53 protein-coding genes, 2 pseudogenes and 1 riboswitch are annotated in these 55,677 nt (G+C 68.1%); of the genes and pseudogenes, 26 read left to right on the forward strand and 29 right to left on the reverse strand.

Annotated features, from left to right (window positions below):
• Positions 1 to 133: 133 nt before the first annotated feature.
• On the reverse strand, positions 134 to 1,330 hold the full coding sequence (locus AB0H42_RS30360) for a M20 family metallopeptidase (protein WP_357062348.1): 1,197 nt from the start codon (positions 1,328 to 1,330) through the stop codon (positions 134 to 136).
• A gap of 245 nt (positions 1,331 to 1,575) precedes the next feature.
• Positions 1,576 to 2,280 (reverse strand): enoyl-CoA hydratase/isomerase family protein, encoded by a 705-nt coding sequence (locus AB0H42_RS30365; RefSeq protein WP_357062349.1) that lies wholly within the window; start codon positions 2,278 to 2,280, stop codon positions 1,576 to 1,578.
• A gap of 103 nt (positions 2,281 to 2,383) precedes the next feature.
• Between AB0H42_RS30365 and AB0H42_RS30370 the strand changes: the two genes are divergently transcribed.
• Both AB0H42_RS30370 and AB0H42_RS30375 read left to right on the forward strand, forming a co-directional pair.
• Positions 2,384 to 3,163 (forward strand): purine-nucleoside phosphorylase, encoded by a 780-nt coding sequence (locus AB0H42_RS30370; RefSeq protein WP_357062350.1) that lies wholly within the window; start codon positions 2,384 to 2,386, stop codon positions 3,161 to 3,163.
• The gene (locus AB0H42_RS30375) at positions 3,164 to 4,663 is read left to right on the forward strand and encodes a phospho-sugar mutase (protein ID WP_357062351.1); all 1,500 of its coding nucleotides are present in this window, start codon (positions 3,164 to 3,166) and stop codon (positions 4,661 to 4,663) included. It begins immediately after the preceding gene.
• Positions 4,664 to 4,670: 7 nt separating this feature from the next.
• On the opposite strand, the gene upp is transcribed toward AB0H42_RS30375, so the two are convergent.
• The gene (upp, locus tag AB0H42_RS30380; RefSeq protein ID WP_357062353.1) at positions 4,671 to 5,294 is read right to left on the reverse strand and encodes a uracil phosphoribosyltransferase; all 624 of its coding nucleotides are present in this window, start codon (positions 5,292 to 5,294) and stop codon (positions 4,671 to 4,673) included.
• 152 nt (positions 5,295 to 5,446) lie between these two features.
• Between upp and AB0H42_RS30385 the strand changes: the two genes are divergently transcribed.
• The 8 genes from AB0H42_RS30385 (at position 5,447) to radC (ending at position 11,543) form a co-directional block, all read left to right on the forward strand.
• Entirely contained in the window at positions 5,447 to 5,761 is a 315-nt protein-coding gene (locus AB0H42_RS30385; protein WP_357062355.1) for a type VII secretion target, read from the forward strand.
• A gap of 4 nt (positions 5,762 to 5,765) precedes the next feature.
• Positions 5,766 to 6,857, forward strand: a complete 1,092-nt coding sequence (locus tag AB0H42_RS30390; RefSeq protein ID WP_357062357.1) for a C40 family peptidase — start codon at positions 5,766 to 5,768, stop codon at positions 6,855 to 6,857.
• Between the two features lie 138 nt (positions 6,858 to 6,995).
• Positions 6,996 to 8,141 (forward strand): RNA-guided endonuclease TnpB family protein, encoded by a 1,146-nt coding sequence (locus tag AB0H42_RS30395; protein ID WP_357062358.1) that lies wholly within the window; start codon positions 6,996 to 6,998, stop codon positions 8,139 to 8,141.
• A gap of 98 nt (positions 8,142 to 8,239) precedes the next feature.
• Positions 8,240 to 8,590 carry a hypothetical protein gene (locus AB0H42_RS30400; protein WP_357062360.1) on the forward strand — a complete coding sequence of 117 codons (351 nt, stop codon included), beginning with the start codon at positions 8,240 to 8,242 and terminating at the stop codon, positions 8,588 to 8,590.
• A gap of 58 nt (positions 8,591 to 8,648) precedes the next feature.
• A complete protein-coding gene (locus AB0H42_RS30405; protein ID WP_357062361.1) occupies positions 8,649 to 8,996 on the forward strand; it encodes a YbaB/EbfC family DNA-binding protein in 348 nt (115 codons plus the stop codon).
• A gap of 139 nt (positions 8,997 to 9,135) precedes the next feature.
• Positions 9,136 to 10,395 carry a primosomal protein gene (locus AB0H42_RS30410; protein ID WP_357062362.1) on the forward strand — a complete coding sequence of 420 codons (1,260 nt, stop codon included), beginning with the start codon at positions 9,136 to 9,138 and terminating at the stop codon, positions 10,393 to 10,395.
• 175 nt (positions 10,396 to 10,570) lie between these two features.
• The gene (locus tag AB0H42_RS30415) at positions 10,571 to 10,768 is read left to right on the forward strand and encodes a type II toxin-antitoxin system VapB family antitoxin (RefSeq protein ID WP_063035759.1); all 198 of its coding nucleotides are present in this window, start codon (positions 10,571 to 10,573) and stop codon (positions 10,766 to 10,768) included.
• Between the two features lie 91 nt (positions 10,769 to 10,859).
• On the forward strand, positions 10,860 to 11,543 hold the full coding sequence (radC, locus tag AB0H42_RS30420) for a DNA repair protein RadC (RefSeq protein WP_357062363.1): 684 nt from the start codon (positions 10,860 to 10,862) through the stop codon (positions 11,541 to 11,543).
• Between the two features lie 389 nt (positions 11,544 to 11,932).
• On the opposite strand, the gene AB0H42_RS30425 is transcribed toward radC, so the two are convergent.
• The 8 genes from AB0H42_RS30425 to AB0H42_RS30460 form a co-directional block, all read right to left on the reverse strand.
• Positions 11,933 to 12,841, reverse strand: a complete 909-nt coding sequence (locus AB0H42_RS30425) for a metal ABC transporter permease (RefSeq protein ID WP_357062365.1) — start codon at positions 12,839 to 12,841, stop codon at positions 11,933 to 11,935.
• A 5-nt stretch (positions 12,842 to 12,846) separates the two neighbouring features.
• A complete protein-coding gene (locus tag AB0H42_RS30430) occupies positions 12,847 to 13,581 on the reverse strand; it encodes a metal ABC transporter ATP-binding protein (protein ID WP_357062366.1) in 735 nt (244 codons plus the stop codon).
• Positions 13,578 to 14,495: a metal ABC transporter substrate-binding protein gene (locus AB0H42_RS30435; RefSeq protein WP_357062367.1), complete on the reverse strand. Its 918-nt coding sequence runs from the start codon at positions 14,493 to 14,495 to the stop codon at positions 13,578 to 13,580. The genes AB0H42_RS30430 and AB0H42_RS30435 overlap by 4 nt, the downstream gene beginning before the upstream one ends.
• Before the next feature lie 141 nt (positions 14,496 to 14,636).
• Positions 14,637 to 15,410, reverse strand: coding sequence for a succinate dehydrogenase iron-sulfur subunit (locus AB0H42_RS30440; protein ID WP_357062368.1), 774 nt, complete (start codon positions 15,408 to 15,410; stop codon positions 14,637 to 14,639).
• Entirely contained in the window at positions 15,410 to 17,209 is a 1,800-nt protein-coding gene (sdhA, locus tag AB0H42_RS30445; protein ID WP_357062370.1) for a succinate dehydrogenase flavoprotein subunit, read from the reverse strand. Before sdhA ends, AB0H42_RS30440 begins: the two co-directional genes overlap by 1 nt.
• 16 nt (positions 17,210 to 17,225) lie before the next feature.
• Positions 17,226 to 17,657, reverse strand: coding sequence for a succinate dehydrogenase hydrophobic membrane anchor subunit (locus AB0H42_RS30450; RefSeq protein WP_030522532.1), 432 nt, complete (start codon positions 17,655 to 17,657; stop codon positions 17,226 to 17,228).
• 3 nt (positions 17,658 to 17,660) lie between these two features.
• Positions 17,661 to 18,059 carry a succinate dehydrogenase, cytochrome b556 subunit gene (gene sdhC, locus AB0H42_RS30455; RefSeq protein ID WP_357062371.1) on the reverse strand — a complete coding sequence of 133 codons (399 nt, stop codon included), beginning with the start codon at positions 18,057 to 18,059 and terminating at the stop codon, positions 17,661 to 17,663.
• Between the two features lie 644 nt (positions 18,060 to 18,703).
• A complete protein-coding gene (locus AB0H42_RS30460) occupies positions 18,704 to 18,964 on the reverse strand; it encodes a hypothetical protein (protein ID WP_357062373.1) in 261 nt (86 codons plus the stop codon).
• Between the two features lie 179 nt (positions 18,965 to 19,143).
• Between AB0H42_RS30460 and AB0H42_RS30465 the strand changes: the two genes are divergently transcribed.
• The 5 genes from AB0H42_RS30465 to AB0H42_RS30485 all read left to right on the forward strand — a co-directional run bounded on the left by AB0H42_RS30465 (position 19,144) and on the right by AB0H42_RS30485 (position 24,784).
• Positions 19,144 to 19,539 (forward strand): cytidine deaminase, encoded by a 396-nt coding sequence (locus AB0H42_RS30465; protein ID WP_357062375.1) that lies wholly within the window; start codon positions 19,144 to 19,146, stop codon positions 19,537 to 19,539.
• A 65-nt stretch (positions 19,540 to 19,604) separates the two neighbouring features.
• Positions 19,605 to 20,606, forward strand: coding sequence for an LLM class flavin-dependent oxidoreductase (locus tag AB0H42_RS30470; protein ID WP_357062377.1), 1,002 nt, complete (start codon positions 19,605 to 19,607; stop codon positions 20,604 to 20,606).
• A 133-nt stretch (positions 20,607 to 20,739) separates the two neighbouring features.
• The gene (locus AB0H42_RS30475) at positions 20,740 to 22,161 is read left to right on the forward strand and encodes a thymidine phosphorylase (RefSeq protein WP_357062379.1); all 1,422 of its coding nucleotides are present in this window, start codon (positions 20,740 to 20,742) and stop codon (positions 22,159 to 22,161) included.
• A gap of 73 nt (positions 22,162 to 22,234) precedes the next feature.
• Entirely contained in the window at positions 22,235 to 23,332 is a 1,098-nt protein-coding gene (locus AB0H42_RS30480) for an adenosine deaminase (RefSeq protein ID WP_357062380.1), read from the forward strand.
• A gap of 150 nt (positions 23,333 to 23,482) precedes the next feature.
• Positions 23,483 to 24,784 carry a D-alanyl-D-alanine carboxypeptidase family protein gene (locus tag AB0H42_RS30485; protein WP_357062382.1) on the forward strand — a complete coding sequence of 434 codons (1,302 nt, stop codon included), beginning with the start codon at positions 23,483 to 23,485 and terminating at the stop codon, positions 24,782 to 24,784.
• Positions 24,785 to 24,844: 60 nt separating this feature from the next.
• Here the strand turns inward: AB0H42_RS30485 and AB0H42_RS30490 are convergent, their stop codons facing one another.
• The 5 genes from AB0H42_RS30490 to AB0H42_RS30510 all read right to left on the reverse strand — a co-directional run bounded on the left by AB0H42_RS30490 (position 24,845) and on the right by AB0H42_RS30510 (position 30,977).
• Positions 24,845 to 26,113 carry an ATP-grasp domain-containing protein gene (locus AB0H42_RS30490; protein WP_357062384.1) on the reverse strand — a complete coding sequence of 423 codons (1,269 nt, stop codon included), beginning with the start codon at positions 26,111 to 26,113 and terminating at the stop codon, positions 24,845 to 24,847.
• A complete protein-coding gene (locus AB0H42_RS30495) occupies positions 26,103 to 27,344 on the reverse strand; it encodes an MFS transporter (protein ID WP_357062385.1) in 1,242 nt (413 codons plus the stop codon). The genes AB0H42_RS30490 and AB0H42_RS30495 overlap by 11 nt, the downstream gene beginning before the upstream one ends.
• Positions 27,345 to 27,761: 417 nt before the next feature.
• On the reverse strand, positions 27,762 to 28,790 hold the full coding sequence (yhjD, locus tag AB0H42_RS30500; RefSeq protein WP_357062387.1) for an inner membrane protein YhjD: 1,029 nt from the start codon (positions 28,788 to 28,790) through the stop codon (positions 27,762 to 27,764).
• A gap of 43 nt (positions 28,791 to 28,833) precedes the next feature.
• Positions 28,834 to 29,868 (reverse strand): tryptophan--tRNA ligase, encoded by a 1,035-nt coding sequence (gene trpS, locus AB0H42_RS30505; protein WP_357062389.1) that lies wholly within the window; start codon positions 29,866 to 29,868, stop codon positions 28,834 to 28,836.
• 155 nt (positions 29,869 to 30,023) lie between these two features.
• Entirely contained in the window at positions 30,024 to 30,977 is a 954-nt protein-coding gene (locus AB0H42_RS30510; protein ID WP_357062390.1) for an oxygenase MpaB family protein, read from the reverse strand.
• Positions 30,978 to 31,178: 201 nt separating this feature from the next.
• On the opposite strand from AB0H42_RS30510, the gene AB0H42_RS30515 reads away from it, so the two are divergent.
• Positions 31,179 to 31,814 carry a TetR/AcrR family transcriptional regulator gene (locus tag AB0H42_RS30515; protein WP_357062391.1) on the forward strand — a complete coding sequence of 212 codons (636 nt, stop codon included), beginning with the start codon at positions 31,179 to 31,181 and terminating at the stop codon, positions 31,812 to 31,814.
• A gap of 20 nt (positions 31,815 to 31,834) precedes the next feature.
• Here AB0H42_RS30515 and AB0H42_RS30520 read toward each other — a convergent pair whose 3' ends face one another.
• Genes AB0H42_RS30520 through AB0H42_RS30530 form a run of 3 tightly spaced genes read right to left on the reverse strand, consistent with a single transcriptional unit; the run spans position 31,835 to position 33,598 of the window.
• Positions 31,835 to 32,311: a barstar family protein gene (locus tag AB0H42_RS30520; protein ID WP_357062393.1), complete on the reverse strand. Its 477-nt coding sequence runs from the start codon at positions 32,309 to 32,311 to the stop codon at positions 31,835 to 31,837.
• Positions 32,311 to 32,805, reverse strand: a complete 495-nt coding sequence (locus tag AB0H42_RS30525; RefSeq protein ID WP_357062395.1) for a ribonuclease domain-containing protein — start codon at positions 32,803 to 32,805, stop codon at positions 32,311 to 32,313. Before AB0H42_RS30525 ends, AB0H42_RS30520 begins: the two co-directional genes overlap by 1 nt.
• Before the next feature lie 10 nt (positions 32,806 to 32,815).
• Entirely contained in the window at positions 32,816 to 33,598 is a 783-nt protein-coding gene (locus AB0H42_RS30530) for an exodeoxyribonuclease III (RefSeq protein WP_357062397.1), read from the reverse strand.
• 57 nt (positions 33,599 to 33,655) lie between these two features.
• Between AB0H42_RS30530 and AB0H42_RS30535 the strand changes: the two genes are divergently transcribed.
• Complete coding sequence (locus tag AB0H42_RS30535) at positions 33,656 to 34,504, forward strand: alpha/beta hydrolase (RefSeq protein WP_357062399.1); 849 nt, start codon at positions 33,656 to 33,658, stop codon at positions 34,502 to 34,504.
• Between the two features lie 40 nt (positions 34,505 to 34,544).
• On the opposite strand, the gene AB0H42_RS30540 is transcribed toward AB0H42_RS30535, so the two are convergent.
• Positions 34,545 to 35,792: an acyl-CoA dehydrogenase family protein gene (locus AB0H42_RS30540; RefSeq protein ID WP_357062400.1), complete on the reverse strand. Its 1,248-nt coding sequence runs from the start codon at positions 35,790 to 35,792 to the stop codon at positions 34,545 to 34,547.
• Between the two features lie 598 nt (positions 35,793 to 36,390).
• Between AB0H42_RS30540 and AB0H42_RS30545 the strand changes: the two genes are divergently transcribed.
• The gene (locus AB0H42_RS30545) at positions 36,391 to 37,380 is read left to right on the forward strand and encodes a hypothetical protein (RefSeq protein WP_357062401.1); all 990 of its coding nucleotides are present in this window, start codon (positions 36,391 to 36,393) and stop codon (positions 37,378 to 37,380) included.
• 35 nt (positions 37,381 to 37,415) lie between these two features.
• A complete protein-coding gene (locus tag AB0H42_RS30550) occupies positions 37,416 to 37,688 on the forward strand; it encodes a hypothetical protein (protein WP_357062403.1) in 273 nt (90 codons plus the stop codon).
• 339 nt (positions 37,689 to 38,027) lie between these two features.
• Here the strand turns inward: AB0H42_RS30550 and AB0H42_RS30555 are convergent, their stop codons facing one another.
• The gene (locus tag AB0H42_RS30555) at positions 38,028 to 39,245 is read right to left on the reverse strand and encodes an NADP-dependent isocitrate dehydrogenase (protein ID WP_357062404.1); all 1,218 of its coding nucleotides are present in this window, start codon (positions 39,243 to 39,245) and stop codon (positions 38,028 to 38,030) included.
• A 275-nt stretch (positions 39,246 to 39,520) separates the two neighbouring features.
• A riboswitch (SAM riboswitch) is annotated at positions 39,521 to 39,631 on the forward strand.
• Between the two features lie 287 nt (positions 39,632 to 39,918).
• Between AB0H42_RS30555 and AB0H42_RS30560 the strand changes: the two genes are divergently transcribed.
• Entirely contained in the window at positions 39,919 to 41,028 is a 1,110-nt protein-coding gene (locus tag AB0H42_RS30560; protein ID WP_357062406.1) for a homoserine O-acetyltransferase, read from the forward strand.
• Between the two features lie 17 nt (positions 41,029 to 41,045).
• Here the strand turns inward: AB0H42_RS30560 and AB0H42_RS30565 are convergent, their stop codons facing one another.
• Both AB0H42_RS30565 and cycA read right to left on the reverse strand, forming a co-directional pair.
• Positions 41,046 to 41,291: a DUF3017 domain-containing protein gene (locus tag AB0H42_RS30565; protein ID WP_083872253.1), complete on the reverse strand. Its 246-nt coding sequence runs from the start codon at positions 41,289 to 41,291 to the stop codon at positions 41,046 to 41,048.
• Between the two features lie 192 nt (positions 41,292 to 41,483).
• Positions 41,484 to 42,965 (reverse strand): D-serine/D-alanine/glycine transporter, encoded by a 1,482-nt coding sequence (gene cycA / locus AB0H42_RS30570; protein WP_357062407.1) that lies wholly within the window; start codon positions 42,963 to 42,965, stop codon positions 41,484 to 41,486.
• A gap of 261 nt (positions 42,966 to 43,226) precedes the next feature.
• Between cycA and AB0H42_RS30575 the strand changes: the two genes are divergently transcribed.
• Positions 43,227 to 43,691, forward strand: a complete 465-nt coding sequence (locus AB0H42_RS30575) for a tRNA (cytidine(34)-2'-O)-methyltransferase (RefSeq protein WP_357062408.1) — start codon at positions 43,227 to 43,229, stop codon at positions 43,689 to 43,691.
• Between the two features lie 16 nt (positions 43,692 to 43,707).
• On the opposite strand, the gene AB0H42_RS30580 is transcribed toward AB0H42_RS30575, so the two are convergent.
• Together AB0H42_RS30580 and AB0H42_RS30585 are read right to left on the reverse strand one after the other, a co-directional pair.
• The gene (locus AB0H42_RS30580) at positions 43,708 to 43,917 is read right to left on the reverse strand and encodes a DUF167 domain-containing protein (protein WP_357062409.1); all 210 of its coding nucleotides are present in this window, start codon (positions 43,915 to 43,917) and stop codon (positions 43,708 to 43,710) included.
• A gap of 24 nt (positions 43,918 to 43,941) precedes the next feature.
• Positions 43,942 to 45,177, reverse strand: a complete 1,236-nt coding sequence (locus tag AB0H42_RS30585; protein ID WP_357062411.1) for a DUF4349 domain-containing protein — start codon at positions 45,175 to 45,177, stop codon at positions 43,942 to 43,944.
• Between the two features lie 356 nt (positions 45,178 to 45,533).
• Here AB0H42_RS30585 and AB0H42_RS30590 point away from each other — a divergent pair, with 356 nt between their 5' ends.
• Positions 45,534 to 45,956: an HSP20 family small heat-shock protein gene (locus AB0H42_RS30590; RefSeq protein WP_357062424.1), complete on the forward strand. Its 423-nt coding sequence runs from the start codon at positions 45,534 to 45,536 to the stop codon at positions 45,954 to 45,956.
• Positions 45,957 to 46,427: 471 nt separating this feature from the next.
• On the forward strand, positions 46,428 to 46,640 hold the full coding sequence (locus AB0H42_RS30595) for a hypothetical protein (RefSeq protein WP_357062413.1): 213 nt from the start codon (positions 46,428 to 46,430) through the stop codon (positions 46,638 to 46,640).
• Positions 46,641 to 46,733: 93 nt separating this feature from the next.
• Here the strand turns inward: AB0H42_RS30595 and AB0H42_RS30600 are convergent, their stop codons facing one another.
• Positions 46,734 to 50,048 (reverse strand): error-prone DNA polymerase, encoded by a 3,315-nt coding sequence (locus tag AB0H42_RS30600; protein WP_357062415.1) that lies wholly within the window; start codon positions 50,046 to 50,048, stop codon positions 46,734 to 46,736.
• Positions 50,049 to 50,054: 6 nt separating this feature from the next.
• Positions 50,055 to 50,507 carry a hypothetical protein gene (locus AB0H42_RS30605; protein WP_357062417.1) on the reverse strand — a complete coding sequence of 151 codons (453 nt, stop codon included), beginning with the start codon at positions 50,505 to 50,507 and terminating at the stop codon, positions 50,055 to 50,057.
• Positions 50,508 to 50,677: 170 nt separating this feature from the next.
• Here AB0H42_RS30605 and AB0H42_RS30610 point away from each other — a divergent pair.
• Positions 50,678 to 51,670 (forward strand): annotated as a pseudogene (locus AB0H42_RS30610) (SDR family NAD(P)-dependent oxidoreductase); the annotation flags it as partial.
• Between the two features lie 39 nt (positions 51,671 to 51,709).
• Positions 51,710 to 52,276, forward strand: coding sequence for a TetR family transcriptional regulator C-terminal domain-containing protein (locus tag AB0H42_RS30615; protein ID WP_357062418.1), 567 nt, complete (start codon positions 51,710 to 51,712; stop codon positions 52,274 to 52,276).
• A 21-nt stretch (positions 52,277 to 52,297) separates the two neighbouring features.
• On the opposite strand, the gene AB0H42_RS30620 is transcribed toward AB0H42_RS30615, so the two are convergent.
• Complete coding sequence (locus tag AB0H42_RS30620; RefSeq protein WP_357062420.1) at positions 52,298 to 53,554, reverse strand: serine hydrolase domain-containing protein; 1,257 nt, start codon at positions 53,552 to 53,554, stop codon at positions 52,298 to 52,300.
• A gap of 229 nt (positions 53,555 to 53,783) precedes the next feature.
• On the opposite strand from AB0H42_RS30620, the gene AB0H42_RS30625 reads away from it, so the two are divergent.
• Complete coding sequence (locus AB0H42_RS30625; RefSeq protein WP_357062422.1) at positions 53,784 to 55,331, forward strand: MFS transporter; 1,548 nt, start codon at positions 53,784 to 53,786, stop codon at positions 55,329 to 55,331.
• Positions 55,332 to 55,569: 238 nt separating this feature from the next.
• On the opposite strand, the pseudogene AB0H42_RS30630 reads toward AB0H42_RS30625, so the two are convergent.
• A pseudogene (locus AB0H42_RS30630) lies at positions 55,570 to 55,677 on the reverse strand (MerR family DNA-binding transcriptional regulator); the annotation flags it as partial.

Raw genomic sequence — 55,677 nt, forward strand, 5'->3', positions numbered from 1 at the left:
GCCGAAGGCTCGAGTCTCGAGGCCGAAACGGCGAGACCAAGGGGGCCTCAACCCCGCGCGCGCCAGCGCGCCAAAAACACAGCACCTTCGCGAGCGAGCTCACGTACTCCACCTTCGCGGTCCGTGCCCCGGGTCAGGCCAGTTCCTGCCCCGCTTGTAGAACGATGTTGGTAAACGTCCGTACCCCCACCGGCAACGCCCGTTCGTCGAGATCGAACGTCGGCTGGTGCAGGTCGAGCTGGGGGCCTTCGCCGGGCCAGACGCCGAGGCGGGCCATGGCGCCGGGAACTTCTTCCAGGTACCAGGAGAAATCCTCGCCGCCGCCGGATTGCGGGGTGTCGGCGAGAGCGTCCGGGCCGATGGCACGGACCGCGTCGCTGAGCATGCGGACCGAGTGTTCGTCGTTGACCACCGGCGGCACACCGCGCCGGTAGTCGAGCTGGTAGCGCACACCGGTCGGTGCGAGCAGGCCGTCGACGATCTCACGCACCATCGGTTCGAGCAGGGACCAGGTGGCGTGGTCGCCGGTGCGGACGGTGCCGGTGAGCATGCCGGTCTGCGGGATCGCGTTCGGGGCCTTGCCGGCGCTGACCGCGCCCCACACCATGACCGTGCTGGTGCGCGGGTCGATCCGGCGGGTGAGCAGGCCGGGCAGACCGGTGATGACGGTGCCGATCGCGTAGACGAGGTCGCTGGTGAGGTGCGGGCGGGAGGTGTGCCCGCCGGGCGAGTCCAGCACCAGTTCGACGGTGTCGGCGGCGGAGGTGATGGCGCCGACCCGGATGCCGACCTTGCCGGCTTCCAGCCGCGGATCGCAGTGCAGGGCGAAGACCCGGTCCACGCCGGTCATCGCGCCGGCCGCGACCATATCGATGGCGCCGCCGGGCATGACCTCCTCGGCGTGCTGGAAGATCAGCCGTACCCCCACCGGGAGATCGAGGTCGGCGAGGGCCAGCGCGGTACCGAGCAGGATGCTGGTGTGCGCGTCGTGGCCGCAGGCGTGCGAGACGCCGGGCACCGTCGAGGCGAAGGGCCGGCCGGTGAACTCCTGCAGCGCCAGGGCGTCCATATCGGCGCGCAATGCGATCCGCGGCGCGTCCTCGGGGCCGATATCGCAGATCAGACCGGTTCCGGTCGGCAGCACCCGGAACGAGAGTCCGGCCTTCGTCAGCCAGGTGCCGACGAATTCGGTGGTCGCGAACTCGGTACGGGATAATTCCGGGTTGGCGTGGATGTGCCGGCGCCATTGAACGAGATCGACCGTGTGCTCGGCCAGCCACGCCGTCACCGCGTCCTGTCCGCCTCGCACCGTACGGCCGGTTGTGCTCACCGAATGTCCTCCTGTCGTAGAACGAGCAGCTGTGAACCACTTCGCCACGTGCGCGGATCGCCCGTACACGTATCGCCCACGGCCGTGGCCGCGGTACATACCGGCGGTTCCGCTATCCCCCGGGGAACGGCCGTATCCACCAGTTTCGCACCGCTACTGGATCCTTGCGCGGCGGCATCCGTGCCGCACCCGCGTGTCGGTCGGGCGTGGGCGTTCCGGTCGACGCCCGGCCGGCTCGCTCGCGGCTAGTTCGAGGCGAATGCCAGGTTATCCGGAGTGGTCGGCACCGTGAGGCCTGCCAGCGCCGTGGCGTGCAGGGCGCGTTTGATCGCGGGCAGGCTCGGGCTCCGATTGCCGGCCAGTCCGGCAGCCCGCTCCACCGCGGCGGCGCGCAGTGTCTCGGCGTCGGCGACGTCGTCCACGATACCCGCCGCCCGGGCTTCCGCAGCGCCGAACCGGTGGCCGGTGGTCATCGCGGCGACCGCCACCTGGTTGGTCAACCGGCTGGTGAGCAGGGCGTTCATCCCGACGGTGAACGGCATCCCCAGATGCACCTCGGGTAGGCACCAGAATCCGCGATCGGCACGCATTACCCGGAAATCGTGGGAGGTGGCGAGCATGGCGCCGGCGCCGAAGGCGTGACCGTTGACGGCCGCGACGGTGGGCAGCGGAAACGCGAGCAACCGGCTGAACACGCTGTGCACGCGGTCGAGGTAGCCGTGCATCCGGTCGAGATTCGCGAACAGCCAGTCGGTGTCGAGTCCGGTGCTGAAGAACTTCCCGGTGGCGGTCGTCACCAGCGCGGCGGGCCCCTCGACGGCCACCACGGTGTCCAGCAGCGCGTGTGTCTCGTCTATCCACTCGTGGCTGAAGCGGTTCTCGCTGTCGGTCTGGCCCTCGTTGCCCAGCGACAGCACGAAAACGTTTCCATCACGTTCCAGGTACGGCATCTGTGCAGCGTATCGGCTACGGATCGGTGGTGGCCGCCGGAGGCCCCACCGGCGCAGGCGGTTCGGGCGGGCCGGCGGCGTGAGAGGCCATACACTGGCCGCCATGCTTGCCGAAGAGGCTGCCGAGGAGATCGCGGCCCGTTCGTCCGTAGATCGACACCGGGTCGCGGTGGTGCTGGGTTCGGGCTGGCAGGACGCCGCCGCCGAACTCGGCACCCCCAATGCCGAGATACCGATGCCGGAGCTGCCCGGATTCGCCGCGCCCACCGCGCAGGGGCATGTGGGGCGGGTGGTGTCGGTATCGATCGGCGATATCCACGCCCTCGTGCTCATGGGGCGTCAGCACCTGTACGAGGGTCATTCCGCCGCGGAGGTCGTACATCCGGTGCGGACCGCGGTGGCGGCGGGCGCGGAGACGGTGATCCTCACCAACGCCGCCGGCGGGATCCGCCCGGGTATGCGGGTCGGGGAGGCCGTGCTGGTGCGCGATCACCTCAATCTCACCGGTACGACGCCGCTGACCGGGCCCACCTTCGTCGATCTGGTCGACGCATGGGACCCGCGGTTGCGCGACCTCGCGCGGCGCGTCGACCCGGACCTGACCGAGGGCGTGTACGCCGGGCTCACCGGACCGCAGTACGAGACACCCGCGGAGATCCGCATGCTGGCCACGATCGGGGCCGATCTGGTGGGGATGTCGACGGTGCTGGAAGCCATCGCGGCGCGCGCCCTCGGTGTCCGGCTCCTCGGCATCTCCCTGGTCACGAACCTGGCGGCCGGGGTCACGGGTGCGCCGCTGGCCCATGCCGAGGTGCTCGCGGAGGGGCGCGCGGCGGCGCCGCGCCTGGGCAAATTGCTGCGCGGTGTGCTGGAGCAGCTGTAGATGCTGACCTTCGGCACGGCGGGTCTGCGCGGGCCGCTGGCTCCCGGCCCGGACGGGATGAACGAGACCACGGTGGCGCGGGCCACCGCCGGGCTCGCCGCCTGGCTGCGGGACCGCTGCCTCGGCGGCGGCACGGTGGTGGTCGGCCGGGATGCCCGGCACGGGTCCGCGGAATTCGCGGCGGTCACCGCCGAGGTGCTGGCCGCGGCCGGTTTCGCGGTGACCCGGCTGCCCGAACCGCTGCCGACCCCGGTCACCGCCTTCGCCGTGCGCGAATCGGGTGCGGTGGCGGGTGTGCAGATCACCGCATCGCACAATCCGCCCGGGGACAACGGCTACAAGGTCTTCGTCGACGGCGGCACCCAGCTGGCGCCGCCCGCCGATACCGAGATCGAGCAGCGGATCACGGCGGTCACCGAACCGATCGGACGCGATCCCGTCGCCGCGTCGGGGGGTGCGGTCCTGTCGCACTATCTGGCGCGGGTCGCGCAGCTACCCCGGCTGATCGGCGGGGACGGGGAACGCGCCGCGATCCGGATCGCGTTCACGCCGTTGCACGGTGTCGGCGGCGCCACCGCCGTGCACGCGCTCACCGCCGCCGGTTTCGCCGATATCCACGCGGTGACCGAGCAGTTCGCGCCCGACCCCGATTTCCCGACGGTGGCCTTCCCGAATCCGGAGGAGCCGGGAGCGGCGGATCTGCTGCTGCGGCTGGCCGAGCGGGTAGACGCCGATCTGGCCGTGGCGCTGGATCCCGACGCCGACCGGTGCGCGCTGGGTGTCCCCACACCGGACGGGTGGCGCATGCTGCGCGGGGACGAAACAGGGGTGCTGCTGGCCGATGATGTGCTGCGCACGGCGACCGCGGACCCGCTGGTCGCCACCACGATCGTCTCGTCGCGCCTGCTCTCCCGGCTGGCGCCGGCGCGGGGCGCCCGCTACGCCGAAACCCTCACCGGGTTCAAATGGCTGGCACGCGCGGGCGAGGGCCTGGTCTACGCGTACGAGGAGGCGATCGGGCACTGCGTGGACCCGGCGACCGTCCGCGACAAGGACGGTGTCTCCGCGGCGGTCATGGCCGCCGATCTGGTGTCCCGGCTGCGTGCCCGCGGCCGCACACTGAACGACGAACTCGACGGTCTGGCGGTCGAGTTCGGTGTGCACGCCGGCGATCAGGTCTCGCTGCGCCTGCCCGATCAGCGGGCGGCCGCCGCGGTGGTGGAGGCGCTGCGGGCCGCACCGCCGGGAACATTGGCCGGGACCGCGGTCGACTACACCGATATGGCCGCGCTGCGGGGCCGGATGCGTACCGACGCACTGGTCTTCACCGGTGACGGCGTGCGGTTGGTCGTCCGCCCCTCGGGCACCGAACCGAAGCTCAAATGCTATCTGGAGGTTATCCACCCGGTTTCCGGCCCGGCCGGGTTGCGGACTGCCAGAGCTGCCGCGCAGGAGCGGCTTTCGGAGTTGCGCGACTACTGCCGCACGCTGGCCGGCTGAGGCGGGTTCAGCGCGGTCCGAACTGACGGTCCCCCGCGTCGCCGAGTCCGGGCACGATAAAGGCGTCGTCGTTGAGCCGGTCGTCGATCACCGCCGTCACCAGCCGGACCGGATATCCCGACCCCGCCAGCGCCGCGATACCTTCCGGCGCCGCCACCACGCAGACGGCGGTGATGTCGAGCGCGCCCCGGTCGGCCAGCAACTCCAGTGTGTGCAGCATGGACCCGCCGGTGGCCAGCATCGGGTCCAGCACCATCACCGGTGTGGCCGACAGATCGTCGGGCAGCGATTCCAGGTACGGCACCGGCCGGTGGGTCTCCTCGTTCCGGGCCACACCGACGAAACCCACCCGCGAGTCCGGAATGAGGTCGGTGGCGGCGTCGACCATGCCGAGTCCCGCCCGCAGGACCGGTACCAGCAGCGGCGGCCGGGCCAGCCGCACGCCGCGGGTGGCCGCGACCGGCGTGGTGATGTCGAAATGTGCCACGGGCGCGTCCCGCAGCGCCTCGTAGACCAGGAGTCTGGACAGGTCCCGCAGGGCGGCCCGGAAGGCGGGGTCGGGGGTGCGTTCGTCGCGGAGTGTGGTGAGCAGTATCGCCACGAGCGGATGATCCAGCGTGTGCGTGCGCATGAGGGAACGATAAAGTCGAAGGGGTAGCGGCGGCCGTCGCGCCGTGAATTTCCGCGGAAATCGAATTCTGCGGAACCGCGCGGGAAGCCGACGCGTCGAAAGCGGTAGATGACATACTCTGCCCGTTAATGAAGTCGATGGGGGAACCTCTGATGGTGAACATCTCAGCCGATGCCCAGGGCATCGCGGCCTACGGCACCACCGCCGGGGTGATGGCCTCCGAACTCGCGGCGGCGGGGACCGGGGCCGCGGGTGCGGCGCCCACGGTTCTGGGGCCGATCTTCGGTCTGATCGGCGGCGATTTCCTCGCGGCGTACGCGGCCGCGCATGCCGGCCATGTGGCGACGATCGGCCGGCTGTCCGCGGTGCTGGGCACGATGAGCGGGGCGGCCGGCGTGGCCGCGGTGAGTTACGCCGAGGCCGACATCAGCAATGCGGCCGCCCTGCGCGGTGCTGCCGGGGAGTGACCCGGTGATCGATATCAATACGCTGGCCAGGCCGATTCTCGAACTGCTCGCCAGTTTCGGAACCGGCGTGCTGGCCACCGGCGGTCCCGGCGACGCACTGCGTACCGCGTCCACGGCCATCGACCAGGTCCATGCGCTGGGCCGCGGCGGTATCAATCAGATGAACACCGCGTGGGACGGGACCGGCGCCGACGCCGCGACCTCGAAGGCGCTGCGCGTGCAGACCTCGGCCGCGAGCATCTCCGACCGCGGCAACGAGATGGCGACCGTGATGGGCCAGGCCGCGGCCCATGTGGAGACCGGCAACAAGGACCTCACCGCCATCGCGCAATCGTTCGTGAACACCGCCGCCGCGGCCGCGCCCGCCCTGGGCACCCCGGCGGGTATGTCGCTGCTGGTGGGGTCCGCGATCGATCATCTGGGCCAGGCGCTGGGCGTGGTGGGCCGGGTGCAGAACGAACTGCAGACCCAGACCTCCTCGATGAACGAGCTGACTCCGCCACCGCCCACCCCGTCGGCGGCGAGTACCGCGCCGGTGAGCACCCAGGCCGTTTCGACGGTGGCGTCGGGGTTGAGCACCGCGGCCGGGATGGCCGGCTCGATGATGAGCACCGCCATGTCGTCGAGCCCGAGCGGCACCACCACCAGCTCCGGGACCCCGCAGAAAACCGCCACCTCGACCGGTACCACCACGGGCGAGGGCGTGCAGATCACCCTGCCGGACGGCAGTGTGGTGGAGGCGCCGAACGAGAAGGCCGCCACCGCGGTGAAATCGGCCCTGGGCACGCTCGGCACCCCCTATGTCTGGGGCGGCAACACCCCCGGGGCCGGGCTGGACTGCAGCGGGATGACCAAATACGCCTACGGCGAGGCCGGCGTGGAACTGCCCCGGCTGGCCCACGAACAGGCCAACGGCGCCACCCCGGTGTCGCCGGGCGACCTCATGCCCGGCGATCTCGCGGTATGGGACGGCCATGTGGCGATGGTGATCGGCAACGGCCAGTTGATCGAAGCCGGCGATCCGGTGCAGATCAGCTCGGTCCGGACGGAGAACAGCGGGATGGAATTCCTCGGGTTCTACCGGCCCACGGAATGAACCACCCGCAGCAATGGCACCCCGTATCGGGGCAAGCATCCGATCATGACCCGGAAACGTAGCGCGCATGCCCGGTCCTTCAGACCGGGTCAGCGCATCAACGGCATCCTGACAGAAGCGACTGCTATTCTGTCAGCCATGGCATCGAAGGTGGTGAAGCGGGCCTACAAGTTCCGCTTCTACCCGTCGGACGAGCAACGCGAGCAGCTCGCCCGCACCTTCGGCTGTGTCCGCTACGTCTACAACCGAGCCTTGGACGAGCGGTCCCGCGCCTGGACGCAGGAGCAGCGGCGGGTCACCCATGCCGAGACGGACAAGATGCTCACGAGCTGGAAACGCGACCCCGACACGGCATGGCTCGCCGAACCGTCGAAGGGGCCGTTGCAGGCCGCACTGCGGAATCTGCAAGGCGCGTTCGACAAGTTCTGGCGCAAGCAAACCGGCTACCCCAAGTTCAAGAAGAAGGGCAGGAGCCGCGACTCGGCCACCTACTATCGGGGGTGCTTCGGCTACCGGAACGGACGGATCACGCTCGCCAAACAGTCCGAGCCGCTGGAGATCCGCTGGTCCCGTCCGCTACCGGAGGGTGCAGACCCGTCGCAGGTCACAGTCTCCCGCGATTCGGCGGGCAGGTACCACATCTCGATCCTGGTCGAGGACACGATCGTCGAGCACGTCCCGTCCACGGTGACGGTCGGCTTGGACGCGGGGATCGCCAGCCTCTACACGCTCTCCACGGGGGAGAAGATCGTCAACCCGCGGCACGAGCGCCGCGACCGCGAGAAACTCGCCAAGGCGCAGCGCAGGTTCGCGCACACACAGAAAGGATCGAACAACCGGGCCAAGGCACGAACGAAGGTTGCCAAGGTCTACGCCCGCATCGCCGACCGGCGGCGGGACCATCTGCACAAGGTTTCGACTCGGCTGGTGCGCGAGAACCAAGCGATCGCCATCGAGGATCTGAGCGTGCGGAACATGGTCGGCAATCACAACCTGGCGCGGGCGGTGTCGGATGCGAGCTGGTCGGAGTTCCGGTCGATGCTCGAGTACAAGGCGCAGTGGTACGGGCGGGAGGTCATCGCGATCGACCGGTTCTATCCGTCGTCGAAAACGTGCTCAGCGTGCGGGCACATCGTCGATGCGCTGCCGCTGAATATTCGGCAGTGGAGCTGTCCGCGATGCGCGGCGGTACACGACCGGGACCACAATGCTGCGAAGAATATTCTGGCCGCCGGGCTGGCGGTGTCAGCCTGCGGAGATGGTGTAAGACCTTCCCGCACGTAAGCGCGAGGAGGCGATCTCGGTGAAACAGGAAGGCCCTGTCGTGAGTCAGGGAATCCCGCCCTCTCAGGGCCGGGAGGAGGTCAAGAGTGGAACGAATTATGAGTGAGCAGCAGCTTCCCGAGGTACCGAATGTCACGATGGCGGTCAGCCGCAACCGGGCCGGCACGCTGTCGGTGCGCGCCACCGACCAGGGTATGCCGGTGGAGATCAAATTCGAACGCAGCGAATACCGTTACGGCGCACAGGCTCTCGCCGACGAGATCCTGCGGTTGACCCGTCGCTCCACCATCGCCGCCAAGGCCAAGCGCCGGGAACTGCTGGCGGAGACCGGAATGCCGAACGACATCCTGGACCAGCTCGGACTGCCCACCCGGCAGCAGGCGGTCGACGAACTGGACCGGATGGACGATGCCGACACCGGCCCGACGAGCTGGATGAGGCCGGTATGAGCGGCTCGCACGTGCGACACCACCACAGCGGATTCCCGCTCGGACCCAGGAGAGACGTATGAGCGCGGAAATGGATGCCCTGGTCGCCGATGCCACGCGGAAACTGGAAGCCTTGGAAGCGGCGCTGTACGGACTCAAACAGGTCCGCGGCCGGTTCGGCACCGAGGACGGGATGGTCACCGCCGAGGTCGACAGCGACGGCGCCCTGGTGAGTTTGCAGCTCACCGAGGCGGTGACCGCGCTACCACCCGCCGAGGCCGCCCAGCTCGTCATCTGGGCCTGCCGGCAGGCCGCGGAGGATGCCGGCGGCCGACGTTCGGAGGTCGTTGCCGCCCTGAACGAGTCGTTCGCTCCGGCACCCCCGGGAGTGGTCGACCCGACCGGAACCGCACCGGACGGCGCCTGATCGGGCAGCTTGCCCCGCATACCTGCCCGATGCCGCGCGGTTGTGCGCGGACCCGCGGCCCGGGATACTCCGCCTCCGCGACAACTGTGCGCGGACCAGGGGTGGGCTCCGTTCGGCCGGACCTATTAGGCTTCCGCGTATGGCTTCTGGAGACATCGTCCCGATCGAGCTCGGTCTGACCGACGGCGATCTTGTCACCCTGTGGGCACCGCGCTGGCGTGACGGTGACGACGAGTGGGAGGCGTTCCTAGGACATGAGGACGCCCTCTACGGCTTCGAGTCCGTGGCGGAACTAGCGGCCTTCATCCGGACCGACTCCGACAACGACCTGATCGATCATCCGGCGTGGCAGGTGGTCGCGGGCCTATCGGCCGCCGAACTCGAGCCCGGCGACAACTACTCCTTCGATCTGGTCGGTGTGCCGGAACTGGCCGCCGGTGACCCGGATGTGGACACCGTCGCCGAGTTGGAGGACACCTTGGCCATGGTGCGCAATATCGGCGAGGTCTGCGAGCTCGAAACGGTCACCAAGTTCTTCGGTTCGCACCCGTCGCTGGGCGCCCTGGCCGGCGGCACCCATATGTTCGCGGGCCGCGACGGTGAGGAACTGTGGGATCAGATCGGTGCCGCGGTGGCCAAGAGCTGGGACGATGTGCTCGACGCCATCGATTCGGTGGTGCGGGTACCCGAGGTCGACGCCGAGGCGGTCGCCCTGGCCGAGGCCGAGCTGCTGGCCGCCGAGGAGAACGAGGTCGACGCCGACGACGCGGCCGATACCGACGACGACAGCGATTTCGAACCGGTTGATCTGGACGACGAGGACGACGAAGACGAGGACGACGACGCCGAGCTCACGTTCTGGGAGGAAGTCGGGATCGACCCCGTCAAGATCGTGACGGCCGATGCCGAATATTTCACCCTGCGCTGCTATCTCGACGACGAGCCGATCTTCCTCGGCGCCGGGAACGCCATCTCGGTGTTCGCCAGTGAGCGTGCACTTGCACGGTATCTCGCCGACGACCACGAACACGATCTGGCACGGATCAGTACCTTCGCCGAAGTACAGACCGCCGCCATCGACGGATCGCTCGAGGTGGAGGTCACCGAGGAGAACGTCTACGTGCTCCCCGGCCTGGCCGATGACCTGGCCGAAGGACCGGAGGCGGTCGATACCGAGCAGCTCGACCTGGTCCTGGAGTTGTTCTCCGATGCCGCCGACTACGCCGACGACGACGCGGTGGAACAGGCGCTGGCCAAATCGACCCCCCTCGGCTGGTATGTGTCCTACCTGCTACAACCGGACCCGACCCGGATGGCACCCAACCCGCCGTTCGATGCCGAGGCGCGGGCCTGGCGCGAACTCGAACGCAATTTCGAAACGCGCCTGTCTCCGCGCTGACCAGTCCCGCGTCGGCCCGATCCCAGGTCTCGATGTGGACACACGGCGTGACATTCGGTCGATAAACCGGCAGCGACTGGGCAAACTGACTGGCCAGCGGCGTTCGTTTGCGTTGTCATTGCCGGGATGCCGACGCCATGCCGCCGCACCAGGGCGGATGTACTAAGGAGGACGCATGCCGACAGTGCGGATCGAGCTCGATCAGGATCTGCTGGCGGCCGCCGGGGCCATCATGGGCACGGCGTCGAACAAGGCGACCATTCACGAGGCGCTGCGCCGGATCGTGGTGCACGAGCGGCAGCTACGGCATTTCGAGCGGCTGGCGGCGTCGGCGCTGAACCGCTCCCCGCAGCCCGCGGTGGTCGACGGCTGATCCGGCCGGGCGTCCGCCCCGAGCCCGGCCGAACCCTCCGGAACTGTCGGTACCCGCTGGCATGATGACCTCGGAATCTGGAGGGGGAATCATGCCGGTACCGATCACCGATCTGCCCAGGACACAGCGGCCGCGTGAACGCCTCTGCGCACTCGGCCCGCAGGCGTTGAACGACGGTGAGCTGCTCGCCCTGCTGCTCGGTCAGGGCCGCCGCGGCGAGAGCGCGGTCGAACTCGCCCTCGCCCTGCTCACCGAGTTCGGCGGAGTCTGCGGACTGGCCTCGGCACGGCCCGAGGAACTGCTGCGCCGGCCCGGCGTGGGAGTGGCCAAGGCCACGGCCATCGCCGCCGCGTTCCAGCTCGCCGCCCGGGCCCGCAGCGGCACGCAGGCCCCGGTGCCCTTGCTGCGCGCCGCTGATGTGGCCCGGGAGGCCATCCCGCTGTTCGCCGGGGCTCGCGTGGAGCGGCTGCTGGTGCTGATCTGCGATGCGCGCAACCGGCCACGGCAGCGGGTCTTCGTCGCCGAGGGCGCCATCGACGAGGTCGCGGTTCCGGTGCGCGAGATCCTGAACACGGTCCTGCGCCACGACGGTCGCGCCTTCGCGCTGGCCCACAATCATCCCTCCGGTGACCCGACTCCCAGCCCGGACGATCGCCGGGCCAGCACACTGCTCGCCGCGGCGGCGCGGACGGTCGGCCTGCGGTTCCTGGACCATGTGGTGATCGCGGGCGACTGCTGGCGGCGGGCGGCCCCGTTCGAGGATGCCTTCCCATGAAGCCACCCACGCGGGCCGCGCACCGTCGGCTCGGTAGCGCACGAGTACTCGACCGTGTCGAATCCGTCGGCTCTCGCCCCCGGTGCGCGCCGTCGCCAACGCCTCGGCCCGGACGCCGACCGCGGCCGAGGGTGGCCTGCTTCTCCGCCGCCCTCCACCGCGTGAAGCTTCGGCAGGTCACGGGGGCCGGCTACGACCGCCTGTGCACCGCGGCGACCGGTCCCGCCGAGCGCCGCCCGCCGGGTGGGCACGGCTCGGCCCGGCCGTGGTCGTCTCCATCCCGGACCGGGATCGGTGACGATGCGCTTGTCGGTGAGCTGCGGCCCTCGGCCGCCGGGCCGCCGCCGCGGGCCTCCGTTCGTGCACGTGTTCTCTGCATCCCGGGTCCGTCAGGTGGGCGGTTCGACGGCCACGGCCGCCGTCGGCTCTCCGGACACCTCGCGTGCCCGGCGGCGGCCGGCCGCCAGCCGGGAACCGATCAGGCCCTGCCGGGGCGCGAACAGGTAGGCCGCGGTGAAGACCACGCCCTGGGCCAGCACGATGGTGGCGCCGGGTGCGGTGTCGGCGTAATAGCTCACGTACAGGCCGGTGACCGCGCAGATCGCCGAGAGCGCCGGGGCGATCACCAGCATCCGCCCGAACCGGTCGGTGAGCAGGTAGGCGGTAGCACCGGGGATGATCAGCATGGCCACCACCAGGATCACACCGACCGCCTGCAGGGCCACCACCGAGGTCAGCGCGAGCAGGCCGAGCAGAGCCGCGCCCAGCAGGCGCGGGTTCAGTCCGAGCGCGTAGGCGTGGGTCGGGTCGAACGCGTACAGCGTGAAATCGCGGCGTTTGAGCACGAGGGCGACGAAGACCAGGGCGGCCAGCCCGGCGATCTGGATCAGGTCCTCCTGGCTCACGCCCAGCAGGTTGCCGAAGATGATGTGGTTGAGGTCGGTATTGCTCGGGGTCACCGAGACGAGCACCAGGCCGAAGGCGAACAACGTGGTGAACACGATGCCGATGGCGGCGTCCTCCTTCACGCGGGTGGTGTCCCGGACCAGGCCGATCAACCCGACCGCCAGGAACCCGAAGATCACCGCCCCGACGGCGAACGGCACTCCCGCGATATAGGCCAGTACCACGCCCGGCAGCACCGCGTGCGAGACCGCGTCCCCCATCAGCGACCAGCCCACCAGGACCAGCCAGCAGGACAGCAGCCCGCAGACGATGGCCCCGACGAGGCTGGCGGTCAGCGCGCGCACCATGAACGCGTAGCGCATCGGTTCGAGCAGGATTTCGATGAGGTCCATTGCGCTCACCGCTGTCCGATGACGTCGAGGCCGAAGGCGAGGGCGAGGTTCTCCGGCCGCAGCGCCTCCTCGGGGTCGCCGTGGACGAGCACCCGCCGCATCAGCAGTACGGCTTCGTCGGCCAGGCCGGGCAGGGCGTGCAGATCGTGGGTGGAGATCAGCACGGTCGCCCCGTCGGCCGCGAGTTCGCGTAGTAGTCCGGTGATCGTCGCCTCGGACCGTTTGTCCACCCCGGCGAACGGTTCGTCGAGTAGCAGGATCCGGGCGCCCTGTGCGATACCGCGGGCCACGAACGCGCGTTTGCGCTGGCCACCGGAGAGCCGGCCGATCTGGCGGTCGGCCAGATCGGTCAGTTCGACCCGTTCCAGCGCCTCGTCCACGGCTGCCCGGTCGGACCGGCTCGCCCGCCGGGTGAACCCCATCCGGCCGTACCGGCCGGTGGTCACCACATCGCGCACCGACAGTGGGAACGACCAGTCCACGGCCTCGTTCTGCGGAACGTAACCGAGGAGCCCGGCCCGCCGGGCCGCGACCGGTTTGGCCCCGCCGATCCGGACCGTGCCGCGGTCGGGGGTGATCATTCCCATGAGGGTTTTGAACAGGGTCGATTTCCCGGACCCGTTCATCCCGATGAGCGCGCAGACGCGGCCGGCGTCCACCGTCAGCCGGACCTGGTCGAGGGCCTGGACTTCGCCGTAGTAGACGGTGACGCCGTCGATGTCGATCGCGGGGACTGTCATGGCCTGCTCCCGGTGAGTGCTGCGGCGATGGTTTCGGCGTCGTGCCGGATGAGGTCGAGATAGGTCGGTACCGGGCCGTCGGCCGCCGACAGCGAATCCACGTAGAGCACCCCGCCGAATTTCGCCCCGGTGGCCTCGACCACCCGGCGCATCGGGGCGTCGGAGACGGTGGATTCGCAGAACACCGCCGGGACCTCGTGGTCACGAACATATTCGATGACCCGGGTGATCTGCTGCGGGGTGGCCTGCTGCTCGGCGTTGACCGCCCAGAGGTAGTACTCCGACAGGCCCGCGTCACGGGCCAGGTAGGAGAAGGCGCCCTCGCAGGTCACCAATGCGCGCTGGCGGCGGGGCAGGTCGGCGAGGTCGGCGACGAGTTCGTCGTGGACCTGTTGCAGTCGCTGTTTGTAGACCTCGCCGTTCGCGCGGAAGTCCTCCGTGTGCTCGGGCGCGAGCCGGGAGAAGGCCGCGACCATATTGTCCACATAGACGCGGACGTTCAGCGGCGACATCCAGGCGTGCGGATTGGGTCTCCCGGCGTAGGCGTCGGAGGTGATCGGGACCGAGGCGACCCCGTCGCTCACGGTGACGTGCTCGGCGTCCAGGTCGGCGACGAACTGTCCGAACCATGCCTCCAGGTTCATGCCGTTGTCCAGGATCAAATCCGCTTTGGCGGCGCGTTTGATATCGCCCGGGGTGGGTTCGTAGCCGTGGATCTCGGCACCGGGCTTGGTGAGCGACTGCACCTCGAGGTGGCCGCCCGCGATGTTCGACGCGATATCGGCCAGCACGGTGAAGGAGGTGACGACGACCGGTTCACCGGTACGCGGCAGATGAAACGTATCGCAGGCGGTGAGCACGACGGTGAGACCGCAGGCCGCGAGCACGGCGGCGATCCGGGGAAACACCTGCATACCGAACCACCCGCCTTCCAGTCAGAATGGTAAGTTCGGGTACCCGAATTATCAAGTTCGCGTGACGAAATACAAATGGCCGGTAATGCAAAACCGCCCCCGCGCGGGGCACGGGAGCGGTTCTGTCGGTAGCAGCCGGGGTCAGCGGGCGAACAGCAGCGCCCGTTTGACCTCCTGGATGGCCTTGGTGACCTCGATACCACGCGGGCAGGCATCCGTGCAGTTGAAGGTGGTGCGGCAGCGCCACACACCGTCGACCTCGTTGAGGATGTCCAGGCGCTCCCGGGCGGCCTCGTCGCGGCTGTCGAAGATGAAGCGGTGCGCGTTCACGATCGCGGCCGGGCCGAAGTAGCTGCCGTCGTGCCAGTACACCGGGCAGGACGTGGTGCAGCAGGCACACAGGATGCACTTGGTGGTGTCGTCGAACCGGGCGCGGTCGGCCTGGCTCTGGATCCGCTCGTAGGTCGGCTCGTTGCCGGAGGTGATGAGGTAGGGCTTCACCGCCCGGAACGCGTCGAAGAACGGTTCCATATCCACGACCAGGTCCTTCTCGACCGGCAGACCGCGGATGGGCTCGACGGTGATGGTCACCGGCTTACCGCTCTTCGGCAGCATGTCCTTCATCAGGACCTTGCAGGCCAGCCGGTTCACGCCGTTGATCCGCATGGCGTCGGACCCGCATACACCGTGCGCGCAGGAGCGCCGGAAGGTGAGGGTGCCGTCCAGATAGGACTTGATGTAGATGAGGAGGTTCAGGAACCGGTCGGTCGACAGGGCCGGCACCTGGAACGACTCCCAGCGCTGCCCCTGACCGTCCTCCGGGTTGAACCGCGCCACCTTGACGGTGATCATGGTCGAACCTTCGGGGACCGGCGCCGGGTTCGCGGCCGTCGGATTCTCGGCTACAGCGGTCATCAGTACTTACGCTCCATCGGCTCGTAACGGGTCTGCACCACCGGCTTGAAGTCGAGGCGGATATCGGAGAGGAGATCCGCACCCTCCTTGTAGGCCATCGTGTGCCGCATGAAGTTCACGTCGTCGCGGTCCGGGTAGTCCTCGCGCGCGTGCCCGCCCCGCGACTCCTTGCGGTTGAGCGCCCCGACCACCGTGACTTCGGCCAGCTCCAGCAGGAAACCGAGCTCGACGGCTTCGAGCAGATCACTGTTGTAGCGTTTGCCCTTGTCCTGCACCGTGATCCGGGCGTAGCGCTCCTTGAGCGCGTGGATATCGGTGAGGGCCTGCTTGAGGGTGTCCTCGGTGCGGAACACCGACGCGTTGTTGTCCATCGACCGCTGCAGTTCGGTGCGGATATCGGCGACCCGCTCGTTGCCGTGATCGGACAGGATCAGGGCCAGCCAGTCCTGCACCATCTGCGCCGGCCGCTCCGGCATTTCGACGAACTCGGCGCGGTGCGCGTATTCCGCGGCGGCGATACCCGCACGACGGCCGAACACATTGATATCGAGCAGCGAGTTGGTGCCGAGCCGGTTCGCGCCGTGCACCGAGACGCAGGCGCATTCGCCGGCGGCGTACAGGCCGGGCACGATATCGGTGTTGTTCCGGAGCACCTCGCCCTGGATGCGGGTGGGAATACCGCCCATCACGTAATGACAGGTCGGGAACACCGGCACCAGTTCCTTCACCGGGTCCACACCGAGGTAGGTGCGGGCGAACTCGGTGATATCGGGCAGTTTCTCCTCGAGGACGTCCTCGCCGAGGTGGGTCACGTCGATGTAGACGTAGTCCTTGTTCGGTCCGGCGCCGCGGCCCTCGAGCACCTCGAGCACCATGGAACGGGCGACGATATCGCGCGGCGCGAGGTCCTTGATGGTGGGCGCGTAGCGCTCCATGAACCGCTCGCCGTCGGCGTTGCGCAGGATGCCGCCCTCACCGCGGACCGCCTCGGAGATGAGGATGCCCAGGCCGGCCAGGCCCGTGGGATGGAACTGATGGAATTCCATGTCCTCGAGCGGCAGCCCCTTGCGGAACACGATCGCCATACCGTCACCGGTCAGCGTATGCGCGTTGGAGGTGGTCTTGTACATCCGGCCCGAACCGCCGGTGGCGAAGACGATCGACTTCGCGTGGAAGACGTGCAGCTCACCGGTGGCCAGCTCGTAGGCGACCACACCGGTGGCGACCTGACCGCGATCGGTATCGGTCAGTACCAGGTCCAGCACATAGAACTCGTTGTAGAACTCGACATCGTGCTTGACGCAGTTCTGGTACAGCGTCTGCAGGATCATGTGACCGGTCCGGTCGGCGGCGTAGCAGGCCCGCCGGACCGGCGCTTTGCCGTGGTCACGGGTGTGCCCGCCGAAGCGGCGCTGGTCGATCTTGCCCTCGGGCGTGCGGTTGAACGGCAGACCCATCTTCTCCAGGTCCAGCACCGCGTCGATGGCCTCCTTGGCCATGATCTCCGCCGCGTCCTGGTCGACCAGGTAGTCGCCACCCTTGACCGTGTCGAAGGTGTGCCACTCCCAGTTGTCCTCTTCGACGTTGGCCAGGGCCGCGCACATACCGCCCTGGGCCGCGCCGGTGTGGCTGCGGGTGGGGTACAGCTTGGTCAGCACCGCGGTCCGCGCCCGCGGGCCGGCCTCGATGGCCGCCCGCATGCCCGCGCCACCGGCACCGACGATCACGACGTCGTAGCGGTGCTCCTGAACAGGTCGAGACTCAACAGTTTCGCTGGTTCGTTCGCTGCTCTCACTCATGCGAGGGGGCCCGTTCCTAACTGATATTGGGGTCGAAGGTGAAGATGACGTAGGTGCCCACGCCCATGATCAGGATCATCGACAGCACCAGCAGCGTGTTCAGCCAGAACCGAGTCGAATCCTTGCGCGAGTAGTCGGCGATCACGGTGCGCACACCATTACCGCCGTGCAGCTGCGCCAGCCACAGCATGGCCAGATCCCAGATCTGCCAGAACGGGCTGGACCACCTGCCGGCCACGAAGGCGAAGTTCAGCCGTTTCACGCCGCCGTCGAGCAGCAGCATGATCGCCATATGGCCGAAGACCAGCACGATGAGCGCGAGGCCGGAGAAGCGCATGAACAGCCACGCGTACTTCTCGAAGTTCCCGCTGGCGTGCGAACGCGGCGAGCGGGGCAGGTCCAGGCTCGCGGGACGGTCGTAGGACTTGCCGAGAACGGGTGCAGACATGGCTCAGTGCTCCGTCAACAGTAGGTAGAACATGCGGCCGATCGAGGGCACCAGGAGCACGACCACGAGCCCGATGATGCCCCAGAGCATCTGTTTCTGGTAGCGCGGTCCCTGGGACCAGAAGTCCACCAGGATCACCCGCACACCGTTGAGCGCGTGGAACAGCACACAGAAGACGAGTGCCATCTCCATGAGCGCGACGATCGGCGTCTTGTAGATCTCGATCGCTTCGTCGTACATCTGCGGGCTGACCCGTACGAGCGCGGTGTCCAGGACGTGCACGAAAAGGAAGAAGAAAACCGTGACACCGGTGATCCGGTGCAGGGCCCAGGACCACATTCCGGGGTCACCTCGGTACAGCGTTTTGCGCTTCGGCTGAGCCGGAGCTTCTATCGTGGCCATAGAGTTTCGGTGCCTCCAACATCGTTGATGGACCCGGTCGCAGATCCCGGCACCGGTGTGGCGGGCCGGAAATTCGGTGGCGTACCAACCCGCGGCCGACAGGGACCGGCTCGGGGCCGCTGTCGATAGGGCTCGCCGCCGCCGAACCTGAACCGATCTGTTCTGGACTCTAATCCTCTGACAATCGGGGAACTAATTCGGCGGGCCGCGCGTTGCGCCCAGATCACACAGGTTAGGTTTACCTTTGTAGGGCGGTTGAGGGGTTCCGCGGCAGGTTCGTCGCACCCTCGATCACCTACTTCCAGAACCTTCCCGCGACGTCGAATTGTTCCGCAAAACCCTGGTGTGCAGCGGATTTCACATCCGGTCCGCAATGCACGCGCGCACCGCGCGTTTTGCGTCGCGCACGCCGGCCCACAATGCCGATCTCGCCATGGCGCACGGGGGCAATGTGCAAAATGTCTCAGTACGAGAGACGAAGTTACTCAAGAGTAGCGGACAGATCCCCACGGCGTCGAAAGATTTTCCTCCATACCCCCGGAATCGCGCACGAACCGCGCGCCGGCCCGGCCCGGCGCCCGGCCGAGCCGGGGCCCACCGGCCGCCGCCCACCCGGAGCGGGCCGCCGGTGGCACCACGCCGGATCAGTCGCCCTCGTGGATCGAATCGACCCGTAGCCGCACGGCCTCGTAGTTGAAGACGGTCTCGACGATATCGCTGGGCACCCGCCCCAGCAGGGCCTGACTCGCCGGCGCGCTCTGCGGGTACTTGCCGACGGCGGGATCGGCCTCGTGATCGGGCACGATCTGGTACTCCAGCCGTACCTCGACCTTGTCGAAGGCGTCGAGCCTGGACAGCAGCAACTTCGAATACACCATGACGATGAGGAACTTCGGAAGCGTCATTCGCACCTTCCTGGTGAGGGGTCCCGGACCGAGCGGCCGGGCAAACTACATATCTCCGAGCGGAACGACGTGTTTCACATTTGCTCGGAACGGATCGTGCGCGCAGGCGCGCACCGGACACGGTGATGCGGCAGGCTGGGCCGGGACCCGGTGGGTCGCCCACGGACGCGGGAGCAGCTATGGATATCGATTGGAATCTTCTTCGCACCAGCGCGCACACCGCCATGCGACGCGCCTATGCCCCCTATTCTCGATTTCCGGTCGGGGCGGCCGGCTGGGACGGCAGCACGATCTCGGTCGGTTGCAATGTCGAGAACGTGTCCTACGGGCTGGGCCTCTGCGCGGAATGCGTGCTGGCCGGCAACAACGTCACCGCGGGCGGCGGCCGACTACTCGCCGTCTCGGTCTGCGATTCCCGGGGCGCGATCCTGCTGCCCTGTGGCCGCTGCCGCCAGGTGCTCTACGAGTTCGGCGGGAAGGAACTGCTCATCGACCACCCCGACGGCCCGGTACCCCTGGGCCGACTGCTGGCGGACGCCTTCGGTCCCGGCGACCTCGCCGCCGGCCGGACCTGACCCTTATCTCCGCCGGCACCCGGCGGCCGTGGAATCCCGGCGGCGCCGAACGGGTTGGTCCGGGTATGACAGTTCCCCTCTCCGTGCTCGACCTGGCCGCCGTCGCCGCCGACGGATCACATCGGCAGGCGCTCGCCGACACCCTGACCGTCGCCCGCGAGGCCGAGCGACTGGGGTACCGCCGGTTCTGGGTGGCCGAGCACCACGGTATGCCGGGTATCGCGAGTTCGGCACCGCCGGTGCTGATCGCCGGGGTGGCCGCGGCGACCGAACGGATCCGGGTGGGTTCCGGCGGGGTGATGCTGCCCAACCATTCCTCGCTGGTGGTCGCCGAACAGTTCGGCACCCTGGTCGCGCTCTACGGTGACCGCATCGACCTGGGGCTGGGCCGGGCCGCCGGCACCGATCCGCTCATCTCGGCCACCATCCGGCGCGGCGCGGCGGCCGAGGCGGTGGAGGACTTCCCGAAACAGGTGGTGGAACTGCTCGCCTACTTCGGGACGATTCCGCCGCTGCGCGGCGGGCAGGGCGACCGTATCCAGGCGGTGCCCGGTAAGGGCGACACCCCGGAGATGTGGCTGCTCGGGTCCAGCGATTTCAGTGCCCGGCTGGCGGCGATGATGGGTCTGCCGTTCGCGTTCGCCCATCACTTCGCCGGTGGACGTAACACCCCGCTGGTGTTCGAGCTGTACCGCAGCGAGTTCCGTCCCTCCGAAGTGCTCAGCGAACCGCACTCGATGCTGGCCGTGGCGACCGTGGTCGCCGACTCCGCCGCGGAGGCCCGCCGGCGCACCCTGCCGCAGAGCCTGGTCCAGCTGCGGATGCGCACCGGTCAGCTGCCGCAGCGGATACCGACCCTGGCCGAGGCGGAGGAGTACCCCTGGTCGGACGCGGAGAATGCCTTCGTCGACGACCGCAACGCCGACCAGGCGATCGGCACCCGGGAGCAGGTCCTCGAGCGGCTCGACACGCTGGTGAAGGACACCGGCGCGGACGAGATCATCGTGGCCCCCACGGGGCCCACGGTGCAGAACCGCCTCGAGACCCTGCGGGCGCTCCAGGAGTAGTTTCCGGACACACTGGGCGGGCCTGTTCGCCGCGGTCGCGACCGCGGCCCCGCCGTGGTCGGGGTAGGCCAGGCCGGCGGGCTCGGCTCGGCGTGCCCCGGCACGACCGCCGCGGCGCTGCCAGACTGGTGGCGTGACGGCACACGACGCGGTATCGATCATCGGGGCCAAACGCGACGGCGGCGAACTGTCGGACGCGCAGATCGATTGGGCCATAGCCGCGTTCACCCGCGGCGAGATGGCCGACGAGCAGATGGCCGCGCTGGCCATGGCGATCGTGCTGCGCGGAATGAACCGGCGCGAGACCGCACGCTGGACCGAGGCGATGCTGCGCTCGGGCCGGCGGCTGGACTTCACCGATCTCCCGCGGCCGACGGTCGACAAACATTCCACCGGCGGCGTGGGCGACAAGATCACCCTGCCGCTGGCTCCGCTGGTCGCCGCCTGTGGCGCGGCGGTACCGCAGCTGTCCGGCCGTGGACTGGGATACACCGGCGGCACCCTGGACAAACTGGAATCGATTCCGGGTTGGCGGGCCGATATCGACCCGGATCGAATGCGCGAGATCCTCACCGACCCGGCCGCGGGCTGCGTGGTCTGCGCGGCCGGCGCCGATCTGGCGCCCGCCGACAAACGCCTCTACGCACTGCGCGATACCACCGGCACGGTCGAATCCATCCCGCTGATCGCCAGTTCCATCATGAGCAAGAAGATCGCCGAGGGCACCGCCGCCCTGGTGCTGGATGTGAAGGTCGGGTCCGGCGCGTTCATGCGCACTCGCGAGGAGGCCCACGCGCTGGCCACCGCCATGGTCGAACTGGGCGCCGACGCGGGCGTGCGGACCGTGGCCCTGCTCACCGCGATGGACACCCCGCTGGGCCGCACCGCGGGCAACGCGCTCGAGGTCGCCGAGGCGGTCGAGGTGCTCGCGGGCGGCGGACCGGCCGATATTGTGGAGTTGACGCTGGCCCTGGCGCGCGAGATGGTCGCGCTGGCGGGTCTGGATACCGATCCCGCCGACGCGCTCGCCGACGGCCGCGCCATGGACCACTGGACCGCGATGATCCGCGCCCAGGGTGGTGACCCCGGCGCGCCGCTGCCGACGGCCGCGCACACCGAAACGCTGTCCGCCCCGGCTTCGGGAACCCTGACCCACCTCGATGCGCGCGGGGTCGGTATCGCCGCCTGGCGCCTGGGCGCCGGCCGCGCCCGGCAGGGCGACCCGGTCCAGGCCGCCGCGGGCGTGCAGTGGCATGCGGGCCCCGGCGACCGGGTCACCGCCGGACAACCGCTGCTCACCCTGCACACCGACACTCCGGAGGCGTTCCCCCGCGCATTCGAGGCCCTGGCCGAGGCGATCACTGTGGCGACCGGATCCACCGACCTGCCCGCCCCCGGCCCGCTCGTCCTCGACCGGGTCGCCGGCGACGCGCACCAGCCCGGACAGCACTGGTCGCCGCACCGGCATTCCGGTCACCCGCCTGCCCGGTCCGGCCTGGGGACCGCACACAACCACCCGCGTCCGGCCGCTGACCACGAAGGGAATTCGAGGTGAGCGCCCGCCGAAGAGGTGGAACCTTTCGGGCCGTCCGGCTGACCGCCGCGACATTCGGCGTTACCGTCGGCATATGACCGGACCTCTGCCGCTGGATCTCGCCACACTGCGCCGGGCACCGAAGGCGCTGCTGCACGATCATCTCGACGGCGGTCTGCGGCCCGCCACCGTGCTCGAACTGGCCGCGGACTGCGGATACGACCGGCTCCCCGCCACGGATGCCGAAGCCCTGGCGCGCTGGTTCCGGGACGCGGCCGACAGCGGCTCGCTGGAACGCTATCTGGAGACCTTCACCCATACGGTCGCGGTGATGCAGACCCCGCAGGGATTGCACCGGGTGGCCCGCGAATGCGCCGAGGATCTGGCCGCGGACGGGGTCGTCTACGCCGAGGTGCGGTTCGCGCCCGAACAACACCTCGAGAAGGACCTCACCCTCGACGAGGTGGTCGAACACGTACTGGCCGGGTTCGCCGCGGGTGAGGCGGCCGCCGCCGCGGCCGGACAGCCCATCGTGGTGCGCTGCCTGCTGACCGCCATGCGGCACGCGGCGCGGTCCCGGGAGATCGCGGAACTGGCGGTCCGCTTCCGTGACCGGGGTGTGTGCGGTTTCGATATCGCGGGCGCGGAGGCCGGATACCCGCCCACCCGGCATCTGGATGCCTTCGAGTACATGCGGGTCAACAACGCGCACTTCACCATCCACGCCGGTGAGGCCTTCGGCCTGCCGTCCATTCACGAGGCGCTGGCGTTCTGTGGCTGCGACCGGCTCGGGCACGGCGTCCGGATCGTCGACGATATCGAGGTGCCGGGCGCGGGCGAAGAAGCCCGGCTCGGGCGGCTGGCGGCGTATGTGCGCGACACCCGGGTGCCGCTCGAACTGTGCCCCTCGTCGAACGTGCAGACCGGCGCGGTGCCCTCGCTGGACAAACACCCGTTCGACCTGTTGGCGCGGTTGCGTTTCCGGGTCACGGTGAACACCGACAACCGCCTGATGAGCGATACCAGCATGAGCCGGGAGATGCTCAAGCTGCACCAGACCTTCGGCTACGGTTGGAGCGATCTGGAACGGTTCACCATCAACGCGATGAAATCGGCGTTCATCCCGTTTCCGGAGCGGCTGCGCATCATCGACGACATCATCAAACCGGGATACGCGGTACTGCTGGGCTGAACCGGCGCCCGGCCGAGATACCGGTCGGTCCGGATACCACCGGCGGGAACCCATGGCGCACGTCTCGCGCGCCGGGATTTTCGGCGTACCTCCGGCCGTGCCGGACTGTGGACGGCCACGCCCGCGGTGCCCTCTAGGCTCGGCGTCGATATGTACAACAGGTTGCTACACCAGCGCACCGCCCGTCTCCTCGGTTCGGTGCTCTCCGCCGTGGTTCTCGCGGCCGGACCATTCGCCCTCTGCGGGAGCGCGGCAGCGCAGCCCGCGCCACCCACCACCACTCCTTTCACCACCCCGGTGACCGATACATGCCCGCAGAAGGCACAGCCGCCGCCGGCGATCGACGCCTCCGAGGTCCCGGAACCCGGTGAATCGGCGCCGACGCCGCTGTCGGTCCCGGATTCCCCGATCGGCGGGAAACGGCTCGGCGAATGCGGCGTGGTCCTGCCCACCGGCGCGCCGGCGCTGCCCGCGGATATCTCCGCGACCGCCTGGATGGTCTCCGACCTGGACACCGGCGCCGTCCTGGCCACCAAGGACCCACACGGCCGGTACCGCCCGGCCAGCACTATCAAGGTGCTGCTGTCGATTGTCGCGCTGCGCACCCTGGACCTCGACAAGGTCGTCGTGGGCACCCAGGCCGACGCCGATGTCGAGGGCACCAGGGTCGGGATCGGTCCGGGCGGCCGCTACAGCAACCGGCAGTTGCTGCACGCCCTGGTGATGGCATCGGGTAACGATGCCGCCCACGCGCTGGCCGCTCAGCTGGGCGGCGACGACGTGGCGGTGGTGAAGATGAACGACCTCGCGAAATCACTGCACGCCTACGACACCCGCGCGGCCACTCCGTCCGGACTGGACGGGCCCGGTATGAGCACCTCGGCCTACGACCTGTCGCTGCTGTTCCGGGAAGCCATGTCGATCCCGCTGTTCGCGGAGATGATCAACACCGAACAGTTCGACTTCCCCGGCTACCCGCCCGACCCGCGCATCCCCGGCGACCAGGACCACCCCGGCTTCCCGATCGCGAACGACAACGGACTGCTCTACAACTATCCCGGGGCACTGGGCGGAAAGACCGGTTACACCGACGACGCCCGCCAGACCTTCGTCGCCGCCGCCGAGCACAACGGTCGCAGACTGGCGGTGACCTTGCTCCAAGCCGATGTGCTGCCGATCCGCCCGTGGGAGCAGGCGGCCCGGTTGCTCGATTACGGTTTCGCGCTCGGCCCGGGCGCGCAGGTCGGCGATATCCCCGGCGACGACGACGAATCCGTGAGCAGCACACCGGGGCTCGCGGTACCGCCGCCGGAGGACGCGGTGGCGTATTCGGCGCAGGGCCCGGGCGGTGGTGAATTCGACGAACTGTGGATGCTGCTCATGGTCGCGGGTCTGATCCTGGTGCCGATTCTGCTGCTCGGTACCTGGCACGTACGCACCCGTCAGCGGTGACCGGAGTCTTCCGCCGATAGCGCCGGCCGGGGGTCCTCACCACCCCCGGCCGGCATGAGTTCAATTCGTGGTGAAGAAGTCGCCGGCCCGCTTCCGTACTTCGGTGCACCGGAAATCCAGTTCATCGGCGGTATCCGCGACCACGAACACCAGGCCGAGCGCCACCGAATCCATCATGGATTTGGTCGCCGGATAGGTCTTCCCCGGCTCGGCCGCCATCCGGACCTCCTGCACACCGGGCAGGTCCGCCAATTCCGCCTCGGCGCCGCCCAGGTACCGGGCCTCCCGCTCGACACTGAGCAGCACCAGCGCACCGGGCCGGGACAATACATAGCCGTTGCCACGTTCGGCCGGCGCGCGCATACCGAAGAGTTCGGCGATGTATTCGCTCTCGCGATGAATTTGCGAGGTACCGGTCAGCACATGGGTGTGCTGCGGGTGGCCGATGCCATGGGCGCGCGCCCCGAAATCGATCAGCCGGGGACCCAGCGGGCCGGACATGATCTCCATATGCGCGGGCCCGATCCGCATGCCCAGCGCATCGAGTACCCGGCGCGCGTACTCGGCCAGTTCCCACACGATCGGATCGTCGTGGTCGAGCCACCGGCCCTTCTCGTAGACGAAATCACCGGAATCGGAGACCCATTTGTCGTACACGGTGACGCAGACGAGTTCGTGTCCGGCCGGAGTGGAGAAGGTGTCCACGGCGTATTCCACCCGGGGGGCCGGGTACATCTCCTGGACGAGGGCGGCCGAGGTGCCACCGAACAGTCCGGCGCTGTCGGTGATCGCGGTGACCGCCTCGGCCAACTGGCCGGGGGTCTCGACCAGCCGGACCCCGACGGAGGCGGCACCGCGGGCCGGTTTCACCACCAGCTTGCGGCCCGCGCGTAGTTCGGCCACCGCTTCGGCCGGGACGGCGTCGTGACCCGCGGGGACGGCCCGGGTGGTCAGTGTCGGTACCCCGGCGGCGGCCAGGGCCTCGAACATGTACTGCTTATCCCATCTTCGCTGCGGCAGCATCATCTCGCCGGTCGGGCAACCCGGAATATCGGCGCGGAGCCGCTCGGCCAATTCGACACCGGGTTCGGACCCGGCGATGACATAGGCGACCGACCGCTCCGTGCACATACGCAGCAGCGCCTCATAGGAATTACCGAGATCGGCGGCGAAATCCAGGGCCCCCGGAGTGGGGACGGTACGGAATTCCGATACCAGCGCATGGTCGGTATCCAGGAGGATGGGTTCGATCCCGTACTGCTGGAGCACGCGGGGATACAGCTTCCCCGAGCTCACGGGATCCACGATCAATACCGAATTATCCGACACGAACCGAACTCCTGTCCTTGGACATTCCTGCAACTACCGCCACCGCACCCGCGGCGAACGAGATCTGGATGACGAGCGTCCAGTACAGCGCGCTGTCGTGCAGCACCCCGAAGGCGCCGAGGCCCGGGCCCACCGCGAAACCGAAGGACTGGGCGGCCGACAGGTATCCCTGGTATCTCGGGTTCTCCGAAGGTGTCGAGATATTGGCTATCGAAGCGCTCGCCTGCGGGATGAATATGGCCTCGCCCAGCGAGAAGAGCACGAATCCGACAATGCACACGGTCCAGCTCGACCCGGCGCCGCAGACGGCGAGCCCGAGCCCGGTGACGAAGATCCCCAGCCCCAGCGCGTAGTTCCACTTCAGTCTGGCCGTCAGCGTACTGATCGGCAGCTCGAAGAAGATGATGAAGAGTGAATTGATGACGAGCAGGATGCTGTAGAGCTGACCACCGTCGGAAATCTTCTCGACCGACAGGGGGATGCCGCTCATACTCTGCGCGTAGACCGCCATGGCCGTGCCGAATACCACGACCACCGCCCACAGCCGCGACACGCGGGACGGATCGTACGGCACCGCCGCGGCGGAATCGGCGACGAGATCGGGCGCGGATGCGTTTCGTTCCCGCGCCGCCGCCAGCACCTCGGCACCCCGGAGTCTGGCGCGCTCGGAGAACAAGAAGGCGGCGGTGCCCGCCGACCCGAGGGCGGACAGATAGAACAGCATCGAGAAGTTGTGCTCACCCACCGCGGAAACCATGATCGGAGCCACCGTGACACCGCTGCTGAGGAAAATACGGTGGAAAGCGACCACCGTGACGGTATTTCCCTCGTAGGCCGATCCCGTGACCAGCGCCGCGGCCGGCCCCGAGAACGATTGCGTCAACGCCACGCTCAGCGAAGCGAGCACAATGGCCGGTACCGGATCGTTCGTCGACATACCGAGCATGTACAGCAGCGGAACATTGAGCAAGGACCCGGCGATGAGCACATCGGTGGAGCCGAAACGGGCGGCGAACCAGCCACCGGCGACCGAGCCGAGTACACCGGCGAAACCCCCCGCGAACAATGCGAGGGTCAGCGCCGAGGGACTCAGCCCCATCGATTTGTAGAACACCGTGGAGAACAGCGCCAGAAAGCCGACCGACCTGCTCAGAAAGGTGGTGATCGATATGATCCATACTTCCGCGGGAAACGTCGGTGGTTTCCGCTTGCCTGCTAACGCGACGGCCAACGGGTACTCCGCCTCGAATCCCCCGGGCGCACCACCTCTGGCGCGGGATGCCGGGTCGACGCCTCGGAATCCACCGGGTCCTCCTCTGCTCGGCAGCATGCCAAATACTCTGCGCCCCGGTAAATTTCCGGGTATCGAGCTGCCTCGGATCGGACCATAAGACAAGCGCCGTCCCGGAACATCCGTCACGCGAACCGAAATATCCGTATTCGGTTGCATATGCGCTTATCCGCCGGGGTACTTAAGTACCCCGGCGGGCCGAATGCGACCGCGCGGACCCGGTGAAAGCGCCGATTCGGGGCCTAAGTATTCGCATATGGCGCCACCGGCCGCCCGCGGTTCGGGCCCGGTGCGCCGAGGTGAAATATGCCCGAACAGCGAGTGTCCCGCGGGGTTACGCGCGTCCGGGCGTGCCGCTCAGCCGCGTCGGCGGCGGCGCAACCGGCTGATTCCCAGCGTGGCGAGCGCACCCGCGCCGAACAGCGCGGCTCCACCGGCCAACCCCGGCCGGCCGCTGTCCATTCGCGGCCGGATCAGTGCCGGCACGGGGACCGGCACCGAGGCCAGTTGTTCGTTCTCCCGCGCCGTCGCCGCCCACGCCGTGGCGAACAGGATGATCCGATAGACCACGTAACTGAACACCATGATGCCGATGATCGAGCCGAAGGCGGCGCCGGCCGGGCTGTTCAGTACCGACCGCATATAGATTCCGGCGATGTTCTTGAAGATCTCGAAGCCCACCGCCGCCAGCGCCGCGGCCTTCAGCGCGCTGCGCAGGGTGACCGGCTCCCGCGGCAGCCGGGCGATGATCCAGGCGAACAGCGCCCACGAGGCCACCATGGCGAGCACCGTGGACAGCAGCCACAGCAGCCAGCGCACCCCGGGCATCTCGTCGAGCCCCACCAGTTCGAGCAGTTGCACGCCGAGCCGGCTCGACGCCACCGCCGACAAGCCGAGCGACACCACCAAGGCGAGGAAAAAACCCAGCAGCGCACCGAGGTCCGATAGTTTGGTGCGCAGCCAGTTGTCCTCGTCCGAGGGCTGCTCCCACTGTTCGGTGAGCGCCTTGCGCAGGTTCGCCATCCAGCCGAGACCGGAGTACAACCCGGTGAGCAGACCGAGCACACCCACCGTCCCGCGCGAGTTCACCGCCTGGTCGATCAGATCGTTGAGCTGATCACCCATCTCGCCCGGAATGTTCTCGACGACCTTCTCCTGCAGTTCGCCGAGCAGCTCGGCATTGCCCGCGAGCACGAAGCCCGCGATGGCGAAGGCGATCATCAGCAGCGGGAACAGGGACAGCACAGTGAAATACGTGATGCCCGCCGCGTAGTAGTCGCCGCGCTGACTCTGATATCTACCGGCCGCGCGCACCAGATGGTCGAGCCACGGCCGCTGTCCGATCATGCGCTGGACTGCGGCCTTGCCGTTGTCGATCACCTGCACTGTTCGCGCCCCTCATCGCCACACGCACGTCCACGGACCGATATCAGTGGGTCAGGAACCCGACCCGGTCGTAAACCTGTGCGAGTGTGTTGCCGGCGATCTCGCGCGCACGCTCGGCTCCGGTGGCGAGTATGCGATCGAGTTCACCCTGATCCGCCATGTACTCTTCCACTGTCGCACGCAGCGGCGTGACAAATTCGACCAGTGCGCCGGCGACGTCGGCTTTCAGGTCGCCGTACCCACGGCCGGTGTAATCCTTCTCCAGGGTCACGATCGGCGTCTCGGTCAGCGCCGACAGGATCACCAGCAGATTGCTGACGCCCGGCTTGTGCTCGACGTCGTAGCGGATCTCGCGCTCGGTATCGGTAACCGCCGAGCGCACCTTCTTCGCCGTCACCTCGGGATCGTCGAGGAGGTTGATCAGACCTGCGTCCGAACTCGCGGACTTGCTCATCTTCGCGGTGGGATCCTGCAGGTCGTAGATCTTCGCGGTGCCCTTGACGATATGGGCCTCCGGGACCACGAAAGTCTTCTTGAACCGGGTGTTGAACCGCTGCGCGAGGTTGCGGGTGAGCTCGAGATGCTGCCGCTGGTCTTCCCCCACCGGCACCTGATGGGCCCGGTAGAGCAGGATATCGGCCGCCATCAGTACCGGATAGGTGAACAGGCCGACGGTGGTGTTGTCCGACCCCTGTTTCACCGACTTGTCCTTGAACTGGGTCATCCGGCTCGCCTCGCCGAACCCGGTGATGCAGCTCAGCACCCAGGTCAGTTCGGCGTGCTCGGGCACCTGCGACTGCACGAACAGGGTCGAGCGCTCGGGGTCGATACCCAGCGCCAGCAGCTGCGCGGCCGCGACCCGGGTACGGCGGCGCAGTTCCTTGGGATCCTGCGCCACCGTGATCGCGTGCATATTCGGGATGAAGTACAGCGTGTCGTATTCGTCCTGCATATTGACCCAGTACTGCAGGGCACCGAGGTAGTTCCCGAGGTGGAACGAGGCACTGGTCGGCTGGATACCGGAGAGCACCCGCTGTTTACGTTCCCCGGCGGCCGGGGTCTGCGCAGGACTGGACATGCCCATGATTTTGGCATGCGGCTCGACCCGAATTTCGCTCCGCCCGCTGTATCCATCGGGCCGAGCGCGGGCCCTGCGTGGTTACGCTGCGCTACCGCCTCCGGGCCTGACCCGCACGTGCCGATCCATCGGGCACGAGCGCGGGCCCTGCGTGGTCACGCTGCGCTACCGCCTCCGGGCCTGACCCGCGCGTGCCGACGCGGATCGATCCCGGGCATACTGCGCCTCCCCTCCCGGGCCAGACGCTGCTCCTGTTTCTTGATCAGCCGGTACAGCGGCGCGCTCGGCCCGTTGAGCGCGGTTTTCACCGGCCGCGGTACCAGCACCGAGGGGACGCTGTGCGCATTGCGCACCGACTGCGCCAGTCCGCGGTAGGCGATCTCGTCGGTGCGTTTCCACTCGATCCCGTACATTTCGCGGATCCGCCCCGGCAGGCTGCCCTGGACCAGCAGGTAGTACGCCGAACTCACCTGCCGGCCCGGCGCGCGCTGCGGATAGGGCACCACGTGCCCGGACAGATAGTTGCCCACCTTGCGCGCCTCGTCGGTGAGGAACAGCTCGTCGGAGACCAGGTAGCTGTCGAAGTACGCCCGGAACGCCCGGTAGTCCGCCGGCGCCGCCTCTCGCGGCATGCCGAACAGCTCACCCCAGCGCACATAGTCCTGGTACAGGTCCTCGCGTTCGGTAGCGCTGAGCCGCCGGACCAGCAGGTCGTACATGACCTCGGCCGATTCGAAGGTGAACGCCATGGTCATGAAGCTCAGATGCGGGTCATATGCGGAGTAGGCGGACCCCGCCGGGTGGTGCGTCCCCGCGTCCTCGGGTAGCCGGCCCTGCACCTTCGCGTGCTTCTTCCCGGTGAACTCCAGCGCCCGGTCGGCCTCCGCCCGGCTGCCGAAGAAGACGGCTTCGAAGAGTTTCCCGGTGAGCGCCAGCCGGGTGTAGGGGGTGTCGCGATGCGCGGTCGATTCGGCGGTCCCCACATAGAGCAAGGGGTTCACCGCGCCGATCACCAGCGCCCGCAGCCCGTAGGTGAGGCCTACGGCGCGTTTCCGCATCACCCGCCGGATCATCGAGTCGTCGGAAAAGTATCCGGTGTCCACGGCCATCTCAGCCTCCTGGTCCGCTCCACGTCGAGCACTGCGCACCCGCATCTGGCAATAGCATCTACCAGTTGGACAGTTTCTGGCAAGAGCTGTTCCCAAATTGCGGCCGGGGTTCCGTGTGGACTCGCGCAGGGCCCTGTGCAAGCCTCATTTCACCGTGCGACCGGCACCTGCATGTCCGGCGCGCACCAATAAACTCGGGCTATGGCAGCGCAGCGCACCTATGGCGGTTTGTCCGCGGCGGAACGGCAGACTCAACGACGGTCCGCGCTCCTGGACGCGGCGCTGGAAATCATCGGCACCCAGGGACTGGACAAACTCACCGTGTCCGGGATGTGCTCGGAAGCGGGGCTCAACGAGCGCTACTACTACGAGAGTTTCAGCAGCCGGGACGATGTACTCACCGCGCTGGTCGACGGTATCGCCGAGGAACTGGTGATCGCGATCGCGGCGGCCCTGCAGACCGCCGGTGACGATTCACGGGCCAAGGCGCATGCGGCCATCACCGCCGGTATCCACCTGCTCACCGACGACCCCCGCAAAACCGAGGTCACCATGGTCGCCGCGATGGCGACCCCGCAGTTACGGGCGCGCACCACCGAGACGATCCGGGTCTTCGCCCGGCTGGTGGCCAGTGAGGGGATCGAGTTCTACGGTGTCCGCGATCCGGCGCCGGACCCGGTGATCGATTTCCGGGCCACCTATCTGGTGGGCGGGCTGGTCCAGACACTCACCGGCTGGGTGCGCGGTGATCTGCCGATCGGCCGGGACCAGCTGATCGAATACACCACCGACGTCTTCGTCCTGCTCGGAGAGGATTTCGCGCGCCGCGGCAACTGAACCGTTCCACGCACGGGCGATCAGACGCGGACGGGAACCGCGGTCAGCCCCTCCGGCGCCCCCTGCAGCACGACCCGGAACGCCACCTCCCGCGAGGTCCAGAATTCCGCGCATTCGGCGAGCACCGAATCGAACCACTCCCGCTCCCCCGGCGCGTCCGCGAGCAGTTGCTCGGCATCGCGGACGGCCACCACATAGCCGGTGGCGTCCCCGAGCAGATCCTCCAGATTGAACAGGCATTCGTCGAACGCGTCCTTGTTCGGCCGGAAGTAGTACGGGAATTGCAGCGCCGCCGCGAATTCGTCGAACAACGCCGCCACCGTGCGCGTCCGGCTGCCGCGGACTTCGCGCACCCGGTAGCCGGCGGGCGCGCTGTAACGCACCCGGCTGAACTCGGCGGCGTCCACGGTCGTCACACCCACGGCCGGCGGGGCGGTGGCTGTCGATTCGTGCTGCGGGAGGGTGAGAAAATCGGCCAGCAGGACGGGTTCGGCCATCAGCGCATCCTGGTGAAGGTGTCGTAGTGGTCGCCGGTGTACCAGGCCGACCCGTCGCTGCCGGTGACGATGCGTTCGGCGTCGCGGGACTGTCCCGGTTTCTTCGGGTTCACATCCCACTCCTGGTATTTGATCGCCTTGCCTACGGAGTCCGCGGCCGGCAACCGACCCTCCCGGTTCCCGAACGGAACACCGCCCTTGGTTCCCGGCGCGTTCGCCGAATCGGGCCAGCGCCCGGCATCGATCTCCGCGAGTGTGGCGTAGGCACGGTCGGGTACCCCGGCCACCCTCGACACCACCGGGGCATCGGCCGCGGTGCTCCGGCCCGGTGCGGGCTTCGGCGCGACCGACGTGGCGGCCGCCGCGGTCTCCGACCGTAGCGCCGCGGCGGGGGAACCGCTGTCGTCTCCACCCTGGCTGCCGAGCAGGGCGACCACCACCGCCACCACCACCGCGCCCACCGCGGAGAGGACCTTCACAACTTTCGCACGCACGACTACCCCTTCATCGATACTGGACCGTCACCGGAGCATGGTCCGACCAGCGTTCCGCGTAGGTCGCGGCACGTTCGACCACCGCCTGCTTCGCCCGTTCGGCGGCCTGCGGTGTCGCCAGCTGGTAATCGATCCGCCAGCCGGTGTCGTTGTCGAACGCGCGCCCACGATACGACCACCAACTGAACGGACCGTCACCCTCCGGGTGAAGTTCCCGGACGACATCGACGTACCCGGCCGCCAATTGCCGGTCCAGCCAGGCCCGTTCGGCGGGCAGGAAACCGGATTTCTTCAGGTTTCCCTTCCAGTTCTTCAGGTCTCGTTCGGTGTGCGCGATATTCCAATCCCCCGCGATGACGAAAGCATCCGTGCGGGTGGACATCCGGACGGCCAGTTCGTCGAGGAATCGGTACTTCTCGTCCTGCCGGGGCGTATCCGCCTCTCCGGTATGGACGTACACGCTCGCGACGGTCACCTCGTCGAACTCGACCTCGAGGTAGCGGCCGGTGGTCGCGAACTCGCTGTCCGGTTCGATCCCGATCCGCACCGATCGCATCGGACGCCGCGCCAGCACCCCCACCCCCGCCCGGCCTTTGGCACCGGGTTCGGCGTGGGCGAGCGACCATCCGTCGTCCAGTGCGGGCGCGAGCGCGGCGGCCACCTGGGCATCGTCGGCACGCGTTTCCTGCAGGCAGACGATATCGGCCTCGGTTCGGGCCAACCAGGCGAGCAGCCCTTTGCCCGCGGCCGCCCGGACCCCGTTGACATTGACAGTGGAAAGGATGTACGGCACCGATCGACCGTACAATGACAGGTCACCGCTACTTGCCAGGAAGGGGTGACGACATCGATGTCAGGCACCTCAGCTACCCCGTCATCCGGACCCGTCAAGGCTCTCCACCTGGGATCGGGCGCCCCGCTCCTGCTGCTCCACGGTTTCCTGCTCTCCCCGCACTGCTGGGAGCAGACCGCGACCCGTCTCGCGGCACGCTGCGAGGTCTTCGCCCCAGCGCTGGCGGGGCACTGGGGCGGCCCGGAGTTCCCCGACGACGACTACACGGTGCCGACGATCGCCGACCGGGTCGCGGCCCAGCTCGACGACCTCGGCTGGCGTACCTGCCATATCGCCGGCAATTCGCTCGGCGCCTGGGTGGGGTTCGAACTGGCCCGGCGCGGCCGCGCCCGCACCCTCACCGCCATCGCGCCGGCCGGCGGCTGGCGCACCCCCTCGGCGGCGCAGATCTACGCGGCCGCCAAATTCATCGCGTTGACCCCGCTCCTCGAATTCGGCGGGAAGCTGGGTGATTTCCCGACCGACAGCCGGGTGGTCCGGCGCGCGGTCGCCCATCTGCTGGTCCGTAATGTCAACGATGTCCCGCGCGCCGATATCGCGACCCAGATCCGCGCGGCGCTGCACTGTCCGGCGCTGCGCCCGCTGGTCGCCGCCACCCTGCGCGGACCTGGCCTGGCGGATATGTCCGAGCCGAACACTCCGGTCCGGCTGATCCTCGCCGATTCCGACCGGCTCCTGCCGGCACAGACCTACGGACGCCGGTTCCTGCGCGAACTGCCGGAGTCGGCGGACCGGATCATGATGCGCCGAGCGGGTCATATACCGATGCTGGAGACCCCGGAGCGGGTCGCGAACCTCATCGCCGAGCACATCTACGCCAGCCGCGACCACCTGCGCGCTGTGTGAATCGGCGCGCGGGGTCGAGGCCCTCGGCTCACCACCGTGCTCAGTTCCCGAGGAGGCCCTTGGCCACGTGGGTCACCTGGATCTCGTTGCTGCCCGCGTAGATCATGAGTGATTTCGCGTCGCGAGCCAGCTGCTCCACCCGGTATTCCGACATGTAGCCGTTTCCGCCGAACAGCTGCACCGCCTCCATCGCCACCTCGGTCGCGGTCTCCGACGAGTACAGCTTCACGGCCGAGGCCTCCGAAAGGCTCAGCGGTTTACCGGCCCGCCCGCGCTCGATGATGTTGAACACCATGTTCTGCACATTGATCCGGGCGACCTCCATCTTCGCCAGTTTGAGCTGGATGAGCTGGAAGCGGCCGATCTCCTGGCCCCACAGTTTCCGGTTGCGGGCGTAATCGGTGCACAGGCGCAGGCATTCGTTGATGACGCCCAAGGCCATGAACCCGATGCCGACCCGCTCGGCCACGAAACTGGATTTGGCGCTCTCCCGTCCGTCGCCGCCGCGGTGCTCCTCGGTTTCGCCGAGTAATCGGTCGCGGCCGAGACGGACGTTGTCGAAGAAAAGCTCCCCGGTGGGCGAGGCGTGCAGGCCCATCTTCTTGAAGGGTTTGCCCTGGGTGAGCCCCTCCATGCCCGCGTCGAGGACAAAGGTGAGCACCTTGCGGTCGCGGGACGGGGTGCCGTCGCCCTCGTCCAGTTTCGCGTAGACGACCAGGGTGTCGGCGAAGGGACCGTTGGTGATGAACGTCTTCTGACCGTTGAGGATGTAGTCCTCACCGTCACGTCGCACGTAGGTCTTCATCCCGCCGAACGCGTCGGATCCGGAATCGGGTTCGGTGATGGCCCAGCACGCGATCTTGCGGAGGCCGACAATATCGGGCACCCACCGCTGCTGCTGGGCGAGTGTGCCCCGGGACAGGATGGTGGCGCCGCCGAGTCCGGTGCTCACCCCGAGCGAGCTACACAGACCCATACAGACGCCGGAGAGTTCACTGGTCAGCACGGCCATCATCGTCTGCTGATCGAAACCACCGCCGGACCCGTCCGTGTCCGCCGCGGCCGGCTTCTCCGTCCCGTCGGCAGCCGCCTGCTTCGCCGCCAGCTGCTTGTTCAGCGCCTCCTCGGCCATGGCGCCGATACCGAAATCCGCGTACAGCTTGCGCAGGATCGGATAGGGCAGCATCTCCCCGCTGTCCAATGCGTCCAGGTGGGGTCGCACTTCCTTATCGATGAACTTCCGCACCGCATCGCGGACCATCAGGTCGGTTTCGGACCATTCGAACATCGTCGTTCCTCCGGTATTCCAGCACACTGACATCGGCGGACCCCACGCACCGCGCATGGTCCGCCTTGTTGACAGCCTGCCAGTTCTGGAGGCGCGGCGCTGCGAACCCGGCGATAATCCCCTCGCCGACCGTGACCCGTCGACTTCCCACTGAAGCCGACGGGTCACGGGCTTCGATCCGGCTGGACAGTATGATCCGTGCGCGGCCCGATCGTTCTGTCGCATTTCCGGAGCGGTCGATCATCGGGTCGCAGGCTTGCGGCTCCTGATATCCGAGCCCTGCGGATGCCGGTGGGAGGGCTTCAATGACCAGTTCCGCCAACCGGGCGGCCCGAGAAGCCGCAGAACGGCTCGCTACCGCCGCGACACGTGCCGCCGAAGACATCTCCGAGAGGGGCATCCGCCCGACGGAAAGAGCGGTCGGCCGAGCAGCGGATATGATCACCGACAGCGCCGCTGTTTCGCGTCTGACCGAGGCCGACAGTACGCTGCGGACCAGCGACAGAGCGCGCATCGGCGGGTCGTCGGCCCTCCCCCATGAGTCGCGGGCGGTGCGGCGGCAGGGCGACGTGCATACTCGAAAGCGGAGTACATCGCCATGTTCGAAGACCGGCGCGGTAGGCCTCTGTCGTGGTCGGAGCGGAAACTGCTCGATCTGGGTTGCATCGGTGCGACGATGGTGCGGTTGGGCCGCACCGGTATCGATCGACCTCCACTGCATCTCGCGTTCGCAGACGCTCGTGCCCACCGAGCGGTCTCGGAGGCGGAAAAGATTCTGGGGCCGGGCGAGGTGAATACCGCCGCCGTCAACAGTCTCGCGCGGGAACTCAGGAGTTATCGGACAGCACTGAAGACGGCCGACCCCGCCGCATCAGACGAAATTCGAAAAAAGATCACGGATTTGGAAGATATCTTCGGCCGAGCCAAGGCGATCACACGCGGTTACTGGTCCGATGCGATGAAGTCATACGACATCACCGATCTTCAGAACAGACGTGAGGCCGCAAAGACCGAGGGCAACCGCCTTGCGTTCGAGAGAGCAGCCGGCATCGCCGACAAGTTCAATGAAATCGTCGCGGGCAAACCGAACAACGCCACCGAATTCGAGCGCATCGCACGGCAGGACGAACAGCTGGCGGGCCTGCACGGGATCGCGGAGTCACTGCCCTCCGGCGATCTGACGGATGTCCGCGCGACGGTATTCAGCAAACACTTCTGGTCCGGCCAGATCGAGACTCTCGACGCGGCGGGGCAGGTGGCGCGAGATATATTCGGCAACCCGCAGGGACGGGCCGGCGACCTACCGGATCCGGACAGATTCGCTCCGAACGCGGACACCGGCCAAGTGGATATGTCCCGAGACCTCTACAAGGGAAAACCGGGATTCATAAAATTCGACTACGGATGGTACGACGAGCAGAATGGAAGCTGGTGGAATGTAAATCATGCCGAACATTCCGATGCGGCTCGCCGAGCCGCAGACCCGATGCGGTTCTATCAATGCTCGCCGGAGGTGTTCTTCGCCGGACTGGATGACTTCGATAGTGCAGTGATGTGTGTTGCTTTTACGAGAACCACGTTGACCTGATATCCCGAAGCCGGCACAGGTTGAGAATGGAAGCAATGGATCTCGCCGATTATCTCAACGAGGAAGTCGTACTCTATGGCATGGCGGAGAACGCCATGTCGGGCGCTGTCCTGCGCTGCGGAACCAATTCCTACGTCTACATCGATGGGCTGGCCCGATGGGCAGACACCGAAAAGTACGGCGCATTCGAAGTCACCGGAGTACTCGGCGAGGAGATCGACACCACGCCCGATATTCCCGCACACCTCGCGCATGCCCGCGAGCGCTATTACGTGGTGAAGAATCCGGTGTGGAAACGCATAGGGTGAGCAAGCACCCCTGGTCACCCGGAGGTCCCCCACAGGGTGGGAAACCCTTGGAACGAACCCGCACCACCCCGGCACGCACGGGAGTCCACAGACGCGCACCCTGGCACGATCGGCGCCTGCGTCCCGACGGCGGTGGCCGAACGGTCGGCACACCGTAGTTCGGGCAACCCGCTCCGGGCAGCCTATCTCCGGCGGTCTGCGTCGGGGGACCGAACTCTCGTTCCAGCCGGAGGCGGGCCGACGCCATCCTTCAACGGCGTGAGCCGCCGGTTACGACCACGCCCGATCCGCGGGATCGGCGATCGGCGTTCGCCTCGCCGGTCCCGCGGAGTCGGTCTGTCAGCGCAATGCGCTGGCCAGGTTGGCGTCCAGCGCGGCCAGGAACTCCTCGGTGGTGAGGTAGCCCTGGTCCCCGCCGACCAACGCCGCCAGGTCCTTGGTCATCTGCCCGCCCTCGACGGTCTTGATGACCACGTCCTCCAGGGTCTGGGCGAAACCGATGACCTCGGGGGTGTTGTCCAGCTTGCCCCGGTGCTCGAGGCCGCGGGTCCAGGCGAAGATCGACGCGATCGGGTTGGTCGACGTCGGCTTGCCCTGCTGGTGCTGGCGGTAGTGCCGGGTGACCGTGCCGTGCGCGGCCTCGGCTTCACAGGTCCGGCCGTCCGGGGTCAGCAGCACCGAGGTCATCAGGCCGAGCGACCCGAAGCCCTGCGCGACCGTATCGGACTGCACATCGCCGTCGTAGTTCTTGCAGGCCCAGACGTAGCCGCCCTCCCACTTCATGGAGGAGGCGACCATATCGTCGATCAGCCGGTGCTCGTAGGTGAGACCGGCCGCCTCGAACTGGCTCTTGAACTCGGCTTCGAAGACCGCCTCGAAGGTGTCCTTGAACATGCCGTCGTAGGCCTTGAGGATGGTGTTCTTCGTCGACATGTAGACGGGGTAGTTCTGCTGCAGCCCGTAGTTGAACGAGGCGCGCGCGAAGTCCTCGATGGACTTCTTGAAGTTGTACATACCCATCACGACGCCGCCGTCCTCCGGCATCTGCACGACCTCGTGCACGATGGGCTCGCTACCGTCCTCGGGAGTGAAGGTGAGGGTGACGGTGCCGGCCTGGAAGACCTTGAAGTCGGTCGCGCGGTACTGGTCGCCGAAGGCGTGACGGCCGATGATGATCGGCTTGGTCCAACCCGGTACCAGGCGCGGAACGTTGGAGATGATGATCGGCGCGCGGAAGATGGTGCCGCCGAGAATGTTGCGGATGGTGCCGTTGGGCGACCGCCACATCTTCTTGAGGCCGAATTCCTCGACGCGGGCCTCGTCGGGGGTGATCGTCGCGCATTTGACGCCGACACCGTGCTGCTTGATGGCATTGGCAGCGTCGACGGTGACCTGGTCGTCGGTTTTGTCGCGGTATTCGATTCCCAGGTCGTAGTACTCGAGGTTCACATCGAGGTACGGGTGGATCAGCTTGTCCTTGATGAACTGCCAGATGATCCGGGTCATCTCGTCGCCGTCGAGTTCAACGACGGTGCCTTCAACCTTGATCTTGGACATGGATCTTCGTGTCCTCCTAAGACTGGTGCCCTCATTGCACGGCCAGGCGAACACGCTTGTGAGCGGACCCCAGCTGTTCAACAGACAACGTATACATCCCGCGTTGTCCACGAGACGTCTGGTGTAACCAAGACGAGCGTACTGCTTGTGGCGGTCTCACGGTGCAGCCAGCCCCGGTAGTGAGATCTCACAGGGGTGAGACACGCCACAAGATTACCTGGTGGGCGCGTATGCCGATTTCGATCCGTATCGGCGCCCGGCTACCATATTCGGCAGGTCATGAGCGCCAGCACCAAGCCCCGGCTCGCTGGCCGGCAACCCTCCTGCTGCGGTGGGGTGCTCCGGGTGATGACCTGGCTCCCGAGAGCCGGGAGCAAGCGCACGTCAGGAGGTCGTCGATTTGTGCCGGTGCTGGTCGCGTTGACCGCGGCATTCTCCCGACTCGACGAGAAATCCCCCATTTTCTGGAGCACGATATGAGCGATCACAGTACTCGTGGTGCGACCGCTGCCGGAGCTGCCCGCCGCCGACCAGCGGTCGTGTCCGGCGGCCTCCGCGCCCGCACAGCCGGATCCACAGCGGCGATTCATACGCTCCGGGCATCAGTGTCGTTCGCTGGTTCAGCGGAAGCCCTCGCGTGAAGGTGGGCACCGAATCGATTACCGCTCGGCCGGTGGCCCAGTTACCGCCGGCCGACGGCACCCTCGGATACGTCGATATCGGCGAACTCACTCTCGAGAACGGCGCCCGGCTGCCGCAGGTCCGGCTGGCCGTGCAGCGCTGGGGGAAACTGTCCCCGGCCCTGGACAACATCGTCCTGATCGAGCACGCGCTGACCGGTGACTCGCACGTCTCGGGCGACCCGGACGACGACCATCCACAGGCCGGATGGTGGAACGGGATGGTCGGCCCGGGGGCACCGATCGACACCGACGAGTGGTGCGTGGTGGCGACCAATGTCCTCGGCGGCTGCCAGGGCAGCACCGGCCCCGCCTCGCTCGCTCCGGACGGCGCACCGTGGGGTTCGCGCTTCCCGGGGATCTCCATCCGCGACCAGGTCGCGGCCGAACTGAAGTTGTTCGACCTGCTCGGCGTGCCCCGGCTGGCCGCGGCGATCGGCGGTTCGATGGGCGGTATGCGCGTCCTCGAATGGATGCTGCTCGCGCCGCAGCGCCTGGCCGCCGCGCTGGTCCTCGCGGTGGGCTCGCGGGCCACCGCCGACCAGATCGGCACCCAGAGCACCCAGATCGCGGCGATCACCAGCGACCCGGACTGGCAGGGCGGCGACTACCACGGCACCGGGCGCGCGCCGATCGCCGGGATGGGTATCGCGCGCCGGATCGCGCACCTCACCTACCGCACCGACGTCGAACTGGACAGCCGGTTCGCCAACAACCCGCAGGAGGGCGAGGATCCCTGGGACGGCGGCCGGTACGCGGTGCAGAGCTATCTCGAGTACCAGGCCGAGAAGCTGGGCCGGCGTTTCGACCCGGCGACCTATGTGCTGCTGAGCGAGGCGATGAACCGGCACGATATCGGTCGCGGCCGCGGCGGGATCGCGGCGGCGATGGCCGCCGCCGAGGTGCCGTGCATCGTGGGCGGTATCGATTCCGACCGCCTGTACCCGCTGCACACTCAGCAGGAACTGGCCGACGGGCTGGCCGGCTGCCGGCATTTCGAGGTGATCTCCTCGCGGGACGGCCACGATGCCTTCCTCACCGAGGCGGCGGCCATCGGCAAGCTGCTGGTTCAGACGCTGAACCTGGCCCGCGCCGGACGCTGACCGGGCCGGCGGCCCGGTCAGCCCACGCCGAGGGTGTTGATGGTCGCGGCGAGGAAGACCACGGCGCCGCCCAGCAGGGTCAGCGCGCCCACATCGAATGGTTTGCCGCGGACCGCGAGCAGGCCGACCCGGGCGGTCGGCAGGCACAGCCGGAACGCGGCCGCGATGAGGGTCGCGCCGCCGAAGAAGAAGGCACCACGGCGCCAGCGATCCTGCGCGACGAACACCACGGCGATCAGCACCACCACCGCCACCACGACCATCGGCAGATGGCAGCGTAGGAAACCGGCCCATCGGCTGCCGGTGCCGGGATCGTCGTGGGTCGGGGTCGCGGCGTCGGTCACGGGGCGATTGTTCCAGATCCGGCCGATCAGGTCTGCGTCGCCATCCGCCGCGCGGGCCCCGAATGCCCCGATCCGCCCCACCAGAGGCGGGGCGGATCGACACAGCACAGATCAGCGCAGCGCGGCGTTCTCGGCGAGGACCTTTTCCCGATGCCGCTCGCGCAAAGCGGCATGGTGCGGACTGCGCCGCACCACCAGATAGGCCCCGCCCAGCACCACGAACCAGAGGGGGGTCACCAGCAGAGCCTGCAGGGTGTCGCTCTGCTGGGTGAGCGCCCAGACCAGGAACACGAAGAAGGCCAGCACCGCCCAGACCGCCGGCACACCGCCCGGCAGTTTGAACGTCGACGCGGCGTGCAGATGCGGCCGGCGCTTCCGGTAGACCAGGTAGCTGGCCAGAATCATCGTCCAGACGAACATGAAGCACAGCGACGAAATGGTGGTGACCACGGTGAACGCTTCGACGATGGACTGTCCGGCGTAGAGCAGCACCACCCCGATCAGCAGGAACGCGCACGAGAAACGCAGCGCGTTGGCCGGGACCTTGCGCCGGGACAGTTTCCCGAACAAGGCGGGAGCGTCCCCGTCACCGGCCAGGCCGTACACCATCCGCGAGGTGGAGTAGATCCCCGAGTTCGCGCTGGAGGTGGCGCTGGTCAGTACCACGAAGTTGACCACACTTGCCGCGACACCCAGCCCGGCCAGGGAGAACATCGCCACGAACGGACTCTCGTCGGCCGAGACCTCCCGCCACGGGGTCACCGCGCAGATGACGATCAGGGCGCCGACGTAGAACAGCAGGACGCGCACCGGGATGGAGTTGATCGCGCGGGGCAGCGTGCGCTCGGGATTCTTGGCCTCGGCCGCCGTGGTGCCCACCAGTTCGATACCCACGAAGGCGAAAACCGCGATCTGGAATCCGGCCACGAAACCCATGGGCCCGGTCGGGAAGAAGCCGCCGTCGTTCCACAGATTGGCCAGCGAGGCGGTGGTGCCGCTGTCACCGGTGAAACCGGTGATCACCATCACCAGTCCGGTGACGATCAGCGCGCCGATGGCGATCACCTTGATCAGCGCGAACCAGAACTCGGTCTCACCGAACGCGCGCACCGTGGGCAGATTGAGGACCAGCAGGACGACGATGCAGACCAGCGCGGGTATCCACAGCGGCAGATCCGCCCACCAGTAGGACACGTAGCCGGCGATGGCCACCACATCGGCGATACCGGTGACCACCCAGCAGAACCAGTAGGTCCAGCCGGTGAAGAAACCCGCCCACGGGCCGAGCAGATCACCGGCGAAATCGCTGAACGATTTGTACCCGGAGTTCGACAGCAGCAGCTCCCCCATCGCCCGCATGACGAAGAAGAGGAAGAAGCCGATGATCATGTAGACGAGGATCACCGAGGGGCCGGCGAGCGAGATCGTCTTACCCGAACCCATGAACAGACCGGTGCCGATCGCGCCGCCGATCGCGATCAGCTGGATATGCCGGTTCGCCAGCTGGCGGCTCAGCTTCTCCGGGCCGGCACCCGGATCGCTCACCCCGCTCGCGTCGTCGCCTGGATTACCGTGGCCCTGCAGCACGGCCATATTTCTCCCTCCGGAATGAATCGGACAGCCCATTCGACCACCGGAAGCGGATTCCTGCAGAGTGGGCGGCCCTACGGTACGCTGCCGCACTCCGTGCCGTGCGCGGCCCCCGCGCCACGTCGGTGACCGTATTCGCTGTGGTCAGGGCGTCGAGAGGGCGGTAGCGCCCGCACCGGGAATTTATCCGGCACCCTCGCAGCTACCGCTCGATCATCCGGCTCGATCACCGCGGCGCCGCACCACCTGATTGACTGGTCGGCTGTGTTCCGATTGATGTTCCATGAACCTCGCATACCGGGTAATACGGGCAATGCCATCCGGCTCGCCGCCGGCACGGGCAGTGAGCTGCATCTGATCGAACCGCTCGGCTTCGATATGTCGGAGGCGAAGCTGCGCCGGGCCGGGCTGGACTATCACGACCTCGCCTCGGTGACAGTGCACCCGGATCTGGCGACCGCGTGGAAACAGTTGCGACCCGGGCGGGTGTACGCGTTCACCACCCGGGCCACGACCCCGCACACCGATATCGCCTACCGGCCCGGCGACATCCTGCTGTTCGGTGCGGAACCGACGGGTCTACCGGCGGAGGTGCTCGCCGACGAGCACATCGATGCCGAGGTGCGCATCCCCATGCTGCCCGGCCGGAGGTCGATGAATCTGGCCAACGCGGCCGCGGTCGCGGTGTACGAGGCGTGGCGGCAGCACGGGTTCCCGGGCGCGGTCTGACCCGGACGCCCGCGGTTCAGTCGGCGATCTCGAACCGTTTGCGCCGGGAGGTCGCCCCGCCGGTGAGCCGGACCGCGTTCTTCGGGACACCGAGATGCGCGGCCGGCAGTTCGGCCGCGGCCCGGTTCGCCTTCCCCTCCACGGCCGGCGCCCGCACCCACAGGTGCAGCGTGCCATCGGGCAGGGCTTCGACCAGCGGACCCTTCCGGCTGTTCGGCGTGATCATCGCGCGGACCGTGGTGGGCACTGCTCAGGCCCGGCCCGTGTCGGGCCTGTCCAGATCGGCGGCCTCGTCCCCGGTCGGCACGGACTCGTCCGCGCCCGTCGCCGCCCGGCTCGTGCCCTTCCCCGTCTCGTCCGTGCCCTCCCCCGTCTCGTCCGTGCCCTCCCCCGTCTCGTCCGTGCCGGTCGCCATCCGGCCCGCACCCTTCGCCGCCTCCTCCGTATCCGTCGCCCCCCGGTCCGTGCCCTTCACGGGCTCGTCCACGTCCTTCGCGGTCTTGCCCGGCGCGTCCCCGGGTTCGGCAGCGGTCCGCGGGGTGCCGGGCACCGGGGTCTCGACCCGCGCGGTCGCGTTCCCGGCCGCCGGGGCGGCAGCGCGTGCACGGCCCAGCCGGCGGGCCGACCCGACGACGGCGCCGACGATCGCACCGAGGAGGGCGAGGAAGACCAGCCACGGCAGCACTTGGCCGCTGAAGACCACCGCGCCCTTCAGCCAGGCGAACAGGGAGTTCCAGCCGTCCACGACCCCGTCCCAGAAATTGGCGGGCCCGTCTTCACCCGTTTTCTCCGCCGTGCTCCGGATATCGACGGTGAGAGTGGACAGCGAGATCTGATCGTCGAGGTAGCGTCGCTGTCCGGTGAGGCTGTCCAGTTCGGCCTGCCGGTCGGCGAGCGCCTCCTCCGCGGCGATCAGGTCGGCGGTGTTGGCGGCGCGGGCCATGAGATCGCGCAACCGGTCCGCCGAAGCCCGCAGCGCGGTGATCCGGGCGTCGAGGTCCTGCCACTGCAGGGTGACATCGTCACGGTTGGTGCTGATCTGGGTGATCTCGCCGAGATCGCTCAGGCCCTCGATGAACGCGTCGGTATCGGTGGCCGGGATCCGGACGACCAGATTCGCGTGCGGATCGTCGTCGGCGGTACCGGGATTCTCGGTGCGCTGGTCGACCCGCCCGTCCAGTTCGGTCACCCGGTCGACGAGGGTCTGCGCGGCCGCGACGGGGTCGTCGGCGGTGAGATCCACCGTGCCGGTGACGACCTCTTTCCGATCGGTGGCCTGATCATCGGCGGTATCCGGCGGGGAGGCAGGAGCCTGTTCCCGGCTCGGCGCCTTCTGCACCCGGATCCCCGGCGCCGTGGCGGGCGCGGGCGCACCACCTTCGAAGGACATCGTCTGATCCGCAGTGCTGGAATGGGAATCGTCCCCGCATCCGGTGAGCAGAACCGACCCGCACACAACCAGAAACAACACCCCGAGCGTTCGCATGCTGGCAGCGTAATGGGCGGTTCCGGGATCGGATACCCGAATAGGAAGGCTGCGTATCGGCGCTGCCTGCGGGTCGGCGGACCGGCCCCGGCTGCCCGCCGGATCTGCCCGGATGACCTGGGCGACTTCGGTTATGGGGATTCGCGGTCGCGAAGCCGATCACGTTCGGCGGCGAGAGCGGCGTTGGTTTCGCGAAGGCCGACATCCGTCATCTCGCTGCACCATCGCCTCGGTCATTTTTTCTTCGCAAGACACTTGCATTCTTATGGCACTGGTGCTACATATAACTTGTGTCTGTTGACACAGATTATCTGGTTTCTCTTCGAAAGCGAAGGAGTGAACTGGAGGTGACGACCATGTTGATGCGCACCGATCCCTTCCGCGATCTGGACCGTCTCACCCAGCAGGTCTTCGGCACGCCCGCTCGCCCGGCGGCGATGCCGATGGATGCCTGGCGTGAGGGCGACGACTTCCTGGTCGAGCTCGACCTGCCCGGTATCGACCCGGACTCACTGGATCTGGATGTGGAACGCAATGTGGTGACCGTGCGGGCATCGCGGCCTGATCTGGATTCGGGCCGATCGATGCTGGCCGCCGAGCGCACCCGCGGTGTGTTCAGCCGTCAGTTGTTCCTGGGCGAGAACCTCGATTTCGACGCGATCCGCGCCGACTACCGCGACGGTGTGCTGCGGTTGGTGATCCCGGTTTCGGAGCGGGCCAAGCCCCGCAAGATCGAGATCGCGCGCCACGATCCCGAGCGCCAGGCCATCAACGCCTGACCGTCCCGGGTTGGCGCCGAGACCAGGAGGCCGACCATGCATACAACGACGGTTACCAGCGAAAACAGGTGGTCGGGAGTGGAGGACCGGCTACTCGAACTGGATCCTGATCTCGAGGAGCTGTTCGCCGAGGTCGACGAGGCACTCCGTAGGGCCCGAGTCCGAGGAGCGCCGCCGCGACGCACGGTTCGCGGCCCCCGCCCGCCGAACCCGGCCGCTCGACGACCCGATCCCCCGCGCCGCGGGCGTCGGCCGGTCCCGGGCCGGGCCCGTCAGCGCGGCCCGCCGGATACAGCCGATATCCCCGGCACCCGAACAATCACGGAAGCGAGGTGCTGCCCCTTTTCGAATCCATCCAGCGACGGGTGGGCCCGGTCAGCGCGGTTCTTCCGGGCCCACCCGGAATTCCCGGAACGATTTCCCACGACCATCCGGTCACCGACCGGCCGTATTGGACGCAGGACAGCCATCGTGAACGAGAACAGCGAGCGCCCCGACCACAGGAAGAACCGCCGGAAACCGGCTTCGCGGCCCGAAACAGGAACCGCCTGGCTCTCCGGTCTGATCGTGACTCTCTCCGGCGGCGGTGTCGCGCTGCTGACGACCTCGTTCATCTCCGCTGTCTACATCGCCCTACTCCTTGCCGCTGCGCTGGCCGTGGTCGTGCCCCTGCTGCGCGGCTGATTCCCTGCTGCCGCGGACAGGCGCGCACGGAACGCTGAGGCGGAGAACCGGGTAACAGAACCCGGCCCCGCCGCGGCCGGAGGCGGCGGCGAATCACCTGAAGTCCCGGGAGCGGGAGGCTATGCGCATGTCCAGGCGACTCAGGCGTTCGGCGTAGATGCTCACCGCGCCTTCCGCATTCTGTATCCGGCCGCGGATCAGCAGTGCCGGGGAGCTCTGCGCGGTGCGGCGGTACCGGGCCCACAGCCCGGCCGAGCACACCACGTTCACCATGCCGGTTTCGTCTTCCAGGTTCAGGAAGGTGACCCCGCCGGCGGTGGCGGGACGCTGCCGGTGGGTCACCGCGCCGCCGACCAGTACCCGGGTGCCGTCGGGGACCGAGAGCAGGTCGGCGGCCGGGATCACCCCGAGCGCGTCGAGGCGGGGGCGCAGGAACTGGGTGGGGTAGCTGCCGGGTGATATCCCGGTCGCCCAGACGTCGGCGGCGGCGTGTTCGAGGTCGCTCATCCCGGGCAGGGTGGGGGTGGTGGTGGAGGCGCCGGTCCCGGGCAGGCGGTCGGGCCGCTCTCCGGCGGCCGCGCCGGCTGCCCATAATGCTTCGCGGCGGGAGTAACCCAGACTGCCGAGCGCACCGGCGGTGGCCAGGGATTCCGCCTGCGGGACGGTCATCTCCACGCGCCCGGTGAGATCCAGGAACGATGTGTAGGGCCCGCCTTCGGCCCGGGCGGCCACGATCTTTTCCGCGAGGTCCGAGCCGATGGAACGCACAGCCGCCAAGCCCAGCCGCACCTCGGTCCCGCGCCGTTCCAGGGTGGCCTCGGCCGCGCCGGCATTGATATCCGGACCGTGCACGACGACCCCGTGCCGGCGGGCGTCGGCGACCAGTGACTGCGGCGAATAGAAACCCATCGGCTGGGCGCGCAGCAGTCCGGCGCAGAACGCCGCCGGATAGTGCAGTTTGAACCAGGCGGAATAGAATACCAGCGCGGCGAAACTCTGCGAATGACTTTCCGGAAAACCGAAATTCGCGAAGGCACGGAGTTTCTCGTAGATGCGGTCGGCGAGTTCGCCGGTGATGCCGTGCAGGTCCCGCATGCCCTGGTACAGCCGCCCCCGTAGCCGTTCCATTTTCTCGGGGGACCGTTTCGATCCCATGGCCTGCCGCAGCTGATCGGCTTCGGCGGCGGTGAATCCCGCGACATCCACGGCCATTTGCATGAGTTGTTCCTGAAACAGCGGCACCCCGAGGGTGCGCTCGAGCGAATTACGCAGGGCTTCATGGTCGAAGGTGACCTTTTCCAGCCCGTTCTTCCGGCGGATATACGGATGAACCGAACCGCCCTGGATCGGGCCGGGCCGGATCAGCGCCACCTCGACCACCAGGTCGAAGAACTTGCGCGGTTTCAAGCGCGGCAGGGTCGCCATCTGGGCCCGGGATTCCACCTGGAACACGCCCACCGAATCGGCTCGGGACAGCATTTCGTACACCCCGGGTTCGGCGAGGTCCAGGGTATGCAGTTCGACCGTGACGCCGATGTGCTCGCGCACCAGGTCGATCATGTAGTGCAGGGCGGAGAGCATGCCCAGGCCCAGCAGATCGAATTTCACCAGACCCGCCGCGGCGCAATCGTCCTTGTCCCACTGCAGCACGCTGCGGTCGGCCATCCGCGCCCATTCCACCGGGCATACGTCGGCGATGGGCCGGTCGCAGATCACCATGCCGCCGGAGTGGATGCCCAGATGCCGCGGCAGTCCTTCGATATCGGCGGCCAAGGCCAGTACCGGTTCGGGAATATCGGTCCCGGTTTCCGATCCGACACCCGTCCACCGGCTCACCTGTTTACTCCAGGCGTCCTGCTGACCGGGGGCGAAGCCGAGTGCGCGGGCCGCGTCGCGGACCGCGGACTTCCCGCGGTAGGTGATCACATTCGCCACCTGTGCCGCGTTCTCCCGCCCGTACCGGCGATAGACGTATTGGATCGCTTCCTCCCGACGGTCGGATTCGATATCGACATCGATATCGGGAGGTCCGTCCCGTTCCGGGGAGAGGAACCGTTCGAACAGCAATTTGTTCGCGACGGGGTCGACATTGGTGATACCGATGGCATAGCAGACCGCGGAATTGGCGGCCGAGCCCCGGCCCTGGCACAGAATGTCGTGCTCGTGGCAGAAACGCACGATATCGTGCACCACCAGGAAGTATCCCGGGAAACCGAGCCGGGCGACGACCGCGAGTTCGTGTTCGAGCTGCCGGTAGGCGGTCGGGTTCGCGGCGGGCGGGCCGTAGCGGGCGGCGGCGCCGCGCCGGGTGAGTTCGCGCAGCCAGGAGTTCTCGTCGTGGCCGGCGGGCACATCGAAGGGCGGCAGCCGGGGCGCGATCAGCCGTAGGTCGAACGCGCATTCGCGGGCCAGTTCCACCGAGTTCGGTACGACCGAGGGGAATTCGGCGAACAACCGGGCCATCTCCGCCCCCGACCGCAGATAACCACCCCCGGTGGGAGCGAGCCAGCCGGCGAGATCGTCGAGGCTGCGCCGGGCCCGGATGGCGGCCAGGGCCGCGGCGCGGCGGCTGCGGTCCGGGGTCGCGAAATGCGCGGCGGTGGTGGCGATCACCGGCACACCGACCCGTTCGGCGATGGCGGCCAGCACGGTATTGCCTTCATCGTCCACGGGCAGACCGTGCCGGGTGAGTTCCACGGTCACCCGGTCGGGACCGAACCGTTCGCACAGTTCCCGTAGCGCCGCCTCGGCGCGCAGCGGCCGGCCACCCGTGTGCAGATCCTGGGCCAGTGCCCGCCGCACCTTGCCTTTGCGGCAGCCGGTGAGGATCTGCCAGTGACCGCCGGCCGCCTCGGTGAGGGCATCGAGGTCGTAGCGCAGGATTCCTTTCTCCCCGGCCGCCATATGCGCGGCCGCGAGCTGCCGGGACAGCCGGCGATAGCCCTCCTGCCCGCGGGCCAGGACCAGAAGATGTTCGCCGTCCGGATCGGGTGCGCCGGTGCGGGGTGCCGAATCGGTCTGCGGGGCACCGGATTCCACGAGGGTGAGTTCGGCCCCGTATACCGCGGCGATCCCGTGCTCGGCGGCGGCTTCGGCGAACCGGACCACCCCGTAATAGCCGTTGTGGTCGGTGAGCGCGATCGCCGAGAGCCCCAGCCGCGCGGCTTCGGCGACCATCTCCTCCGGTTGTGAGGCCCCGTCCAGGAAACTGAACGCCGAATGCGCGTGCAGTTCCGCGTACGGCACGACCGGGCCCGGCGGGTCCGCCGGTTCGGGCAGATACGCCCCGCGACTACTGCTCCAGGCCGAGGCGTCACCGCCGTTGCCGGGGTAGTGTCCGGGCTTCGGCCGGCCGGACAGTACCCGCTCCATCTCGGCCCAGCTCGGCAGGCCGTTACTCCATCCCATACCGCGTCAGCAGGCCACCCGTTCGGTGGACTGCGCCTCCAGCAGTGTCGCCACATGATCCACCCCGGCCCGGATCACCCGTCCGTAGGCATCGTCGGCGAGCACGTTCGCATGCCCGCGCGCCAGCGCCAGCTGCATCCGGGCCTCCTCGAAATCGCCGACCAGCCGGTGACTGTCGGCCAGGCTCAGATACAGCGACGGGAGAAATCCCAGGAGTCCTTCGCCCAGCGGGACGCCGGGTACGAAGGCCGAGTCGAGCGCCCGGGTGTCCCAGAACAACGCGCCCTCGGCGGTCTCCTGGACATCCGCCAGATGGTGGGCCACCACGCTCCGGTACAGCGGCTCCCCGGCCGGCCCGAGCTGATCCCACAGCAGTTGCAGCGCCTGGCGCGCCGCCTCCCGATCCGCACCGCCGAGCCGCACCGCGGCATAGATATCCGCCATCCGATCGTCCGTCATGAGTTGAGTATCGCACATATGTTCGAATATCGAGAGGTGAGATCGAACCTGTTTTCGAACACCGAACCCACCCTGGCGCGCTTTCTTACTTTGGAGTAAGTTCGGCCGGGAAAGACCTGCGCAAAGGGGCTGTCATGAGCGATTCCGGGACCGACCGGGCCGAACACGAACTCACCGGGCGGCATGTCCTCATCACCGGCGCCTCGTCGGGTATCGGACGGGCCGCGGCGCTGGCCGTCGCGAAGAAGGGCGCGGTTGTGTTCCTGCTCGCCCGCCGCGAAGACGAACTCGCCACCGTGGTGGCGGAGATCCGGGCCGCGGGTGGCCGGGCCTACGGCTACCCCTGCGATATCACCGACTCCGCCTCGGTGGAGGTCACCCTGGACAAGTTGCTCGGCGAGCACGGCCGGGTGGACATGCTGGTGAACAATGCCGGTCGTTCCATCCGCCGGGCCATCCACCGCTCCACCGACCGGTTGCACGATTACGAACGCACCATGGCGGTCAACTACTTCGGCGCGCTGCGACTCACCCTGGCGCTGCTACCGCAGATGCGCGAGCGCAAATTCGGCCATATCGTCAACATCAGCAGCGCGGGTGTGCAGGTGGCCACCCCGCGATACTCCGCCTATCTGGCGAGCAAGGCCGCGCTGGACAAGTTCACCGAGGTCGCGGCGGTGGAGACCATGGCCGACGGGGTCACCTTCACCACCATCCACCTGCCCCTGGTCCGGACCCCCATGATCGCCCCGTCCGGTGATCAGGGCGGCCGCGCCGAATCGCCGGAATGGGCGGCCGCGACGATCGTGCGCGCGCTCACCCAGCGGCCCCGGCGTATCGACGTGCCGATCGGCACCCTCGGCGAGTACGGCGCGATGTTCGCCCCGCGCCTACGTGACTTCGTCCTGCACCGCTACTACCGGATGATCCCGGACTCCCCCGCCGCCCGGGGCGAACAAGCCGAATCCGCCCCGGTCACCCCACTCGACACGCAGACCTCCGCAGAGGAGACACCTGTTGTCCACCGCATCGGCGGCGAGCACCCCGCGCCACGGTCACGGCCGCGCCGCGCCCCGCTGCCCCGGGCCGGAGCGCGGGTGGCACGCGGTACCGGCACCGCACTGCGACGCGCGGCGCGCTGGGTGCCGGGCACGCACTGGTGAAGCCGGCCCCGCCGTCGTGCACGGAGAGGAGCGCCGATCGTGACGACCGATGAGCACAGCGCCGCGTTCGAGGCCGTCCTGGACCTGGTGACCTCGCGCGGGATCACCGAGACCACACTGCGCCGGGTGGCCGACCACGGTGGCCTCGACGGGAAGACGCTCCGCCGGAAATACGGTGACCAGTACGGCCTGCTGATGGCCGCCGCCAAAGAACTCGAACTCGATCGCGATCGCCGGCTCGCGGCGGTCGGCAGCGAGCCGCGCAGCGACTCGGTGGCCGACCGGAGGGCCTACCTCGAGGCGGTCACCCGCGCACTGCTGCTGGACCCCACCGACCGGCGGCGCCTGCTGCTGCGCACCGAGATCGTCGCGAGTGCCCGGCTGGTGAACGGGATGGAAGCCGAAACCGAGTGGATGGGCACCTCCACCCGCACCCTCGTCACCGCCGCGCTCACCCGGGCGGGGGTGGCCGAGGCCGAACTGGAAACGGAACGGCTGCTCGCCCTGATCAGCGGCCTGGCCTTCGAACTCGCCTATCCGCACGGCGCGGGCGAGGGTACGGCCGATCGGGTGGTACGCCACCACATCGCCACCATCGTGCACTGACCGCGGCGCCCGGGCACGGTGTCAGAGCTCGAAGATCCGCTCCGCGGGCGCCAGTGGCCGGAATGCTCCCGAGATCTGCGCTACCAGCTGCCAGGGGCGTTCGCCGTCCACCGAGGATTTGCCGTTGGTCAGGATCGCCCCGCTCAGCCCACGTGCCGGATCGGCCCAGCCGTACTGCGTGGTGAACCCGCTGCGGCCGAAATGCGCGGTCGTATCGGGCCCGAATTTCGAACGGTGCCCACCCAGTTCGTAACCGGCCCGGCTCACCCGTCCCGCCACTCCGGGAACCCGGGGTGCGGGCCGTACCGCGTCCCGCACCGTCTCGGCCCGCATGATCCGGACGCCGTCGAGTTCGCCGCCGCGCGCGAGGATCTCGTAGAACCTGGACAGTTCGGCGGCGGTGGTGACCAGATTCCCCGACGGCAGTTCGGCGGTGAGGAAGGATCGATTCGATTCCCGATTCACCGCGTCCGAGGCGAACCCACCGCCCAACGCCCGCCCGGCGACGAAAGACGCGAGCTTGGACGGCGGGGGGCCGGTTTTCACGCTCGGCACCACCGCGTCCACGTCCTCGGGCCGGACACCCAGGTTCGTCCACCGGAAGCCCAGCGGTTCCAGTACCTGTTCGGCGAGATGGTCCTTGATCCGCTTACCGGTGGCCCGCTGCACCAGCAGCCGCTGGATGAGCCCGCTGGTCAGGGCGTGGTACACGCGGAAGCGTCCGGCCGGGTAACTCGGCTTCAGATCGATCAGACCGCGCAGGCACAGTTCCTCGTCGAAAACCATTTCGTGCCCGCGGTAGGGGCGGGTCACGAACGGGACGCCGGCGGTATGGGTGAGTACGTGCCCGATGGTGATCGGCGCCTTGCCGTTGGCGGCGAACTCGGGGATGTAGTCGCTGACCGGATCGTCGAACGCGAAGGCGCCCTGCTCGATGAGCATGAACATCACCGCCGCGGAAACACCTTTCGCGGTGGAGAATCCGCAGAACGGCGATTCCGTGGTCACCGGGACCCGTTCGGCCGCCGGACCGTCGCCGGGCGCGTTGCCCCGGCTGTGGCCGATCGCCCGGTTCAGCACGACCCGCCCGTTGCGGCGCAGGCAGATCTGGATCGCCGGGGTGGCGCCCAGCCGGTACCACGCCTGTACCGAGTCCCAGATCGATTCGATTTCCGCCGGGCTCGGCCCGCCGGGCCCGGCATCCTCCTCCGGACCGACAGCGGTGATGTCGGCCAGTTCGGCGGCGACCGGGACCAGGAGCGCGGTATCTGCCTTCACACGCCCCAGGGTAGCCATGCCACTGAGGCGGCGACGGCCGTCGAGCATTCCGGGCGCGACCGGCCGGGGTCCCGGTCGGCGTCGGTCACGGGCCCACCACCCACCACCGGTGAGCAGGTGGTCCGCCGTCCTCGCGGGGTAGTGATGGAGATCACCGGTGGTCACCCCGGGGCATTGTGCTCTGATCAAAGGAAACAACCGCTTGTTCCCCATCTGCCGGGAGGTGGCCATGACATCGGTGAACCCGCGCCTGTCCCGGGCGCACATCTGGTTGCTCACCCTGTCGTCGATGGCCGTCGCGCTGGTCATCGCGGCCATGGCCGCCCTCTACACCGCGCTTCCCGAGATCGCCGCCGATACCGGCGCCACCCAGCAGCAGCTCACCTGGGTGGTCGACGGTTACACCCTGGCGCTGGCCTGTCTGGTCCTGTTCTCCGGCGCGCTGGGCGACCGGTTCGGCCGCCGCATCATGATGGTGCTCGGCCTGGTGGTGTTCGCGATCGCCTCCGCGGTGCCACTGGCGCTGGACGAGCCGCATTGGATCATCGCCTCGCGCGCCGTCGCGGGAGTGGGCGCGGCGCTGGTCATGCCGTCCACTCTTTCTCTGCTCACCGGCGGATTCCCGCCCGAGCGGCGCGGAGTCGCCGTCGGGTTGTGGGCGGGGGTCGTCTCCGGTGGGGCGGTCCTGGGCATTCTCGGCTCCGGGTTGCTGCTGCAGATCTGGAGCTGGCAGGCCATCTTCCTCGCGATGACGATGGCCGGCGTCGTCCTGGCGGTCGCCGGGTGCACGGTCCCCGAATCCGTGGACGACTCACGGCCGCCGCTGGACTTCTGGGGCGGTATCACCGCGTCGGTCGCCGTGGGTGCCGTCGTGGTCGGGGCCATCGAGGCGCCGGTGCGCGGCTGGACCGATCCGCTGGTCCTGGGCTTGTTCGGCGTCGGGATACTCGCCGGAGTCGGGTTTGCGACGGTCGAACTGCGGGTACCGAATCCACTTCTGGATGTGCGGCTGTTCGCCGACCGCGGCTTCGGCAGCGGCACGGTGAGCGTCGGCGTGCAGTTCCTGGTGGCCTTCGGCTACTTCCTGCTGTTCGTCCAGTACATGCAGTTGATCTTCGGGTACTCGCCGCTGATGTCCGCGGTGGCGATGGCGCCGATGATCGCGCCGCTGATCGGTATCTCGGTCGTCGCCCCACGGCTGGCCGAACGGTTCGGCCTGCGCCTGCCGACTTTCATCGGTCTGCTGTGCGTCGGCAGCGCACTCATTTCGGTGTCCCGGACCACGGTGGACAGCACCTACCTCGATGTCCTCTGGCCGCTGCTGATCCTGAGCACCGGGCTGGGTCTGTGCACCGCCCCGGCGACCGCCGCGATCATCAACGGCACACCCCTGGAGAAACACGGGGTGGCCTCCGCGGTCAACGACGCCTCCCGGGAGGTCGGGGCGGCCATCGGTATCGCGATCTCCGGCAGCATCCTCGCCGTCGGCTATGCCGACCGGATCGCTCCGGCGCTGCCCCGGCTCCCCGAAGCGGCCCGCGGCCCGGTCGGCGATTCGCTGGCCGCCGCACTGGAGGTCGCCGAGCGGGGAGGTCCGGCGGCCGCGCCGCTGGCGGCGTTCGCCAAGGAAGCCTTCGTCCACGGTGCCGCGCAGGCGGCGCTGGCCCTGGGCATCCTCACCGTGGTGATGGCATTCGTGCTGGGCGCATGGGCTCCCGGCCGCCGGACCGCCCGCACCGATTCGGCCGCCGAAGGCGCCGTGCTGATGAACCGATAGCCACAGCGCGTACCCCGCCATGGCTTGCTTCCTCGGTCGTCTCGCCACGCAGGTGCTGGTGATATGTGTACTACCGCGATTTCACCGCCGCCTCGTACGAGGCAATCAAGTCACTTATTGCCCGGAGTCGGGCGAGGACCAGCGTTGGTTCCCCCCATCGGGTCGCATATCTGATCCACCGGTGACCCCCCACCCAGCGGCCGGGTCGTCTTTCGCGGCCGCAGGCAGCGAGTTCCGATCAATCCTGCTGAGTGAGTTCGGCGTTGATTTCGCGGGCTTCGGCGAGTTGGTCTTCGAGGATGATGATCCGGCACGCCGCTTCCAGGGGGGTGCCGTGGTCGATGAG

The organism is Nocardia sp. NPDC050799 (assembly GCF_040654015.1).
GTDB lineage: Bacteria > Actinomycetota > Actinomycetes > Mycobacteriales > Mycobacteriaceae > Nocardia.

Coding starts and splice junctions, on each gene's coding strand:
- AB0H42_RS30435 (WP_357062367.1), bottom strand. CDS start 14,495: ATGCAGGTGTTTCCCCGGATCGCCGCCGTGCTCGCGGCCTGCGGTCTC.
- AB0H42_RS30520 (WP_357062393.1), bottom strand. CDS start 32,311: ATGGCCGAACCCGTCCTGCTGGCCGATTTTCTCACCCTCCCGCAGCAC.
- AB0H42_RS30385 (WP_357062355.1), top strand. CDS start 5,447: ATGGTGAACATCTCAGCCGATGCCCAGGGCATCGCGGCCTACGGCACC.
- AB0H42_RS30375 (WP_357062351.1), top strand. CDS start 3,164: ATGCTGACCTTCGGCACGGCGGGTCTGCGCGGGCCGCTGGCTCCCGGC.
- AB0H42_RS30540 (WP_357062400.1), bottom strand. CDS start 35,792: ATGTTCGAATGGTCCGAAACCGACCTGATGGTCCGCGATGCGGTGCGG.
- trpS (WP_357062389.1), bottom strand. CDS start 29,868: ATGTCCAGTCCTGCGCAGACCCCGGCCGCCGGGGAACGTAAACAGCGG.
- AB0H42_RS30605 (WP_357062417.1), bottom strand. CDS start 50,507: ATGACGGACGATCGGATGGCGGATATCTATGCCGCGGTGCGGCTCGGC.
- AB0H42_RS30515 (WP_357062391.1), top strand. CDS start 31,179: ATGGCAGCGCAGCGCACCTATGGCGGTTTGTCCGCGGCGGAACGGCAG.
- cycA (WP_357062407.1), bottom strand. CDS start 42,965: ATGGCCGTGCTGCAGGGCCACGGTAATCCAGGCGACGACGCGAGCGGG.
- AB0H42_RS30425 (WP_357062365.1), bottom strand. CDS start 12,841: ATGGACCTCATCGAAATCCTGCTCGAACCGATGCGCTACGCGTTCATG.
- AB0H42_RS30565 (WP_083872253.1), bottom strand. CDS start 41,291: ATGGTCGTGGTGGCGGTGGTGGTGCTGATCGCCGTGGTGTTCGTCGCG.
- AB0H42_RS30395 (WP_357062358.1), top strand. CDS start 6,996: ATGGCATCGAAGGTGGTGAAGCGGGCCTACAAGTTCCGCTTCTACCCG.
- AB0H42_RS30535 (WP_357062399.1), top strand. CDS start 33,656: ATGTCAGGCACCTCAGCTACCCCGTCATCCGGACCCGTCAAGGCTCTC.
- AB0H42_RS30415 (WP_063035759.1), top strand. CDS start 10,571: ATGCCGACAGTGCGGATCGAGCTCGATCAGGATCTGCTGGCGGCCGCC.
- AB0H42_RS30430 (WP_357062366.1), bottom strand. CDS start 13,581: ATGACAGTCCCCGCGATCGACATCGACGGCGTCACCGTCTACTACGGC.
- AB0H42_RS30470 (WP_357062377.1), top strand. CDS start 19,605: ATGACAGTTCCCCTCTCCGTGCTCGACCTGGCCGCCGTCGCCGCCGAC.
- AB0H42_RS30405 (WP_357062361.1), top strand. CDS start 8,649: ATGAGCGCGGAAATGGATGCCCTGGTCGCCGATGCCACGCGGAAACTG.
- radC (WP_357062363.1), top strand. CDS start 10,860: ATGCCGGTACCGATCACCGATCTGCCCAGGACACAGCGGCCGCGTGAA.
- AB0H42_RS30400 (WP_357062360.1), top strand. CDS start 8,240: ATGAGTGAGCAGCAGCTTCCCGAGGTACCGAATGTCACGATGGCGGTC.
- AB0H42_RS30460 (WP_357062373.1), bottom strand. CDS start 18,964: ATGACGCTTCCGAAGTTCCTCATCGTCATGGTGTATTCGAAGTTGCTG.
- AB0H42_RS30365 (WP_357062349.1), bottom strand. CDS start 2,280: ATGCCGTACCTGGAACGTGATGGAAACGTTTTCGTGCTGTCGCTGGGC.
- upp (WP_357062353.1), bottom strand. CDS start 5,294: ATGCGCACGCACACGCTGGATCATCCGCTCGTGGCGATACTGCTCACC.
- AB0H42_RS30370 (WP_357062350.1), top strand. CDS start 2,384: ATGCTTGCCGAAGAGGCTGCCGAGGAGATCGCGGCCCGTTCGTCCGTA.
- AB0H42_RS30590 (WP_357062424.1), top strand. CDS start 45,534: ATGTTGATGCGCACCGATCCCTTCCGCGATCTGGACCGTCTCACCCAG.
- AB0H42_RS30440 (WP_357062368.1), bottom strand. CDS start 15,410: ATGACCGCTGTAGCCGAGAATCCGACGGCCGCGAACCCGGCGCCGGTC.
- sdhA (WP_357062370.1), bottom strand. CDS start 17,209: ATGAGTGAGAGCAGCGAACGAACCAGCGAAACTGTTGAGTCTCGACCT.
- AB0H42_RS30510 (WP_357062390.1), bottom strand. CDS start 30,977: ATGGCCGTGGACACCGGATACTTTTCCGACGACTCGATGATCCGGCGG.
- AB0H42_RS30600 (WP_357062415.1), bottom strand. CDS start 50,048: ATGGGATGGAGTAACGGCCTGCCGAGCTGGGCCGAGATGGAGCGGGTA.
- AB0H42_RS30585 (WP_357062411.1), bottom strand. CDS start 45,177: ATGCGAACGCTCGGGGTGTTGTTTCTGGTTGTGTGCGGGTCGGTTCTG.
- AB0H42_RS30580 (WP_357062409.1), bottom strand. CDS start 43,917: ATGATCACGCCGAACAGCCGGAAGGGTCCGCTGGTCGAAGCCCTGCCC.
- AB0H42_RS30485 (WP_357062382.1), top strand. CDS start 23,483: ATGTACAACAGGTTGCTACACCAGCGCACCGCCCGTCTCCTCGGTTCG.
- sdhC (WP_357062371.1), bottom strand. CDS start 18,059: ATGGCCACGATAGAAGCTCCGGCTCAGCCGAAGCGCAAAACGCTGTAC.
- AB0H42_RS30550 (WP_357062403.1), top strand. CDS start 37,416: ATGGATCTCGCCGATTATCTCAACGAGGAAGTCGTACTCTATGGCATG.
- AB0H42_RS30545 (WP_357062401.1), top strand. CDS start 36,391: ATGTTCGAAGACCGGCGCGGTAGGCCTCTGTCGTGGTCGGAGCGGAAA.
- AB0H42_RS30465 (WP_357062375.1), top strand. CDS start 19,144: ATGGATATCGATTGGAATCTTCTTCGCACCAGCGCGCACACCGCCATG.
- AB0H42_RS30480 (WP_357062380.1), top strand. CDS start 22,235: ATGACCGGACCTCTGCCGCTGGATCTCGCCACACTGCGCCGGGCACCG.
- AB0H42_RS30555 (WP_357062404.1), bottom strand. CDS start 39,245: ATGTCCAAGATCAAGGTTGAAGGCACCGTCGTTGAACTCGACGGCGAC.
- AB0H42_RS30410 (WP_357062362.1), top strand. CDS start 9,136: ATGGCTTCTGGAGACATCGTCCCGATCGAGCTCGGTCTGACCGACGGC.
- AB0H42_RS30450 (WP_030522532.1), bottom strand. CDS start 17,657: ATGTCTGCACCCGTTCTCGGCAAGTCCTACGACCGTCCCGCGAGCCTG.
- AB0H42_RS30625 (WP_357062422.1), top strand. CDS start 53,784: ATGACATCGGTGAACCCGCGCCTGTCCCGGGCGCACATCTGGTTGCTC.